Origin of the sequence: Candidatus Njordibacter sp. Uisw_039 (assembly GCF_047730075.1) — a bacterium.
Lineage (GTDB): Bacteria > Pseudomonadota > Gammaproteobacteria > Pseudomonadales > Balneatricaceae > Njordibacter.
In genome coordinates this window covers 1,707,058-1,764,728 of sequence record NZ_CP159831.1, presented here as the reverse complement: position 1 = coordinate 1,764,728, position 57,671 = coordinate 1,707,058, and the positions used below count along the sequence as shown (strand labels likewise).

48 protein-coding genes and 1 tRNA gene (1 of these 49 running past the window's edge) are annotated in these 57,671 nt (G+C 45.2%); 32 read left to right on the top strand and 17 right to left on the bottom strand.

What is annotated here, in order from left to right; genetic code table 11:
• Positions 1-46: 46 nt before the first annotated feature.
• Complete coding sequence (gene fabV / locus ABXT70_RS08355; RefSeq protein ID WP_443640035.1) at positions 47-1,243, bottom strand: enoyl-ACP reductase FabV; 1,197 nt, start codon at positions 1,241-1,243, stop codon at positions 47-49.
• A gap of 198 nt (positions 1,244-1,441) precedes the next feature.
• Between fabV and ABXT70_RS08350 the strand changes: the two genes are divergently transcribed.
• Positions 1,442-1,517 (top strand) — tRNA-Val (locus ABXT70_RS08350).
• 292 nt (positions 1,518-1,809) lie between these two features.
• On the opposite strand, the gene ABXT70_RS08345 is transcribed toward ABXT70_RS08350, so the two are convergent.
• On the bottom strand, positions 1,810-2,874 hold the full coding sequence (locus ABXT70_RS08345; protein ID WP_443640034.1) for a quaternary amine ABC transporter ATP-binding protein: 1,065 nt from the start codon (positions 2,872-2,874) through the stop codon (positions 1,810-1,812).
• A gap of 57 nt (positions 2,875-2,931) precedes the next feature.
• Positions 2,932-3,723: a DeoR/GlpR family DNA-binding transcription regulator gene (locus ABXT70_RS08340; RefSeq protein WP_443640033.1), complete on the bottom strand. Its 792-nt coding sequence runs from the start codon at positions 3,721-3,723 to the stop codon at positions 2,932-2,934.
• 198 nt (positions 3,724-3,921) lie between these two features.
• Here ABXT70_RS08340 and ABXT70_RS08335 point away from each other — a divergent pair, with 198 nt between their 5' ends.
• The 8 genes from ABXT70_RS08335 to ABXT70_RS08300 all read left to right on the top strand — a co-directional run bounded on the left by ABXT70_RS08335 (position 3,922) and on the right by ABXT70_RS08300 (position 14,919).
• Complete coding sequence (locus tag ABXT70_RS08335; protein WP_443640032.1) at positions 3,922-4,893, top strand: ABC transporter substrate-binding protein; 972 nt, start codon at positions 3,922-3,924, stop codon at positions 4,891-4,893.
• Positions 4,894-5,026: 133 nt separating this feature from the next.
• A complete protein-coding gene (locus ABXT70_RS08330) occupies positions 5,027-7,030 on the top strand; it encodes an ABC transporter permease (RefSeq protein ID WP_443640031.1) in 2,004 nt (667 codons plus the stop codon).
• Positions 7,023-8,597, top strand: a complete 1,575-nt coding sequence (locus ABXT70_RS08325) for an FAD-dependent oxidoreductase (RefSeq protein ID WP_443640030.1) — start codon at positions 7,023-7,025, stop codon at positions 8,595-8,597. The genes ABXT70_RS08330 and ABXT70_RS08325 overlap by 8 nt, the downstream gene beginning before the upstream one ends.
• Positions 8,594-9,787, top strand: coding sequence for an FAD-binding protein (locus ABXT70_RS08320; RefSeq protein ID WP_443640029.1), 1,194 nt, complete (start codon positions 8,594-8,596; stop codon positions 9,785-9,787). Before ABXT70_RS08325 ends, ABXT70_RS08320 begins: the two co-directional genes overlap by 4 nt.
• Positions 9,780-11,273, top strand: a complete 1,494-nt coding sequence (locus ABXT70_RS08315; protein ID WP_443640028.1) for an FGGY-family carbohydrate kinase — start codon at positions 9,780-9,782, stop codon at positions 11,271-11,273. The genes ABXT70_RS08320 and ABXT70_RS08315 overlap by 8 nt, the downstream gene beginning before the upstream one ends.
• A gap of 2 nt (positions 11,274-11,275) precedes the next feature.
• Entirely contained in the window at positions 11,276-12,535 is a 1,260-nt protein-coding gene (locus ABXT70_RS08310) for an anaerobic glycerol-3-phosphate dehydrogenase subunit C (RefSeq protein WP_443640027.1), read from the top strand.
• 90 nt (positions 12,536-12,625) lie between these two features.
• Positions 12,626-13,357 (top strand): substrate-binding periplasmic protein, encoded by a 732-nt coding sequence (locus ABXT70_RS08305; RefSeq protein WP_443640026.1) that lies wholly within the window; start codon positions 12,626-12,628, stop codon positions 13,355-13,357.
• A gap of 227 nt (positions 13,358-13,584) precedes the next feature.
• Positions 13,585-14,919 (top strand): MmgE/PrpD family protein, encoded by a 1,335-nt coding sequence (locus ABXT70_RS08300; protein WP_443640025.1) that lies wholly within the window; start codon positions 13,585-13,587, stop codon positions 14,917-14,919.
• A gap of 285 nt (positions 14,920-15,204) precedes the next feature.
• On the opposite strand, the gene ABXT70_RS08295 is transcribed toward ABXT70_RS08300, so the two are convergent.
• Positions 15,205-15,918, bottom strand: a complete 714-nt coding sequence (locus tag ABXT70_RS08295) for an HNH endonuclease family protein (protein WP_443640024.1) — start codon at positions 15,916-15,918, stop codon at positions 15,205-15,207.
• Between the two features lie 250 nt (positions 15,919-16,168).
• Here ABXT70_RS08295 and ABXT70_RS08290 point away from each other — a divergent pair, with 250 nt between their 5' ends.
• From ABXT70_RS08290 to ABXT70_RS08240, 11 genes are all read left to right on the top strand, one after another.
• Positions 16,169-16,975 carry an OmpA family protein gene (locus ABXT70_RS08290; RefSeq protein WP_443640023.1) on the top strand — a complete coding sequence of 269 codons (807 nt, stop codon included), beginning with the start codon at positions 16,169-16,171 and terminating at the stop codon, positions 16,973-16,975.
• 490 nt (positions 16,976-17,465) lie between these two features.
• Complete coding sequence (locus ABXT70_RS08285) at positions 17,466-17,984, top strand: hypothetical protein (protein WP_443640022.1); 519 nt, start codon at positions 17,466-17,468, stop codon at positions 17,982-17,984.
• A 15-nt stretch (positions 17,985-17,999) separates the two neighbouring features.
• Positions 18,000-18,704, top strand: coding sequence for a response regulator transcription factor (locus ABXT70_RS08280; RefSeq protein ID WP_443640021.1), 705 nt, complete (start codon positions 18,000-18,002; stop codon positions 18,702-18,704).
• Positions 18,705-18,707: 3 nt separating this feature from the next.
• Positions 18,708-20,807, top strand: coding sequence for an ATP-binding protein (locus tag ABXT70_RS08275; protein WP_443640020.1), 2,100 nt, complete (start codon positions 18,708-18,710; stop codon positions 20,805-20,807).
• 127 nt (positions 20,808-20,934) lie between these two features.
• Positions 20,935-21,234 (top strand): hypothetical protein, encoded by a 300-nt coding sequence (locus tag ABXT70_RS08270; protein ID WP_443640019.1) that lies wholly within the window; start codon positions 20,935-20,937, stop codon positions 21,232-21,234.
• Complete coding sequence (locus tag ABXT70_RS08265; protein ID WP_443640018.1) at positions 21,188-21,712, top strand: hypothetical protein; 525 nt, start codon at positions 21,188-21,190, stop codon at positions 21,710-21,712. The genes ABXT70_RS08270 and ABXT70_RS08265 overlap by 47 nt, the downstream gene beginning before the upstream one ends.
• Before the next feature lie 504 nt (positions 21,713-22,216).
• On the top strand, positions 22,217-23,473 hold the full coding sequence (locus ABXT70_RS08260) for a sarcosine oxidase subunit beta family protein (RefSeq protein ID WP_443640017.1): 1,257 nt from the start codon (positions 22,217-22,219) through the stop codon (positions 23,471-23,473).
• A 2-nt stretch (positions 23,474-23,475) separates the two neighbouring features.
• The gene (locus ABXT70_RS08255; protein ID WP_443640016.1) at positions 23,476-23,748 is read left to right on the top strand and encodes a sarcosine oxidase subunit delta; all 273 of its coding nucleotides are present in this window, start codon (positions 23,476-23,478) and stop codon (positions 23,746-23,748) included.
• Positions 23,745-26,714, top strand: coding sequence for a sarcosine oxidase subunit alpha family protein (locus tag ABXT70_RS08250; protein WP_443640015.1), 2,970 nt, complete (start codon positions 23,745-23,747; stop codon positions 26,712-26,714). The genes ABXT70_RS08255 and ABXT70_RS08250 overlap by 4 nt, the downstream gene beginning before the upstream one ends.
• Positions 26,714-27,238 carry a sarcosine oxidase subunit gamma gene (locus ABXT70_RS08245; protein ID WP_443640014.1) on the top strand — a complete coding sequence of 175 codons (525 nt, stop codon included), beginning with the start codon at positions 26,714-26,716 and terminating at the stop codon, positions 27,236-27,238. Before ABXT70_RS08250 ends, ABXT70_RS08245 begins: the two co-directional genes overlap by 1 nt.
• 110 nt (positions 27,239-27,348) lie before the next feature.
• Positions 27,349-28,476 carry an aminotransferase class V-fold PLP-dependent enzyme gene (locus ABXT70_RS08240; protein WP_443640013.1) on the top strand — a complete coding sequence of 376 codons (1,128 nt, stop codon included), beginning with the start codon at positions 27,349-27,351 and terminating at the stop codon, positions 28,474-28,476.
• Positions 28,477-28,559: 83 nt separating this feature from the next.
• Here the strand turns inward: ABXT70_RS08240 and ABXT70_RS08235 are convergent, their stop codons facing one another.
• Entirely contained in the window at positions 28,560-29,024 is a 465-nt protein-coding gene (locus tag ABXT70_RS08235) for a flavodoxin family protein (RefSeq protein WP_443640012.1), read from the bottom strand.
• A gap of 98 nt (positions 29,025-29,122) precedes the next feature.
• Here ABXT70_RS08235 and ABXT70_RS08230 point away from each other — a divergent pair, with 98 nt between their 5' ends.
• Positions 29,123-29,440, top strand: a complete 318-nt coding sequence (locus ABXT70_RS08230) for a YciI family protein (RefSeq protein WP_443640011.1) — start codon at positions 29,123-29,125, stop codon at positions 29,438-29,440.
• A 66-nt stretch (positions 29,441-29,506) separates the two neighbouring features.
• Here the strand turns inward: ABXT70_RS08230 and cysN are convergent, their stop codons facing one another.
• Positions 29,507-31,501 (bottom strand): sulfate adenylyltransferase subunit CysN, encoded by a 1,995-nt coding sequence (gene cysN / locus ABXT70_RS08225; protein ID WP_443640010.1) that lies wholly within the window; start codon positions 31,499-31,501, stop codon positions 29,507-29,509.
• Entirely contained in the window at positions 31,501-32,418 is a 918-nt protein-coding gene (cysD, locus tag ABXT70_RS08220) for a sulfate adenylyltransferase subunit CysD (RefSeq protein ID WP_443640009.1), read from the bottom strand. The genes cysN and cysD overlap by 1 nt, the downstream gene beginning before the upstream one ends.
• A gap of 168 nt (positions 32,419-32,586) precedes the next feature.
• Between cysD and ABXT70_RS08215 the strand changes: the two genes are divergently transcribed.
• The 3 genes from ABXT70_RS08215 (at position 32,587) to ABXT70_RS08205 (ending at position 35,955) form a co-directional block, all read left to right on the top strand.
• Complete coding sequence (locus ABXT70_RS08215) at positions 32,587-33,081, top strand: GNAT family N-acetyltransferase (protein ID WP_443640008.1); 495 nt, start codon at positions 32,587-32,589, stop codon at positions 33,079-33,081.
• A gap of 108 nt (positions 33,082-33,189) precedes the next feature.
• Positions 33,190-34,449, top strand: a complete 1,260-nt coding sequence (locus ABXT70_RS08210) for a valine--pyruvate transaminase (protein WP_443640007.1) — start codon at positions 33,190-33,192, stop codon at positions 34,447-34,449.
• 144 nt (positions 34,450-34,593) lie between these two features.
• Complete coding sequence (locus ABXT70_RS08205; RefSeq protein WP_443640006.1) at positions 34,594-35,955, top strand: MFS transporter; 1,362 nt, start codon at positions 34,594-34,596, stop codon at positions 35,953-35,955.
• A gap of 13 nt (positions 35,956-35,968) precedes the next feature.
• Here ABXT70_RS08205 and ABXT70_RS08200 read toward each other — a convergent pair whose 3' ends face one another.
• From ABXT70_RS08200 to ABXT70_RS08185, 4 genes are read right to left on the bottom strand one after another with little or no spacing between them, the layout of a single operon-like run.
• Positions 35,969-37,795, bottom strand: coding sequence for an ABC transporter ATP-binding protein (locus ABXT70_RS08200; RefSeq protein ID WP_443640005.1), 1,827 nt, complete (start codon positions 37,793-37,795; stop codon positions 35,969-35,971).
• Between the two features lie 49 nt (positions 37,796-37,844).
• Positions 37,845-38,186 carry a 4a-hydroxytetrahydrobiopterin dehydratase gene (locus ABXT70_RS08195; RefSeq protein WP_443640004.1) on the bottom strand — a complete coding sequence of 114 codons (342 nt, stop codon included), beginning with the start codon at positions 38,184-38,186 and terminating at the stop codon, positions 37,845-37,847.
• Between the two features lie 49 nt (positions 38,187-38,235).
• Positions 38,236-39,960 (bottom strand): SulP family inorganic anion transporter, encoded by a 1,725-nt coding sequence (locus tag ABXT70_RS08190; RefSeq protein WP_443640003.1) that lies wholly within the window; start codon positions 39,958-39,960, stop codon positions 38,236-38,238.
• Between the two features lie 5 nt (positions 39,961-39,965).
• On the bottom strand, positions 39,966-40,847 hold the full coding sequence (locus tag ABXT70_RS08185) for an MBL fold metallo-hydrolase (protein WP_443640002.1): 882 nt from the start codon (positions 40,845-40,847) through the stop codon (positions 39,966-39,968).
• A 280-nt stretch (positions 40,848-41,127) separates the two neighbouring features.
• Here ABXT70_RS08185 and ABXT70_RS08180 point away from each other — a divergent pair, with 280 nt between their 5' ends.
• Positions 41,128-42,060 (top strand): flavin reductase, encoded by a 933-nt coding sequence (locus ABXT70_RS08180; protein WP_443640001.1) that lies wholly within the window; start codon positions 41,128-41,130, stop codon positions 42,058-42,060.
• Between the two features lie 16 nt (positions 42,061-42,076).
• On the opposite strand, the gene ABXT70_RS08175 is transcribed toward ABXT70_RS08180, so the two are convergent.
• The 3 genes from ABXT70_RS08175 to ABXT70_RS08165 all read right to left on the bottom strand — a co-directional run bounded on the left by ABXT70_RS08175 (position 42,077) and on the right by ABXT70_RS08165 (position 46,208).
• A complete protein-coding gene (locus ABXT70_RS08175; RefSeq protein ID WP_443640000.1) occupies positions 42,077-42,922 on the bottom strand; it encodes a crotonase/enoyl-CoA hydratase family protein in 846 nt (281 codons plus the stop codon).
• A 10-nt stretch (positions 42,923-42,932) separates the two neighbouring features.
• Positions 42,933-44,975 carry an FAD-dependent oxidoreductase gene (locus ABXT70_RS08170; protein ID WP_443639999.1) on the bottom strand — a complete coding sequence of 681 codons (2,043 nt, stop codon included), beginning with the start codon at positions 44,973-44,975 and terminating at the stop codon, positions 42,933-42,935.
• 87 nt (positions 44,976-45,062) lie between these two features.
• Positions 45,063-46,208 carry a GNAT family N-acetyltransferase gene (locus ABXT70_RS08165; RefSeq protein WP_443639998.1) on the bottom strand — a complete coding sequence of 382 codons (1,146 nt, stop codon included), beginning with the start codon at positions 46,206-46,208 and terminating at the stop codon, positions 45,063-45,065.
• Between the two features lie 275 nt (positions 46,209-46,483).
• Between ABXT70_RS08165 and ABXT70_RS08160 the strand changes: the two genes are divergently transcribed.
• Genes ABXT70_RS08160 through ABXT70_RS08150 form a run of 3 tightly spaced genes read left to right on the top strand, consistent with a single transcriptional unit; the run spans position 46,484 to position 50,284 of the window.
• Positions 46,484-47,398 (top strand): dihydrodipicolinate synthase family protein, encoded by a 915-nt coding sequence (locus ABXT70_RS08160; RefSeq protein WP_443639997.1) that lies wholly within the window; start codon positions 46,484-46,486, stop codon positions 47,396-47,398.
• Positions 47,399-47,402: 4 nt separating this feature from the next.
• Positions 47,403-48,929, top strand: coding sequence for an aldehyde dehydrogenase (locus ABXT70_RS08155; RefSeq protein ID WP_443639996.1), 1,527 nt, complete (start codon positions 47,403-47,405; stop codon positions 48,927-48,929).
• On the top strand, positions 48,929-50,284 hold the full coding sequence (locus ABXT70_RS08150; protein WP_443639995.1) for an NAD(P)/FAD-dependent oxidoreductase: 1,356 nt from the start codon (positions 48,929-48,931) through the stop codon (positions 50,282-50,284). The genes ABXT70_RS08155 and ABXT70_RS08150 overlap by 1 nt, the downstream gene beginning before the upstream one ends.
• Positions 50,285-50,289: 5 nt before the next feature.
• Here the strand turns inward: ABXT70_RS08150 and ABXT70_RS08145 are convergent, their stop codons facing one another.
• Positions 50,290-51,216, bottom strand: coding sequence for a LysR substrate-binding domain-containing protein (locus ABXT70_RS08145; RefSeq protein WP_443639994.1), 927 nt, complete (start codon positions 51,214-51,216; stop codon positions 50,290-50,292).
• Between the two features lie 128 nt (positions 51,217-51,344).
• Here ABXT70_RS08145 and ABXT70_RS08140 point away from each other — a divergent pair, with 128 nt between their 5' ends.
• Together ABXT70_RS08140 and ABXT70_RS08135 are read left to right on the top strand one after the other, a co-directional pair.
• Positions 51,345-52,916 (top strand): trimethylamine methyltransferase family protein, encoded by a 1,572-nt coding sequence (locus tag ABXT70_RS08140; RefSeq protein WP_443639993.1) that lies wholly within the window; start codon positions 51,345-51,347, stop codon positions 52,914-52,916.
• Positions 52,917-52,918: 2 nt separating this feature from the next.
• A complete protein-coding gene (locus ABXT70_RS08135) occupies positions 52,919-53,053 on the top strand; it encodes a hypothetical protein (RefSeq protein WP_443639992.1) in 135 nt (44 codons plus the stop codon).
• Positions 53,054-53,128: 75 nt separating this feature from the next.
• On the opposite strand, the gene ABXT70_RS08130 is transcribed toward ABXT70_RS08135, so the two are convergent.
• The gene (locus ABXT70_RS08130) at positions 53,129-54,388 is read right to left on the bottom strand and encodes an ammonium transporter (protein ID WP_443639991.1); all 1,260 of its coding nucleotides are present in this window, start codon (positions 54,386-54,388) and stop codon (positions 53,129-53,131) included.
• Between the two features lie 289 nt (positions 54,389-54,677).
• On the opposite strand from ABXT70_RS08130, the gene ABXT70_RS08125 reads away from it, so the two are divergent.
• Complete coding sequence (locus ABXT70_RS08125; protein ID WP_443639990.1) at positions 54,678-55,622, top strand: Ppx/GppA phosphatase family protein; 945 nt, start codon at positions 54,678-54,680, stop codon at positions 55,620-55,622.
• Here the strand turns inward: ABXT70_RS08125 and ABXT70_RS08120 are convergent.
• Positions 55,608-56,513: a LysR family transcriptional regulator gene (locus ABXT70_RS08120; RefSeq protein WP_443639989.1), complete on the bottom strand. Its 906-nt coding sequence runs from the start codon at positions 56,511-56,513 to the stop codon at positions 55,608-55,610. The two genes, ABXT70_RS08125 and ABXT70_RS08120, sit on opposite strands and share 15 nt — an antisense overlap.
• Before the next feature lie 131 nt (positions 56,514-56,644).
• Here ABXT70_RS08120 and ABXT70_RS08115 point away from each other — a divergent pair, with 131 nt between their 5' ends.
• A protein-coding gene (locus ABXT70_RS08115; RefSeq protein WP_443639988.1) for a 4-hydroxyphenylacetate 3-hydroxylase family protein crosses the window boundary here: on the top strand, positions 56,645-57,671 show its 5' portion. 425 nt of this gene lie beyond the right edge of the window; only the first 1,027 of its 1,452 coding nucleotides appear in the window; the start codon lies at positions 56,645-56,647; its stop codon lies off the right edge, out of view.

The following is a 57,671-nucleotide window of genomic DNA, read 5'->3' as shown; positions in this document are numbered from 1 at the left end:
ACGTTGCATCAATATAATGGCTATTTATAGGCTAATAGGGTTTAAATTAGGCACTGATAGCGTTGTTGATTGCCACCACAGGGTTAACCTCTGCCTCGTAATCTACGCCATCAATACCAAAGCCAAATAGTCGTAAAAATTCTTCTTTATAACCGACCATATCGCTAACTTCAAACAAATTTTCGTCGTTAATTTTAGACCAAAGCGCCTCCACTTCGGCTTGTACATGGGGTTTAATTTCTTTGTAATCCGCCCTGAGGCGGCCTTCGTCATCTTGGTAAGGTTTAGTGCCGTACAAACTTTCACGGAACAACAAGTCAATTTGTTCAATGCAGCCTTCATGGGTGCCTTCTGCCTTCATCACCTTAAATAACAAACCCAGGTAAAGCGGCATTACAGGTATAGCTGCACTGGCCTGTGTAACTACCGCTTTAAGCACTGAAACGCGGGCATCACCATCAATAGCGTTCATTTGCTTACGAATACCAATAACCTTGTGATCTAGGTCTTTCTTGGCTTGGCCAATAGTACCGTCCCAGTATATATCACGGGTTATTTTCTCTCCAACATAGGTAAATGCAGTGGTTTTGCAGCCTGTAGCTAGAACGCCGGCATCGCTTAACGCACTAATCCACATCTGCCAATCTTCACCACCCATCACAGCGACGGTATTATCAATTTCTTCTTGATTGGCTGCACCAATGGCAAATTCCTTAATAATGCCCTTGTCTGTATCCACACCCTGTTGAACCACGTCTTTACCGATTGGCTTTAACGTAGACATATGAACTTCCCCAGTTTTAGGGTGCTGGCGACGAGGTGATGCAAGGCTGTAAACCACTAGGTCAACTTGGCCTAAGTCTGCTTTTATGGTGTCTATGGTGGTTTGCTTTAGCGCATCAGAAAAAGCGTCGCCATTAATGCTTTTAGCATACAAGCCTTTGGCTTCTGCAGCTTTATGGAAGGCTGCAGAGTTATACCAGCCCGCGGTGCCAGGTTTCTTTTCTGTGCCTTCTTTTTCAAAGAACAGCCCAAGGGTGTCTGCGTTGCTAGTAAAAGCTGCAGTAATGCGTGAAGCCAAACCATAACCAGTAGATGCGCCGATTACCAATACCTTTTTGGGACCACCGTTTATAGTGCCCTGTTGGGTAACATAGTCGATTTGGCTCTGGACGTTGGCTTCACAGCCAACAGGGTGGGAGGTAATGCACATAAAACCGCGAACGCGAGGCTTAATAACCATGAAAATTTCCTAAATGTTGGAGGCAAGGATTGCCCGTGTATAAAAGCGATAGAGTATTATAGCTTGCCATGCAGGAATTATCTGCATTTGCAGAGTTTGAAGAATTAACTCTATTTAATCATTGACCTAAAATACTATTACCTTATAATGTGCGCACTGATTTGGCAGAGGCAAAACATCTTAGCCATCCAGCAATGTGGGTGATTAGCTCAGTTGGGAGAGCATCTGCTTTACACGCAGAGGGTCGGCGGTTCGAACCCGTCATCACCCACCAATTATTTATTAAAATCTTTGGGATTGTGTGCCACGAAGATAATACATTAGGCAGACTTTTTACTTGAATCTAGAGGAAGGGTTGAGGCACGATCCAGCACCTTACAGGTCAGCCGTGAGAGGCGTCCGCTCATTCAGCACTGCATCGCCACCAATGCTTATTATGCCTGCTGAGAGTGGGTTTTGGGTTTTCCTCCCGGGAGTCTAAGGAATTCCTCAGATTTGGCCAAGGTTAAGTTTCCTCTGAAAGCACCCTGAAATGAATTAGTTTAAATCCCCCCATCCCAAAAAACTCATTGATCTCTAGTAACCAAAACGTCGATAACAACCTTATGCGCCAATACACCTATAGTTTGATTATTATCATTTACCACCATAACATTGCCACCATAATCCAGAACTACAGAAGCAATATCATTGATTTTAGCGTGTTCTGATACAGAGATGGATGTATCGACACTTTCGTGTGAAGCTGATGGCTCCATAACAGATTTTACAGACAAGACTTTGGAACGGGATATTCCTTTGGTAAAATCCTCAACGTAATCTGTTGCAGGGTTGAGCAGGAGCTCTTCCGGTGTGCCGATTTGAACAATTTCACCATCCTTCATAATTGCAATGCGGTCGGCTAACCTAATCGCCTCATCAAAATCATGAGTAATAAAAACAATGGTCTTATGGAGAACATTTTGTAGGCGCATGAACTCATCCTGCATTTCTCGGCGGATCAACGGGTCAAGTGCCGAAAATGGTTCATCAAGAAACCAAATATCAGGCTCTACAGCCAATGACCGGGCTATACCTACACGTTGTTGTTGCCCTCCAGACAGCTCTCGTGGGTAATAGTTTTCCCGCCCTTGAAGTCCAACTAATTCAATCATGTCCAGAGCCCGCTTCTCACGTGACAATTTATCTACACCTTGAATTTCTAATGGAAACGAAACGTTCCCTAAAACAGTTAGGTGTGGTAACAGGGCAAAATGCTGAAATACCATGCCCATTTTATGGCGCCTAATATCATTCAACTGTGCATCGGACATGGATTTTAGGTCCTGGCCATCGAAGATTACGGTCCCAGATGTTGACTCAATAAGCCTTGAAAGACACCGCACTAGTGTGGATTTCCCTGAACCAGACAATCCCATAATGATAAAGGTTTCTCCCTCATAGACTTCAAAAGACGCATCACAAACTGCGGCGATAAGTCCGCTTTCGTTCAATGCTTCGGGTGTTGCTGATGCCCCATTCTGTGCAAGAAAATTATCAGCCTTCTCTCCGAAAATTTTCCAAACGTTGTGGCATGAAAGTTTTATCTTCTTATCTGTCGATTTGGAATTCATTGTATCTGTGCTTGTCATAACAGTTTTACCTGAATTGGCTTGTAATTAAGAGGAAATCACCTGAACGTTATTTTCTTAATGTTCTTTACTGGATGCAATAATAACTGAAATACCAAGCTCTCTTATTGCACCAATGATATCCTCATCTGTGCAGTCTGTAATTAGTATGTCTACATCAGATGTTTGGAAGGCGGTCATGCGGTCTAGTTGCCCAAGTTTTCGTGCCGTTGCTAATACGACGGTTTTTCCTGCCTTCTTATTCATGATGCGCGCAATTTTGGCGTCGGTTTCGTAGGAAAATGTCACCCCCTCGTTTAATGAGATACTCTCCACTGCAATAAAAGCCACATCAGCATTGATTTGACACAGCATTTCTTCAACAAAACTTCCCACCGTTCCACGATTTTTATGCCGCACTAGACCACCTGCAAGATATGCGTCAATCCTAGGGGATTCAGACAATATTGTTGCAATATTGATCCCCGGCGTCACGACTGTTAGCGAAACATCAGATGCCAACAGCTCTTTCGCCAAAGCCAGTATAGTAGAGCCGTCATTCATGAATAATGTTTGGTCTGTTTCAACGAGTTCCAATGCGGCATGGGCTATAAGGCGCTTGGCTTCGCTATCAATACTCTCACGTAAAGCAAACGCTTGGTCTGCCCCACGAGATGCAGTAGTGGTTGCCCCACCGTGTGTCCTTCGTACAGTCCCATCATCTTCCAGTGCTGTCAGATCCCGGCGGATAGTTGCTACTGATACATCAAGTTCCAGTGCCAAAGCCTCAACATTGACAGATCCATCCAACAGGAGTTGTCTCTGAATGCTTGCACGACGAGTGTATGGGTCTCTAATTTTATTGGTCATAATGTCTCATAGTCAGCTGATTTTATTGGTGATAATGTCTTATATTACAGGTAAAGCAATCATAAATCACTCAAAACAATCATTACCGTTTAAGTTAACGCTTGTTTTTTTTCGTTATTGCTTGTAAAGTTATTTTTCCCTATTTATTAAATTAATGAAAATTTAGGCGTCAATGCCAAAATTTCAAGGAGATAAGGAATGTTAAAAAATATAAAAAAACATATAACAGGTGCACTCATGATCGGGTTAGTGGCCGGCATCTTTGGTATGACTGCAGCGAAAGCAGCAGTCCCAGAATCAAAAGATCCAATTAAAATCGTTATGATTGGTTATTCTGGTGATAACATTATTATGTACATCTATGGCGAGTTGATCAAAACACTTGGTTATAATGTAGAATACACGCCAGCGGATTATATCGGCCAATTCACAGGCATGGGTGAAGGTGATCTTCATATTGGCTCCCCCGGTTGGGATACAACTGCCAAAGCAGCCATGAAAGAAGCCTTTTCAACGGGTGACGTTCTCAATATGGGTAAAATTGGCATCGCTGTTAATGAAGACTGGTGGTATCCCTTATATGTGAAAGATGTTTGCCCGGGCCTACCAGACTGGAAAGCTTTGCTGGAACCTGATTGCGTTAAGGCATTATCTATTGTCGAGACCGAGCCAAAAGCCCGTTTCCTCAGTGGGCCTTTAGAATGGGGTGGCACTGACCCAGAGCGTATTGCTGCCATGGGACTGGATTTTGAAGTCATTAATGCGGGCAGTGATGGTGCTTTATCAGCTGACCTTGTTGCTGCCATTAAACGTAAACAGCCAATTGTTGCTTGGTCATGGGAGCCATACTGGATTCCAGCATTGTATCCTGGCGAATTTGTTGTTTGGCCTGAATATGAGGACGCTTGTTATGATGATGCATCCTGGGGTATGAACCCTGACATGACACATGATTGTGGCCGTCCGAATGGCCAGATGTGGAAATCTGCATGGGCTGGTGGTGAAGCTATTTGGCCAAAAGCTTATGATGTGTGGCTTAAATTCAATCTAACAGCGAAAATAGCTGGAGACCTAGTCTATGAATCTGATGTTGATGGTATGGACACCAAAGCTGTCGCAGAGAAATGGATTGCTGAAAATAAAGCTACATGGGAGCCTTGGCTCAAATAAAGTATCTTCAATAGACGCTTGGTAGGCTGGGTTGTTATTATATTCAGCCTACTAGGAGATCTTGTTTTCTACTGTTTCGTTTTGTAAATCCTGTTTCGAATAGTATATTTATATCATAAAACATAGGACACACATGGCTACGATAAAGGTGTGGTTTGAACAAACGCCGTTACGTCCTAAAGTCAGCACATTAATGATTTTTGTATCAGTTCTCGTCGCTATCTTGATAAAGCATCAGCCCCAATTATTGTCATGGGCTATCAATTACCCTAAATCATGGATCATTCCATTTAGTAAAGAGTTATCAATTTTTATTAAATGGTTATTGAAAGAAGCAGATCTGGGGTTCTTTACTTTCAAAGAGTTGACGCGTGCTTTTGGCAGTATGCTGGACGCGCCAACCTTATTCTTGAAAAGCCTACTGGTTACTGGGTTTAAATTTGAAAACGATGTGGAAATATTATTGCAAATTCCGCCGTTATCTTGGCTTGGTGTTACTGTTATTTTAGTGATGTTGGGTTCGAAGCTTGGCAATCGAAAACTTACAGCCTTTATCTTATTGTCATTTTTATATGTTGCTTTTATTGGGTTATGGGAAAGCACGATGCTGACCTTGGCATCAATAATTGTCGCTGTTTTGTTTGGTATTATTTTAGGTGTTTTACTCGGTGTAGCGGCCTTTAAATCGGCAGTGATGGATCGAATTCTTACCCCTACATTTGATTTCATGCAGACCATGCCAGTATTTGCCTATTTGGTTCCGGCATTGATGATGTTTGGGTATGGCCCAGCTGCTGCTATGATGGTTACGTTGATATATGCCATGCCCCCCATGGCCCGTGTGACGAAGTTATCGTTGATGCAGGTTAATAATGAAACGGTAGATTTTGGCCGCATGGCTGGTTGTTCAGCAAAGCAACTTACCTGGAAAGTAATGATCCCCTCTATCCGTCCCCGGCTTATGGTCGGTGTTAATCAAGTGATTATGTTGACCTTGAATATGGTTATTATCGCGTCCTTAATTGGTGCGGGTGGCCTTGGATTTGATGTTTGGGCGTCTTTGAAATCTCTACGTATTGGACAAGGAGCTGAAGCAGGCATTGCCATAACTCTGGTCGCCATTGTACTAGATCGTATCAGTCAAGAGTATGCTTCGCGTAGGACTGTTCACATCGATCATATTCCTTCTTTTTATGAAAAATATCGTTTATTGATTCTTATTGCACTGATTGCAATTGGCACAACGCTTTTGGGGCAATGGTACCCAGTTATTTCTCAAGTACCTGATGACTGGACGTTTAGCACAGGAAAATTCTGGGACAACATTATTGATTGGATCAATATTAATGGGTATGTATATATAGATGCATTCCGTCGGTTCTTCTTTATTTATCTTTTGAAACCATCCAAAGCCTTCATGCTAGGTTTGCCTTGGCTTGGTACCGTCTTTGTTATTGCAGCCATTGGATATCATCTGGGTGGTCTGCGCTTGGCTTTCCTCAGCGCTGTGTTAATTTCTTTCATAGCCGCCGTCGGATTGTGGGAAAAAGCAATGATTTCAGTCTATCTCGTTGGCGTATGTGTTTTCCTAGCAAGCGCCATTGGCATTCCCATTGGTATTATCTCTGCGCAAAATGAACGCGTTTATAGGGTCGTTCAGGTCATTATTGATACTTTACAGACACTACCATCTTTTGTTTACCTGATACCGGTGATCATGTTGTTCGGTATTGGTGAGTTCTCTGCCATGGTTGCCGTTGTGATGTACGCGGTTGTGCCGGCCATTCGCTATACAACCCATGGTATTCGCCAGGTCCCAGACCATTTTATTGAAGCGTCCCGCGCGATGGGTTGTACTCGGTTACAAATTCTAAAACGGGTTCAATTACCATTGGCTCTTCCAGATATAATGCTAGGTGTTAACCAGACCTTGATGATGGGGCTTAGTATGCTGGTGATCACGGCGTTAGTTGGCACGCGTGACCTTGGCCAAGAAACCCTCATTGCCTTATCGAAAGTTGATCCTGGTCGTGGTATCACAGCTGGTATCTGCGTTGCCTTTATTGCCATTACGGCTGATCGCCTGATCAATGCATGGGCAACCAAACACAAAAAAGAGCTTGGCCTGGATGCATAAATCTAAATCAATTTCACTGAACGCCCCCAGAGCCATCATTATTGGCGGCGGTGCTACTGGATGTGGTGTTGCTCGTGATCTGTCAATGCGTGGGTTTAAAGTTACTCTAATTGAATTTGGCGACCTAGGGTCTGGCACAAGTAGTCGTTTTCACGGCATGCTGCAAAGCGGCGCCCGGTACGCCGTCAGTGATACTGAGTACGCTGCAGAATGCATGCGTGAACGTCTCAATATCGCTAATACTGCTCCGGAAGTGGTTGAACAAACTGGTGGTCTCTTTGTCACGTTGCCCGATGACCCAGAAGGTTTTGACGATAGGTTCTACACTTGCTGCCAAGAAGCTGGTATTCCCATAAAAGAACTACCGCCTGAACAGGTGATGGGTGAAGAGCCAAATATCAGTAGAAAGGTTCTCCGAGCATTCTCCGTTCCCGACGCCACGATCCAACCATGGGGTTTGGTAAACCTGTTAGCCGATGACATTCGTCGTCGTGGAGGTGAAATATTAACACGCCACCAGGTCACAGATATAGATGTAACAGCTGGGCGTGTTCGAGGCGTAACAGCTATAGGCCAGAGCGGTGAAAGAAGAATTGAGGCTGATGTTGTCATCAATGCGTCTGGACCATGGTCTGCGCGTGTTGCGTCCCTTGTTGGGGAAACAGCGAATATTGAGCTGGGCAAAGGGTCTATATTGGTGTTTTCTCATCGCATGGTATCAAGAGCCATAAACAGATGTAGGCCGCCAACTAGCCATGACATTATTGTACCAACAGGGACAATCAGTTTGTTTGGCACTTCGTCAGAAGTCGTTGATACCCCAGATACAACACATGTTCGCCCTGAAGAAATTCAGGAGTTGCTCAAAAATGCAGAACCGTTAATTCCTAATATCCGTAACTATCGGGCTTTTCGAGCCTGGGCAGGTGTGCGGCCTCTATTCAGGCCGCAAGGCTGGGATTCTGACAAACCCTTATCACGAAGACACTCGGTTATTAATCATGGAGATAATGGTATTGATGGGTTTTACACGATATTGGGAGGGTCACTAACAACGCATCGGTCCATGGCAGAGGATATAGGGGATCGTATTTGCCAGCACTTTGGTTTGAACGAGTCCAGCAAAACGGCAGATATACCATTATCAAAAAGCAGTAAAAAATCCGATTGGCATCCAGTAGGTAATTACAAGAATGTAGAAAAAACTCAAAACTTTGGTAGTCCTATTTGCGAATGTGAATCCGTCAATAAAGAAGATATAGTCAGCTTAATTGAAAGCCATGGGATTAATCACCTCCATGATTTTCGCCGTCGATCACGTGTAGGTTTTGGCCCCTGCCAGGGAACGTTTTGCGGCAGTCGAGTTGCCTCCTTATTGGCTGAGTACGATTCAGAGTATCCTTCCAAAAATGACCTTGGTAAATTTTGGACTGAGCGTCTTAAAGGCTCCATATTTACCTCCTGGGGACAGCAGGCAAAACAAGTAGTATTGAGCGACTCTATCTACCGCGAGACTCTGGGGATACGTCTTGATAAAGATATTCTTCCAGTTGAGGACCGCAGATGAAAACGGATGTCATTATCATCGGTGCAGAATTGGATGGGCTAATCGCAGCAACCCGGCTTGTTGAGTATGGTTACACAGTCCGAATTCTGGCGGTGGGAGCGGGATCTCTACATTATTCTTCTGCCGGAGAGCATGTCTTGGGATTTGATTCGTCTGAACAGATGGTCAAAAATCCATTTGAGGCAATTGAAAGTCTGAATAGTCATCACCCATACCGAAGGATTGGCACTTCCAATGTTCGCTTAGCACTGGAATGGTTTTACAAAAAAAATGACGGCAGCAATATCCTTTCTGTCAGCCCTGCTGGGCTTGGTATTCCGGTGTATAGAGCCTTACCTTGGCAAGCAACATTCGACGATATAAAAAATAAAAATGCTACCATAGTTCAATTCCGAAACCACGGAGATTTCACAGCACACCTGGCTTCCAATGAACTCAATAGGGCTGGCTATAAGGTCAGTGTTCTTGAATTTGAGGCCCCTGATGTGTTTTCTAAAAACGCAGCACTGGCGAAATCGTTCGATCGTCTGGAAGACCCTGCTTCCTTTTTTCTAGGTTTGAAAGAGTCCCTTTCGGACGAAACGGAAGTTTTATTGTTTGCTGCGGTTATGGGATTCAAAGATCATCAACGAATTATGAATGAAGCTGAAAAGATAATAGGCATTCCCTGTCGGGAAGTTTCAACCCTACCGCCAAGCATACCTGGTATGCGACTAGATGATGACCTAACAAGTAATTTGAAACAGCAAAAGGTCTCTATTCATTCAGGTGTGAAGATTATTGAGCATCGCTCGAATGGCTCGCACTGTATCGCGGTCACGGATGATATAGGGAGGTCTTATGAAGCTTCAATTTTTATTGTATCGACCGGTGGTGTCCTTATGGGGGGGTTAGATATCGATTCTCATGGCAATGTCCATGAAACATCATTAGGGCTTGAGGTTTATCAAAGTGAACCGTTAAGCGCTGTTTCTGTTGATACATCTTTACATGCTCTGCATATGGCGGGGGTCGAAACCGATAATGAACTGCGTCCTCTGAAAGGATATCGGAATGTATGTGTTACAGGCAGGAGCCTAAGTCACTGGAATCCGGCTCAAGAGAGCTCTTGCGAAGGTGTATGCATTTCAACCGGATGGGTCGCTGCGGAGACGGCCCATAACCAATTAATGGGGATGAAAAATGGATAGTGGAATTTTCATCGGTATAGACCATGGTGGCACGACCACAACAGCATTGGTGTTTGATCCAGAACGTGGGAAACTGTCGAGCCATTCTATCCCCATGCCCAAAAGAATGCCGCAAGTAGGGTGGGTTGAACATGATCCGGAAGATTTTTTGCAATCTAGTCTAGGTGCTGCATCCGGTGCTCTGAAAAAGGCTGAGTTATCCTGGAGTGATGTTCAGGGGATCGGGTTTGCTAATCAGGGTGAGACGAGCATGGCTTGGACATCGGGAGGTGGTATGGGAATTGGCCCCGCCTTGTCCTGGGAAGATCGCCGAAATTCCGATATCTGTGATGCGCTAGCTGCTAAAGGTGTAGACGCATTAGTTCGCGAACGGACGGGTATACACCTCGACCCCTATTTTTCTGCCACGAAATTTCGCTGGCTAATCGATAATGTCGCTGAGATTAAATCAGCTCTTGATAAAGGCACTTTACGCTTGGGCGGAACGGAAACGTACGTGATCGACAGGCTGACTGGTGGTGAGGTGCATGCGACCGACTCCGGGACAGCGTCACGCACAGCACTCTTTAACTTGCGAAATATGATCTGGGATAATGATCTCCTTCAGGCTCTCGATCTACATGAGCAAACCTTGCCTGAAATCCGTCCCAGTTGTGGGGATTTTGGCCTTGCATCTCATCCAGATTTTGGTGGTGTAAAAATTGCAATTACGGCTGATGTAGTCGATGCCCATGCCGCCTTGTTTTCGCAAGGGTGTCAGGATAACACTGTGGTGAAAGCCACATACGGCACGGGTGCCTTTATTGAAGTCAACACCGGAACAACCCCCGTAGAACCTGATGGCAAGCTTCCAGTATTCATCGCATGGGAGATTGATGGCAGGGTTGATTATACCGTTGAGGGCGGGGTATTCTCTGTCGGTTCAGCAATCGACTGGATGGTGCGCTCCGGCTGGCTTTCTTCAGCAAAGGCATCAAGTGATATGGCATTTAGTGTAACTGATTCCGGTGGGGTCTCAATGGTTCCTGGTTTTACCGGATTATCGGCCCCGCATTGGGAATCAAATGCACGGGCAAGCATAACTGGGTTAGGTCTTGATACAGAACCTGGACATATTGCACGTGCACTGCTTGATGGCATCGCTTTCCAGTGTGCTGATATCGTCCATGCCTTAAATACGAAGTTAAACGGCAGCATTCAGGAAGTTCGAGCTGATGGTGGCCCTTCGAAAAATTGCTACCTTATGCAACGTCAATCTGATCTGCTCAACATGCCTGTGTTGGTATCGCGCGAGCCTGACATGACGGCACTTGGGGCTGCATACCTTGCTGCCATTGGAGCGGGCCAGATGACGACCCGTGATGTCGTTGCAATCAAGCAAGATGCCGATATTTATGAACCATCTATGGGAACGGATGAACGTACCGATCTCTGGGCAAAGTGGCAGACTAGTGTCCACGATGTCTGCAAAAGGATAAAGGCGTAGCCATGCTGAAAAAAAATACTATTGCAGAATTTTCAAGCCCACATGCTCACAAGGTGCGAGATCAGAAAGCTATTTTGTCTTCTATGGATTTATGTACGAAGTGTGGAATCTGTGATGCACACTGCCCCGTAGCATCTGTAACAGGAAAGTTTCCAGGGCCAAAGTACACAGGACCGCAGGCTCAGCGGTTTCGCGCTATTGAATCCCTGTCTGAACTATCCCCATTCCTGTGCAGCGGATGTGGTATCTGCACCAGCGTCTGCCCAAACGATGTTGCTATTACTGATATCATCACAGTGGCCAAGGCAGTATCACTTAACGAAGGAACTGAGTTGAAGGTCGGTCAACGTATCCTCAATAGACCTGATTTAATTGGTAAATTAAGTGGATTATTACCTAGTTTATCCAACTTCATGCTGAATAATGGATTGCTGCGGTTTTTAATAGAAAAAGCCACTGGCATTCATCGCGATGCACCACTCCCCAAAGTTCATGGCCCTGTTTTTAAGCGTTGGTTTACTAATCACACTCAACCAGATGGTCCGAGAATCTCATATTTTATCGGGTGCTCCATCGATAATTTTGACCCGGATGTTGGTAAGGCAATGGTTGGTGTGCTTAATCATCTGGGATATCGGGTGGATGTTCCGACAGACCTATGCTGTTCACTACCTATGCTCTCAAGCGGTGAATGGAAGCCAACCCGTGCGCGAGCGATAAACTTGATCGACGCACTCCATCCATCCGCAAGCAACAATACACCTGTCATTTTTACCTCAACCAGTTGCAGCCTCACGATCCGATCAAAATATTCAGCTTATTTGGACATGACAGATACAAAATCAAGAACGGTGGCAAACGCCGTTGTCGATGCATGCGAGTTCCTGCGGGAAAGGCACATGGACGATATTCGCGAAAATGCAAAAGAGCTGCCTCTGCGTGTTCTCTACCATGGCCCCTGCCAATTACGTGGACACCATATTGGGCAGCCTGCCGTCGAGCTTCTGCAACTCATCCCAGGATTGCATTTAGAGCTTTCTAAGGCCGATTGTTGCGGTGTGGGCGGAACATACGGTTACGATAAGGATAAATACGATATCGCCACCTCCATCGGGACAGCCCTAATTGATCAAATAAAAGAGTTCAATCCGGATTTTGTTATTTGTGATAGCGAGACCTGTAGATGGAGTATTGAAGCAAAGTCATCTGTGCCAAGCATACATCCTGTACAATTGCTTATGCAATCACTTGGCAGACAATAAAATGGATGAAAACTATTTTTCAATACTGTGGCATGAGGATGGTACTAGAACTGCTGCTCTTGGTGATTACCTAAAGTCTTCGGAGACAGTGTGATAAATACAGTAAAAAATGGTTGCTTAACATTAATTTGTGCAGACTTAGACGCCATGCCGCTATTTAGCACTGATGATCAGGGCCAGCGCTTCGGCTATGAACCAGCGGTGGCCCAAATATTAGCCCAGCATTTGGGTCTTGAACTCAATTGGCTATTTACTCGGTGGTCTGATTTTGAACTGGCATTGTTTGACAATAAAGCAGATGCCATTTGGTGTGGTTGTGCAATAACCCCCACTCGAAAAGAACGTTTTCTATTTTCTAGGCCCTACGCGGCCTTTGATGAATCTGTGCTGGTGTGTTGTGATGCGAACATAGCTAGCCCGTCAGACCTTGAAGGTTTACAAGTGGCTGCCATCGCCGGCAGTACTAATATGGCATTGGCAAAATCTTGGTTGGGATGCCAACAGGTTGCTTTTTCAGGTCAGTCGGATGACGTTTTTGCAGACATGATTGGCGCCTTAACAACAGGCGAGGTTGATGCTGTTGTGGATGATGAACCAGCATTTGGGGAACTCTTAACTGACCCTCGTTATAAACTCGCCTTTACTGTCAAAAGTGCTAATTTATGGGGCGCAGCTATGCAGAAAAATCAAGTCGAATTAAAAAAGGCACTTGATAGTGCCTTAAATAGTCTGATTGAAGCTGGCTCCGTTTCACGTATTTGGCGTCAGCACTTAGCTGGCATTACATATCCTAGTCACTGTTTTACAAAACTACAGGACTAAACACCCACCACTATTGTTAAAAAAAGACGGTCTACTTTGTAGGGTGTCTTTTTTTTGCCCTTGCGATTACCCAATTGCGTGTGGCTATATAGCCAAAGAAGCAAAAGCTCAAGCCTTGACATCATCCATTTGAATTTGTTACTACTAAAAAAAGCACTCGCCCTAGCCAGTAATGCAGTGCTATGGGCGCGCCATATCCCGAATTTAACTTAGACAAAGAGCATAGAATGATAGCTTTCAATCATTGGGTCGCTGATTGGGCCCAAGACCCACAGAGTAGTTTTACAGGTTATGTTCACGCAGAGGCGCATCTGGCCTTGCTCGATACGGTAGCGTGTATGATTGCAGGCCGAAGTGAAATCCAATCCGAACGTTGCGTCAAGGCAATGCTGGGCGCTGGTGAGACTGGCACGGTGGTGCCAGTTGGCGGCGGTGCTGGTCTTGTTCTAGGTGCTGCTGCGCTGGTCAATGGCGTGCGTGCGCATGCCCTTGATTTCGATGACTATGAGGCCGCTGGGTCCACTCACCCAAGTGCTTCGATTCTTGGCGCTCTTTTGGCTGTAGCGCAGCGCCAAGGGTTATCTGTTTCGGATATTACCACTGCATGGCTCGTAGGCTATGAGGTGATTGTGCGGCTGGGGCAGGCTCTTGGGTACGGGCATTATTTGCGCGGTTGGCATGCGACGTCCACACTCGGACCGATTGGGACGTCGGCTGCAGTGGCTGTTGCCCTTGGTCTCGACAAGGATGGGATTGCGAATGCGATGTCACTTGCCACAAGCGCCTCAGCTGGAATGAAGCTTCAGTTTGCGACGGATACCAAAGCGTTACACGCAGGATTAGCAGCACGGGCAGGATTGCAGGCGGCTTTTTTGGCGGAAAGTGGATTGACTGCTGTGGCAGATATCTGGGATGGCGCCTATGGCTTTTTGGACCTTTACGGCGCACCAAGTTCGTCGCCGCTTCGGAATGTTATTGCAACGGCACAGCTTGGAAACGCAGTTTTAGACTACCCTATCTTGCGCAAACCCTGGCCAAGCTGCGCCTATACGCACCGCGCAATAGAAGCGGCACTCGCCCTCAATATCCACCTTAAACCGAATGCTGATCAAATCGCACAGGTGAGCGTACGGATGCCAGAGCCATTTGCCCGCGTTGTGGGGATCAAAAGTGCCAGCACTGCGGCACAAGCGCGCTTTAGTACAACCTATTGCGTGGCGACGGCTTTGCTTAAAGGGTCCATTACCCTAGCAGATTTTGCTGCTGAGGCGTTGACCCGATCTGATGTTCAAACGTTGGCCTCGCGTATTGTCCTAGATCAATACCCTTTGGGCGATGAATTAGAAGACCTGAGCGCTGAAGCCCCTGACACGGTTGAAATCACGTTACATGATGGCCGGTCTGCCACGCGGACGATTGGTGATGTGCGAGGTGGGCCTATGCGGCCAATGAACCGTGCAGAAATCGAGTCCAAGTTTTTGAGCTGTGGAGGATCGGCAAATGTCTTGCAGTTGCTAAAAGAGGATAGGGTGATAGTTACAAAGTATTTTTTTGATAGCTAGGGTCCTAATTCAATAATTACGCTTACAAGAATTCATGATGGCCATATTAATGAGGACTAAGGTTTAGGCAGGCAATGTATGAACATAAAAAGAGGAGGTACGTAATGGTGGTTTTTATTAGATTAAAGGAACCCTCAGAAAATTTTTAAAGCGTTGCACTGTATTTACCAAAAAGCCCTTTTAAGAATATTTGTTGATCTGATCACGGTTTCTTTAACCGCAGTATTTGCCAGCATTCACAGGAAAAAGTAGTAGTTGGAGTGACATATTATGCTGATACAAATTCTAGCCCACCGACTGACCTGAAGGGCACTTTGTCATCCTAATGTCATTGAGTGCACTCAGGTGTTTCGGTGTTAAGACAAGACCATAAATCTTCACAATAATTATAAAATTTGTCACATATTTACAATGGAATTGTGAGTCTGGTGGCAGCCAAATTGTTGGACCTTTAGCGCCTTTTTGCCGGTTGACGCTGGCTTTTACTGCAAATAAATTAGCGCCATCGTTGGCGAACGCTTTGCGCTTACTTGCAGACCAGAGATTGGCGCCATGGTCCCAGGCCCATTTCAGCGGCACCAGATGGTCAATCTCTAGATTCCTTGCGTTGTAATAATGCCACCCTGTGTATGGTCCTAGCCAATCACCAGTATCGACAAGGCAGTCTGTTTTAAATGACACGGGAGACAAACTCATTTTAATCAGTATCTCGTGGCGGGTATTAATACAGTCACCATCCTCATCAAGCCAATGTTTAAATTTTTTACGAGAGTATTTAGATGAGGCAACTGTTGCCTTTATTTGGTTCTTTGGTAGGCGCCCGCCAGCATTGATACAGGCTTCGGTGCTTGGGTAGGGTGTGAAGTGCTTAGTTTGATTATAACTTGGGCTATTTGCGTTGTGGCATATGTTGTTGCGACTGAGTTTTACAGTCTCTGCCATAGCGCCAATACTTAGTGTCGCGGCAATTATTAGCCACCACCATTTGTGTGTCGTCAAAATACATGTCTCTGCTGAAGGACAAATTAACTTCACTCATCAGAACTTATACTTATGCTGGTTGCAATAGGGTGGGCCGAATTTGCCCTTAAATGCCGTCTCGCCAGTTATAATTCAGTATGTCTTCATTATTGATCATAAACTATTCACGGTCTATTCAGAGAAGATTCACACTTATCAGGTTAAATAGAATCAGGTTAAAAAGTAGCCCAAGACAATTGGGACAAATGACACCAATGAGGAATTTAACATGAAAATTATATCTAAGTTAGCTTTGGGAATGACCGTCGCCATGATCACCATGCCAGCTTTGGCCACAGGTTCAATGGGTAACAGTCAAGTATGGACCACAACTGATGGCTCAGCCGTAGTTTCTAGTAATGGCAACCCTGTTCGGACCATTCATTATATCAACAACAATGCTGTGATGGCTGAATTCGCCCCTAAAGCTTCACCATCATTGCTCTCCGTAATCCAAAAAGCAGTGGCTAAAATACTTCATGTAGAAGCAGAAAAAGAGCCTGTAATTATTGTGGAAGAAAACAACGATGCACTTCTAATAGCGCCTACTATCGATCCAGCACCAGTGGTTGTTGAGGTGGTGACTAAGCTTGTTGTTGAAGAAGAGGCGCCAGTTCTTGTGGAGAGTTCTGCGGTAGTGACAGTGGTTGAACCGACTAAGATTACCTATCACTTCAATAACTATGACGCCACCATATTATTTGATACCGATAGTGCAGTGCTGACAGCGGATGCCTCTGGCAGCCTAACACAATTAGCCATGGCTGCTGCCAAAGCTGAAAGTATTGTGACTGTGCAAGTGATTGGCCATGCTGACTCACGGGGAAAGAGTGGCTACAACATGACCTTATCTGAAGAACGTATGCTCAGTGTGGCGAACTTCTTAGATGGTTTGACACTGAAGGCCACCGCGATGTCTGCCAAGGGTGAGACATTACCAGTCTTGGGAACGAATGGTGAGGACCTTACCTTGAGTCGTCGTGTTCAAGTGTTAATCAAGACCCGTCATGTGAACCATTACATTAGCCAGAACTAAGAAAATATAAGAAAAATTCAGAGTGATAATGTGCTGGCTCGATAGCTCGGGCATTATCGCTTTGATATGCTATTGTGATAACAATCTAAAGGGCATCTGATGTCAATCCCAATTACTAGAACCTCTTTTCAATGCGCATTTTTTTCATAATAATGTTGCTGTTCAGTACCAGTGCTGCGGTCATGATAATTACAGGTACTGCCGGCGTCCTGGAATATGAGAAGAATAAGGGGGCAGGCTAAACAGTGCATTGAACTTCCCGTACTTTTGGATCCCAAGCAACAACATTACCGCTGTCTTCATGACTTTTACTCAGTAGCATCAATTTAACACAAACTACTTCACCCTTATCAATCTGTTAGTTCAGACTGTCTTAACCATGAAGATTCAATGAATTATTGATCTGAAGAGCTAGATGCTCTTGGCGCGTAGGATCTGAACTGGTAAGTTGTCTTAGAATTCAAATGCACAAGAGATTCTTCTGAACTTTATGTTGTACACCCAACTCACAACTATTCGTATTGGATTACTGTTACTGCTTTTGCTAGTGGTGTCTGTAACCAGTTACGCGGGCATGCCCAAGCAGTGTGATAAGCCAATGCATTCTGATCATATTATTTATGATTGTTATGGTGATTGGGCGGTACGCCATGTGTTTGAACGTGGGGTGTTAAAGCATAAATATTCTGATGCCACGACAATAATGGATGTGGGCTGGTTTGGTTCAACTGAGTTTCAGATTAACCGCCGTCAAGACGGCTCCATTTATTATATCATTCCAAGCCAGATTGACCGCGTGGAAATAATTATTGCTGGCCAAACTTTTGTGTCTAAGCAAGGACCTAGTGCAGTGTTTTACGGAGAAGTGACCGAGCCTATGTTGGTTGCTATTTCACAGGCTCAATCGCCGGTGAATCTGTTGATTTACAGTGAGGGTCAGACTATAGAAGCATCTTTTTCTGAAACTGGGTCAAGCGCTGCATTGCGCTGGATTGGTGCCATAGATTAACAACAGGGAGAGGGTATGAGCAAGAATGGCACCATAGTGATTGTTGAAGATGACGATGATCAACGATCCAATTATGAAAATTTACTCACCCGTCGCTTATACACGGTACACGCCTTTGCTACCAAGGCTGAAGCCCTTGATCACTTAAGTCGCAACCGGCCAGACTTGCTTATTTTAGATATTATTTTAGGCAGTGACTATGATGGAGGGTTTGAACTTTACAGTGAAGCTGTTCGTTTTCATGAAGGGCTACCAGTACTGTTTTTAACTGATCGCGATGGTGAATTCGATAAAGTGTGGGGCCTAAAAATGGGTGCATGGGACTACCAATCCAAGCCAATTAGTATGGAGTTTTTGGCTGCCAAGGTAGCAACGCTAATGATGCTGGCTAATAACCAATCACGGCCATCTGACGACGCTAACACGGAGGTGGTTCGGGGTGAGCTAGTGCTCAATACCTTATCTAGGAGTGTTGCATGGGCGGGAGAACCTGTATTGAACCTTACTGTGACAGAGTTCAACATGTTACATGCCTTAGTGCTGCGCCCTGGCAATGTAATTACTTATGATCGCTTTGCTCAAGTGACCCACTCAAGCGTGGTTGAAAAGAACACCATTAGTGCGCACATAAAGAACCTTAAGAAAAAGATTAGAAGGGCAGCACCTGAGTTTAATGGTATAGATTCTGAATATGGTCTCGGGTACCGGTGGAAGGCTTAATTGGTGGCTGAATTTCGTAGGCGCAAACGCAGTTTTAAACTGTCCTTCCAAGTGCTTAGTTTGATAGTAGTGCTGGCGGCAGTGCCTTGGCTTGGTTATCAGTTTATCAATGAGGCGAAACAATTTTTAGACTCAGGGCAGTTGATCTCTCAAGAGCAGTTTGGAAGATCTGTTGCGAACACCTTTTACAATAAAAAAGAAAGCCTTGCCTTGTCTCTTCAGGAAGGGGCGCCCCTGCCTAAAACCTACCTTGCCACTCCCATAACAGTTGATGGTTCTAAGCAAGATTGGCAAGATCAAAGTTATCGAAGGGAGTCTTTTCCTAGGCGTCAGCTTTATGAAGGGCTTGGCTTTTCTATTGCGGTAGGTGAGCGCAACGGTAGTTATTATGGACTGATTGACGTGCGAGACGTAGATCCTGATTATGAGGCAGGTTCTATACATGGTTTTGATTCAAGAGACCACGTGAGGTTTGAATGGATTAATCAGCGTGATGAAATTGAACGTGTTGTATTGGTGCCTCAGCAAGGTGGTTTTGTGGCTATTTTTAGAGTGGGAGCTGACTGGCGGCGTGACACTATGGATCGCTTTCAAGCAGCACCTATTGAAGCTGCGATGATGCCAACACTTGAAGGCTATACGGTTGAGATCAAAATCAACAAAGTAAGCCTAAATCAAAAGCAGGAATTACGTTTCTCTGTGTACGATGGTACTACTAGAAGCGGCATTTCTTCCATGGGTTCGTCAAAGGGTTTTCATACCCTAAATACCAGTTCCTCGGCTGCCAATCAATTGCTTGAAAGTCTGGCTAAATCTGTAAGTCATATTGCTTTATACGATGTAAAACTTCAGTTGAGAGCCCAAACACTGGTCAAACCTCGCGAGTATTCGCAGCTAAGCGAAACCACTGTGTTGGATGATGTGGGTGGCCTTTTAGACGAGGCCATGATGCTGTTGTTGCAGATAAGTATGGGCATTACTGGCGACGAATTGGAAACGCAACAAGAGTTGCTGTTCGCGGCTCAGCTTGGTGACTTAGCCCAAGCCCGCTGGTCTTCTTTGGGTGGTGGCGGCTTTTTAGCCACTGCAGCGCCGGTATTATCCGATGATGGCTCGGTCATAGGTATTGTGCTGGTTAAACAATCCACTGATCAAATATTAAAATTACAGCTTAAGTCTTTGCAGAGTATTGTGCTTTTTAGTGTGGTTGGCATTCTACTCATTTTTTCAATTGTCTTTTTCTTGTTTTGGCGCCTGGCCTATCGTGTGCGTAAATTGCGCATAGAAACGGCACACATGGTGAATGATGAAGGACGATTGGTGGCGAGTAAAATTGTGGGCCAGGTAGACCGAGATGATTCTATAGGTGATTTAGCGCGTAGTTTCTCCGACGTGGTGTCTAAGCTTCACGAACAGCAGTCCTTCATGTCCACTATGCCACGCACCTTAAGCCATGAAATAAAAAATCCCTTAAATGCCATATCCACGTCTCTTGAGAACATATCTGATTACCCCCTTGATGGTGAGATCAAAGGTTACATCGATATTGCCAAACGCGGCCTGCATAAAATTGAGTCGATCTTGTCAAAGCTGTCTTCTGCTGCCAATCTTGAGCAAGCTTTAACTAATGACGAATTAGAACCTCTGGATGTTAACCACTTTCTTACCCTGTACTGCCAGCACCAGCATCAAATGGCAGGGCATGACGTTGTTATTGAGTACGTGGGCACTAAAAAGTCTGCAATGGTGCAGGCGGTAGATTATCGCTTAGAGCAGGCACTTGATAAATTGTTAGACAATGCGAAGGATTTTCACCGTCAAGGCACGCCCATAATAGTACGTTTGAGCGCAGATAAATTTGATTGGATTGTAGACGTTGAAAATCAAGGTGAACAAATTAACTTGGATGAGGCGGACCAATTATTCCAGTCTATGGTGACCTCCCGCACCCAGGCCTCAGCGGGCGGTGCCGGGCACTTTGGTCTTGGGCTCTACGTAGTACAAACCATTGCTCAGTTCCACAAAGGCGCCGCTCAAGTTGCTAATCTATCCGATGGGTCCGGCGTTTGTTTCTCCATAAGGCTTCCAGCAAGCCTGATATAGCCTCAGTTGGTCATCTTCATCATTTCTTCAGACTTATTCCTTACATCTTCAGGAAGTCTTCCATAGTTCCTCATTGTTAAGTTGTTTAATAGTTGTCATACCAACACCAATAACAAGGAGCAGGACCATGGATCTTCATTTACTTCAACCCAACATTTCGCAACACATCAGTTCTGTGGAACACCTGCAAGTAGAATTGCTTATGTTATACGGCGACAGCTGCGATATTGGTGAAGGCAAGCACTACACCAGTTTAACTCAGCGTGGCCTTAAGCGGCTGATGAAAGACATGCGCCATGTGCAACAGCACCTTAAATCTCTGCGCAACACCTACCTTATTGATGCAGATGGAGAAACTGTACTGACCGTTGGCCATAAATATGATCACGTATCCACTGGGCGAGGTGCATCCCGTGCAAGCTATTGATGCGTTTGAAAGCCGTTGTGTTGATTATCAAAACCACTGTATCACCTCAGAATCAACGGCCCTGGTTGTGTACTTGTTAAGCCACAACGTGGTTTACGAAGAGGTTAACTACATGATGCCAGAACACCCTCCCACTGTAGAGTTGCTGTCCATTATTGTGAAGGACGTATGCCGAGGTAAATCGCCCTATACCCCTGTGTTCGAGCAAATAGTAGCGCGTTATTTGGATTTAGTAGGAGACGAGGGGGTATCGCCACAGGTGATTTTTTACTACGTGAGCAATGTTATTATTTCACTACTAGTGTTGAGTAGGCAAAACAGTCAATTATCTGCAGAAATTCTTGCCAAACTTATCCGACGTTTTAATTTTAGGGATGCCGTTTTGAGAGCTGGTGTAGAAGTGATCGCGGAAGAAGTTTTGCGCCGCTGCTTTTTAGCCATCAATGACACTAAAATCTGCCGTGCGCGGTGCTCTTGAGACGAGAGAACAGCAATGGATGACCAGGGCGAAATCATACCAAGAGCCGTCGTGTTCATGTAGTAATCAAAATTCGTCACTTAAAGGATTAACAACCAATTAAAAAGAGGCACAGGCAAGGTGTCGCTTTTAAGGCCTAGATTCAGAAAAACCTTATCTCCATCATAAAGGTTTAAGTTGTAGACAGTTAGAGTGTCCATTAGACTGGGTTCTTTTTACTGTGCATAATCTGATGAGTTATTTAGAATTGTAAAATTAGTCTTAGACTAATTTCCTATACAAAATTATGGCAAAAAGTGAAAATAAAGGGGTATAAGTCGATTATATCCTCTTTTTTGTCGTTTTGTGTTCAAAAGCGACACAAGGTGTCGATTTATCCTTCTACCCCCCAGCCCAATTATTTTACTTTTCGAACACAAGATAAAGATCCCATTTTGCATGGTGATACTTTGATAATCTGCAAACCAGCCACCTGTGGCTACAACAATAATAGCGGAGGCACACATGGGCCAATACAATGCCCTAAACATCGCTTGGAATGCACTACGAGGCCATAAACATTGGCAGCGAGCGTGGCGTGACCCAGAGCCAAAATCTAATTACGACGTCATTATTATTGGTGGTGGTGGCCACGGTCTTGCCACTGCTTACTATTTGGCAAAAAATCACGGTATTACTAATGTAGCTATCCTTGAAAAAGGCTGGATTGGCGGTGGTAACGTGGGTCGTAACACTACTATTGTCCGTTCTAACTACTTGTTAGATGGCAACGCACCATTCTATGAACATGGTATGAATCTGTGGCGCGATATGGCGCAAGACTTAAACTACAACGTGATGTTCTCGCCTCGTGGCGTAATGAACATTGCCCACTCTAAGTCGCAATACGATACTTTTGCCCGCCGTGCTAACACCATGCGCTTAAACGGTATTCAATCTGAATTACTGAGCCGCGAAGAGGTGCTAGAACGCGAACCTATTATCGATGGCAGTGCAGATACTCGCTTCCCTGTGTGGGGTGGTATTTTACAGCCAGATGCCGGTAACGCTCGTCATGATGCTGTGGCTTGGGGCTATGCCCGTGCCGCTGATCAGTTGGGTGTAGACATTATTCAAAACTGTGAAGTGATCGACTTTATTAAGCAGGGTGAACGTATTATTGGTGTTAAAACCAATCGTGGCGACATTCATGCAGAAAAAGTAGGCATGGCTGTTGCTGGTAGTTCTAGCCGTTTGGCAGAGAAACTGGGCATGCGCCTGCCGATTGAAAGTCATGTGTTACAAGCCTTTGTTACTGAACCATACAAGCCGTTAATCAATGGTGTTGTCACTTTTGGTGCAGGCCACTTTTATGTGTCTCAGTCAGATAAAGGTGGTGTAGTATTCGGTGGCGACATCGATGGCTACAATACTTACGCTCAGCGCGGCAACTTGCCTGTATTTGAAGATGTAATTGCTGGTGGCTTAACCATGATGCCATGTCTTTCGCGCCTGAAGTTACTTCGTAACTGGGGTGGTGTAATGGACATGTCTATGGACGGCTCACCAATTATTGATGTTGGCCCAATTGACGGTTTATACCTCAACACGGGTTGGTGTTACGGTGGTTTTAAAGCCACGCCTGCCTCGGGTTACTGTTTTGCGCATACTATTGCCAATGATGAAGCCCACGAACTTAACAAAGCTTATACCTTAGATCGTTTTGCCAAAGGCTACACGATTGATGAAAAGGGTATGGGTCCATATCCGAAGGCGCACTAATTATGATTAGAATTAATTGCCCCTATTGTGGCGAACGGGAACACAGCGAATTTACTTACGGTGAAGACGCCACTCGCACCACACCAGACAACGATGCTCCTATGGAGGAGTGGAATAAATTCGTTTACGAGCGCGCTAATCCTGCTGGTGAGCACATTGAATATTGGCATCATGCGTTTGGTTGCAGAGCTTGGCTAAAAGTTCAGCGCAACACCTTAACGCACGACATTTCTTGGGTGGGTTTACCCCATGAGAATCCGGAGGCTGCATCATGAGCGGATTTAGACATGGTGCAGGCCGTTTAGGCGATGCCCAACTTAACTTTACCTTTGATGGTAAACCAATGCTTGCCCGCGTTGGCGACACAGTGGCTTCGGCCTTGTTGGCCAATGGCGTAGAAGTGGTTGGACGTAGTTTTAAATATCACCGTCCACGTGGTGTTACTTCAAGTGGCCCAGAAGAAACGGGTGCTTTGGTAACGATTGGTTCTGGTGGTAAAGCCGATCCTAACGCTAGGGCAACAATGGAGCCTGTAACCCAGGGTTTGGAAGTGTTTTCTCAAAACTGCTTTCCATCTCCAAAGTTCGACTTAATGTCTGTGAACGGTTTGGCCGGTGCAATTTTACCGGGTTCTTTGTTCTCGGCAGGTTTTTACTACAAGACCTTCATGTGGCCAGCGGCCCTATGGTACAAGTTTTATGAGCCTTCTATACGTGCTGCCGCAGGTATGGGTGTTCCGCCTAAGGTTGCCGATCCAGATATCTATGATCGCATTCAGTCTTTCTGTGATGTTGCAGTAGTAGGTGGTGGTTCTGCTGGCTTGGCTGCTGCTTTGAGTGCATCTCAAAGTGGTTTGCGGGTAGTGTTGTTTGATGAACATAACGTTCTTGGTGGTCAGTTGCTTAACGAAGCCAATAACGAAGCCAACGCCGACCTAGAACAATGGCGTGCTGATACGATTGCGGCTCTAGAAGCTGCATCTAATGTCAAAGTATTAACGCGAACTGTATGTTGGGGCCGATTTGACGGCAACATGCTAGCTGCACATGAAAGTGTAGATGGCAAAGTGCGTCAAAATTACCACAAGGTACAAGCTAAGAAAATTATCATTGCTGCGGGTGCCATTGAGCGTCCATTAGTGTTTGGTAACAACGACAAGCCTAACGTCATGCTTGCTTCTGGTGCACGTCGAATGTTGAACCACTACGGTACAGCAACGGGTAAGATGTTGGCGGTATTTACCAACAACGACAGTGCCTACCAAACTGCATTTGATTATTCAGACGCCGGTATTCAGGTATCTGCGGTAGTTGATAGTCGTCAATATCCAAGCCAAGCCTTGCTGGATGGTTGTAATTCACGTGGTATTACACTCCATACTCAAGCTGTAGTGACAGAAGCTAAAGGTTGGCAAGCAGTGCGTAGCATTGAAATTGCAGACCTAGCGGCTAATGGCCAAAGTGTAAGTAACCGTCGTCGTGTTGCCTGTGATGTGCTGGCACATTCTGGTGGTTGGACGCCGCAAGTGCAAATGGCTGCACACGGTGGTAAGCCACCTGTGTATGACAAGAAGATTGCTGCTTTTGTGGTTGGCGACCAAGCCGAAGACACCTACTCTGTAGGTGCTGCTGAAGGCGAAAATGGGTTGTTAGTAGGTGTTGCCCAGGCAGTAGATGCTGCTAAGGCAGCCTGTGCCGAACTTGGTGGAAAAGCTGGTTCTGTAGCCCAACCACCACAAGATCGTGATGGCGCTACTAATATTGTGCCACTATGGAGCGTACCTGCTAAAGGTAAGCAATTAGTAGATATTCAGCACGACGTAACGGCTGCAGACGTAATTCAGTCTCACCGTGAAGGTTTTGTGTCTGTAGAGCACCTTAAGCGCTATACCACTTTAGGCATGGCTAACGACCAAGGCCGTACGTCTAACGTTAACGCTTTGGCTATTATGGCTGAGTGTCGCGGTTTGAGCATTGCTGAAACTGGTACAACACGTTTTCGTGCACCCCTTGCTCCCGTGTCTATGGGTGGTTTTGGAGGCCGTGAAATTGGTAAACACTTTAAGCCTGTGCGTCGTACTCCGATGCAAGAATGGCATGAAAAAGCTGGTGCTGTATTCGTTCAGGCAGGTATGTACATGCGCCCACAGTATTATCCTCAAGCGAGCGAGACTATTGACGATGCATACGAGCGTGAAACTGAACACGTGCGTAAGAAAGTAGGTATTTGTGATGTAACCTCGTTGGGTAAAATTGAAATTGTTGGTCCAGATGCTGCTGAGTTCCTCGATCGCGTTTACATCAACATGTTCAGCACTCTAAAAATAGGCAAAGCTCGTTATGGCGTAATGCTCCGTGAAGATGGCATTGTTTATGATGATGGCACTACCTCTCGTTTTGCTGAAGACCGTTTCTTTATGACCACAACTACGGCCAAAGCTGGCCCGGTTATGGCGTACTTAGAGCGCTGTTTAGAAATTGATTGGCCAGAATTGAAAGTTCGTGTGAGCTCGGTGAGTGAGCGTTGGGGTGCCATGGCTGTTGCTGGTCCTGATTCCCGTGCTACCTTAACGGCTGCTTTCCCATCTGTAGATTTCAGCAACGAAACTTTCCCATTCATGGGTGTGGTTCATGCTGAACACAACGGTGCCCAGATGGTGATCTTGCGGATCAGCTTCTCTGGCGAGATGGCCTATGAAGTTTACGCAGAATCAGAGCACGCTACGGACGTATGGCAAGCCATTATTGATGCTGGTCAGGCTTATGATATCGTGCCTTACGGCCTTGAAACTCTAGGTGCCTTGCGTATCGAAAAAGGTCACGTTACCGGTGCAGAGCTTGATGGTCGTGTAACCTTGGGCGACGTACACATGGATGGCATGGCTTCTAAGAAGAAGTGGTTTGTAGGTAAAAACTTGAAAGACCGTGAAGGCATGGTACATCCGGATCGTCCACAATTGGTAGGTTTAAAGTCGGTTGATCCGCGTACACCTATCTCTACAGGTTCTATCTTGGTGACTGATGCCAATGCTAGCGCTGGTGCAGACAAACAAGGTTGGGTAAGTTCTATGACTTACAGCCCAGAACTGGGTAACTTTATTGCACTTGGTTTCTTGCGCGGTGGTAAAGACCGTATTGGTGAGCGCATATATGCTGCTTACCCAGTAAAAGGTAAAACCGTTGAAGTAGAAGTGGTAAGTAACCACTTTGTTGATCCAACTAACGAAAGGGTGAAAGGCTAATGGCTAATGCACTAAATGGGCATTTTGAAATGCCACAAACTTTCGCTGCAGTTAGCATCGATGTCACTGCCACCAACGTTTGGCAACTTGAAGGCTGCGAAAACGTAGATACTAAAGTTGCGACCATGACCGGTATGGCAGTTCCAGCGCAGGGTCAAGTGACCGTGCAAGGCGACGAACGTTTGGTATGGGCAGGTCGTGATCGCTATCTGTTAACTACTAACCGTTCTGATCTAGTTGATAACGATGGTGTATATGCAACGGACCAAACCTACGGCAAAACTCAGCTGTTAATTACTGGTGAAGATGCCCGTGCCTTGTTGGCACGTGGTTTACCACTAGACATTGGTGAAGGGCAGTTTGCTATTGGTGAAGTTCAACACAGCCACATTAATCATATTGGTGTGAGTGTTATTCGCAACGCTGATGTAAGTGGTCAACCACAGTTTGAAGTTTGGGTAATGCGCGGGTTCGCTAAATCCCTTACGGAATTCTTGGTACATTCTGCAGAAACCTTACGCTAAATAGTAAGTTCTGATTAAAGCCAGTAATAGTCGCTATTGCTGGCTTCTTATTTACGGGCCTTGGCATCTGTGCCAAGATCCAAAGTCTTGAACAAACTCTAGGAGGCCTCATGGCTGGCTTATTACCCAATATAGATCCAACTGGATTGTTAGAATACTCGGTGGTTTATACCGATCGTGCCCTTAATCATATGTCTCAGTCTTTTCAAGGTGACATGCGCTATATTTCTAGTACGCTAAAGGGTGTTTACACTGCGGACCAAGTGGCGATCGTGCCAGGTTCTGGCACATTTGGGATGGAAGCCGTAGCTCGTCAGTTTGCTACTGGTAAAAAGACCTTAATCATTCGCAACGGTTTCTTTAGTTTCCGTTGGACTCAAATTTTAGAAATGGGCAATATCTCTTCAAGCTCTACCGTGCTCAAAGCACGCCAAGCAAAAGCAGGTGATCAAGAAGCATTTTCTCCAGCACCTATTGAAGAAGTCTTAGCAACCATTGCCAGCGAAAAGCCAGCTGTTGTTTTTGCTCCTCATGTTGAAACCTCGGCAGGCATTATCTTGCCAAACGATTACATTAAAGCAGTCACCGATGCAGTGCATGCTGTGGGTGGTATTTTTGTATTAGATTGTATTGCTTCTGGTTGTTTGTGGGTAGATATGAAAGCCATGGGCGTAGACGTTTTAGTGAGCGCCCCTCAGAAGGGCTGGAGCGGTTCACCTTGTTGTGGCCTAGTGATGATGGGCGAGCAGGGCGTTGCCGCTCTTGAAGCTTCAACTAGCACCAGCTTTGCTTGCGACCTTAAAAAATGGCGCGACATTATGGCAGCCTACGAAAACGGCGGCCATGCCTACCACGCTACCATGCCCACAGACTCGATCGCTTCTTTTGCTGCTGTGATGCGCGAGACTGAAGATTATGGCTTTGATAAGGTAAAGGCAGAGCAGCAAGAACTGGGTGACGCAGTACGTGCTTTGTTGACCTCTAAGGGTATTAAGAGCGTAGCTGCTGAAGGTTTTGGTGCTCCAGGCGTTGTAGTTAGCTATACCGAAGACACCGCAATCCAAAACGGCAGTAAATTTGCTGCCTTAGGCATTCAAATTGCCGCTGGTGTGCCACTAATGTGTGACGAACCAGAAGGTTTTCGGACCTTCCGTTTAGGCCTCTTTGGCCTAGACAAGCTGCATAACGTAGAGCGCTCTGTAGCTACATTGGATGAGGCCCTAAGCCAAGTTCTTTAATAGTTTGCCTTTGCAAACCAAGTGAAGCAATCCAAAAAAGCCCGCAAAGCGGGCTTTTTAATGGCTAGAATGAATGCTTAGAATTAAAGCATGCCTAAATCCAAACCGGCTGTCATATATTGGCCTATCTCAAAACACTGATGAGTAAACTCGTCCTGCCATTGCCCCTTGCACACCAACACAGGCTGCGCCAAATTCCAATGTAAGCCAGTACAGATAGATTCGACGGCTCGCTGGGTGCCTGTGCCATCTGAGCCTGCTCGAATCACCAAAGCATAAGGCAGGCCTTGCTTTAGCTCCAGTACTGGATAATAAACACGATCAAACCAATCTTTAGTGGCTCCCGCCATATAGCCAAGGTTTTCGGTGGTGAGAATAATCACGGCGTCAGCAGCTAATAATTGATGCGGTTGGCAATCCAAAGGCGCCACAATTGATATCGAAACGTTTTCGGCTTCTGCCGCAGTGCTGCCTGCAACGCAGGCGTCAAGCATCTGCTGGGTATTGGCAGAGGGTTGGTGGGCAACGATAAGTAGTTTTTTGTGCATTGATCCAGTCTAGCAGACCTAGATATGCACTGAATATAGGTATCTGCTAGACTACAGAACTAGACTTAATAATCACCCAACAATCTGGATTTTCAATCATGACACAATTCATAATCACTTATTTAGGTGGCAACCAACCAGCAACGCCAGACGAAGGCCGAGCCCATTTTGCTAAATACATGCAGTGGATTAATGGTTTGGGAGAGGCTGTTATTAGTGGAATGAACCCACTAAAAGACACACATCATGTATCTCCAGACGGCAGTGTTTCTATGGGCACAGGTACTAAAATGTCTGGCTTCACCATCATTGAAGCAGATTCTATTGAAGCTGCCGTAGTAGTTACTAAGTCATGTCCGTTCCTAGACATTGGTGGCAGCCTAGAGGTGTCTGAACTGGTACATATGCCATCGTAGGAGTGGTTCTCGATAAGCATGAGCTTATCAAGAACCATAAAAAGCCAGAGGCAATTCTGCCTTCACTTAGTTAACTTTTTTTGGCGTATCCCCCACTAGTGTATGTAACCCACATTCACGTCCAGCCTCGGCCTTGGTGGGGTCAAAGTAGCGCGTCTCATCGGGCAAGCCGTGCTTAGTTAAATAAGCCTGCATATCTTCCAAACTCCAATCCAATAACGGTGACACCTTAATGGTGCCGCTAGGGCCATGAGCTACTGTGTCCATTTGCTGGCGCAACTGGCTTTGTTCACGGCGCAAGGCGGTGAGCCACACTTCAGGTGCAATTTCCGCCATGGCGCGTTTGAAGGGTTCTAGCTTAAACTGTTCAGTAAACTCGACGTGGGCTGGCTCGTCGGTGGTAGGAATACCGCCCATGACGGCATCGCGCCTTGCTGCACTTACAGCTGGTGTGTACACCACTAGATTTAAATTTAGCTGGTTAATAACTTGCTCTGCATACGCGTAGGTTTGCGGCATGTTGTAACCAGAGTCTATCCACAGCACTTGAGTGTCTGCAGAAACTTGGTTTACCATGTGCAATAACACAGCTTCTTGAGGGCCAAAGTTGGTCGTGACTAAGGTCTTTCCACCCAGTCCTAGAGCCCATTTTACTACCTCTTCTGCACTTGCTGAGTCAAGTTGCTGATTAGCTCTTGGTAGATTTAGGGTGGCTAAATTATCATTTGCCGCAGTGGTGGACACTACTTTAAGTTCTGAAATCATACCAGCAGCAGCTGTAGCATGGCTGATCTTATCAATTAAGATAAATGACCCTAAGCCTTTGCTGTGTTTGAATTCAGAAGCTGGAATAGGCGCATCTAAGTGTAGTTCTACTAGGCCAATTTCATTTAACTCTAGAGTGTTAGCAGAACTCCGTTCTAGGGTGTTGACGTTGACTTTGTAGTTGATTTTTTTAACCCGTGCGTTAATGCGTTTACTGCCAAGTTTTAACTCATAGTCACGGCTTAGGTTTAGTGTCTGTTGATCCATCCATACTAGGTTGGCTGTGATCTGCTGAGAGCTGACCGTATGTGTTGCATTGTTTGCATGCACCAAGGTATCACCGCGGGAAATATCAATTTCATGGGTTAAGGTGACGGTAATAGCCATTGGTGCAAAGGCTTGTTTCAAATCACCATCAGCTGTAACAATACTTGCTATGGTGCTAGTTTGGCCTGATGGTAGCACTCGAACTTCATCGCCAGGCTTTACGCTGCCAGCAGCAATAGTGCCGCAATAACCTCTAAAATTGGCGTTAGGTCGGTTAACGTATTGCACGGGTAATTGCCAATCACCCTGGGAGACGTCTGTTTGTGTGTTTAGGTCTTCCAATAAATGTAGTAACGATGGTCCTTGATACCATGGCATTTGTGGGCTTTCATCCACTACGTTATCTCCTGTAAGGGCAGATACAGGTATAAAGTGAATATTTGGCAAATCTAAGTTTTGAGCAAAAGTTTGGTAGTCTTGCTGGATTTGTTCGAATACGTTTTGATTGTAATCCATTAAATCCATTTTATTAACTGCCACCACTATGTGTTTAATGCCTAATAAAGACACAATAAAGCTGTGACGACGAGTTTGGGTGAGTAAGCCTTTACGAGCATCCACTAGAATGATGGCTAGATCGCAGTTTGATGCACCGGTAGCCATGTTGCGGGTGTATTGTTCGTGCCCAGGGGTGTCGGCAATGATGAACTTACGTTTACTGGTTGAGAAGTATCGATAAGCTACGTCTATGGTGATGCCTTGTTCACGTTCTGCTTGCAGGCCATCAACAAGTAAAGCTAAGTCTAATTGACCGCTGTCTTGGTTGCCTTGGCCAGAGAGAGAGGCTTGTTTAACGGCCGCAAGCTGGTCTTCATAAACCAGTTTGCTGTCATGTAATAAACGTCCAATGAGGGTGGATTTTCCATCGTCTACACTGCCACAGGTGAGCAGACGCAGCAGGCTTTTGTGTTCATGTTGCTGCAGGTAGCTATGGATGTTTTGTTTAATAAGATGGCTTTGGTGGCTCATTAGAAGTAGCCCTCCACTTTTTTAAGTTCCATGGATCCAGCTTGGTCGGCATCAATAAGGCGACCTTGGCGTTCTGAAGTTTTGGCAAGTAACATTTCTTGAATGATCCCTGGCAAGGTGTTGGCGGTAGATTCAATAGCCCCAGTGAGTGGATAACAACCGAGGGTTCTAAAGCGCACAGATTTCTCTTCTACAGTTTCATTGGCGGCAATGGGCATGCGATCATCATCCACCATGATATCAATGCCGTCGCGTTTTACGACTGGGCGTTTAGCGGCAAAGTACAAAGGCACAATGTCAATTTGTTCCATGTAAATGTATTGCCAAATGTCTAGTTCAGTCCAGTTAGAGATAGGGAAAACACGAATACTTTCGCCCTTGTTAATTCGAGTATTGAACAGGTTCCATAATTCTGGACGTTGGTTCTTTGGGTCCCAGCGATGTTCTTTAGAACGGAAGGAAAATATACGCTCCTTAGCACGAGAACCCTCTTCGTCACGACGGGCGCCACCAAAGGCCGCATCAAATCCGTAGTGATCTAAAGCTTGTTTTAAGCCTTGGGTTTTCATCACGTCTGTATGGATTTTTGAGCCATGAGTGAAAGGGCTGATGCCCATGGCCAAACCGTCTGGGTTGATGTGGGTGATGAGTTCCATACCTGATTCCGCCACGGCCTTTTCACGAAATTTAATCATGTCTTTAAATTTCCACGTGGTATCTACGTGTAACAATTTAAATGGTGGAGGTGCTGGGTAAAAAGCTTTTTTAGCAAGGTGTAACATCACTGAAGAGTCCTTACCGATTGAGTAAAGCATGATTGGGTTGTTGAACTCGGCCACAACTTCACGCATGATGTGGATACTTTCGGCTTCCAGTTGTTTGAGGTGGCTGAGACGAGTCTCAGAAATGTTGCTCATGGCATTACGCTCCCGTTAAAGTGAATTGGACCCATTTGAATTAATCAATTGGTGCCATTGATTGGGGGCAGTATGCCATTACTTTTTTAAAATAAAAAGTAATAAAAAACTTAATCGTTATTCTATTTAGTTATAATAAAGCTAATGCCACCACCTTGGAAAGAACCTATGTTAGATAAAAAAGCTGTTTCAATTACCCTGGTTGATTACCAAGACCCTCAACAAATGGCCTTATTAATGCAACAACTTGGTGCCTATGCCATGGATGATATGGGTGGTGGTGAGGATTTGCCAGAAGAGGTTAAGCAACGCTTATTAACGGACTTACCGCAACAACAGCAGAATTTTAGTTTTTTAGCTTGGGTAGGGGACGAATGCGCAGGTATGACTAACTGCCTTTGGGGTTATTCCACCTTTGCAGCCATGCCATTGGTTAATATCCATGACCTAGGAGTGCAGAAGGAATATAGGGGCATGGGCATTAGTACAGCTTTATTACAAGCAGTAGAGAATTACGCCCACACCAGAAATGCCTGCAAAGTGACGCTGGAAGTGCTTGGTAATAATGACATTGCTAAGGCTTCGTATAACAAGTTTGGGTTTAAAGTCTATGAGCTTGCTGAGGGAGCAGGTAAAGCAGAGTTTTGGCAAAAATACCTGTAGTATGCCCGTGATGATGAAGCATCAAGTATAATTTGGTGGCTTTACCGATGTAATGAAGACATGAGATCCGTGGCTTTGTTTGAACCTCATTTTACCTGGAAATGAACTTTGAAATTATCTTCTTTTGGTCAAAAATTTAGTGGTGATGCTGGCATTACTGTATTAATGGATGATATTACTAACGCACTCTCAAGCGGGCGTGACATGATTATGATGGGAGGCGGGAATCCTGCTAATATCCCAGAAATAGAAGCCATTATGCAGCAACGTCTACAAAAACTTGCGAATGATCCTGTTGCCGTTAGGCAGCTTCTTGGTAGTTATGACCCTGCTCAAGGTAATGCGGCATTAATTGATGCCTTAGCCAAGCTATTTAGCAAGAAGCTTGGTTGGCCCGTTACGCGCCATAATATAGCCCTCACTAATGGCAGCCAGTCTGCATTTTTTATGTTATTCAACATGCTAGCAGGTGAGTTTGAAGATGGCAGTACGAAACAAATTCAGTTGCCTATGGCGCCAGAGTACATTGGCTATGCAGACGCTGGCATTGGTAGCAGTTTATTTACTGCTGCTCATCCTCATATTGAGGAATTAGAGCAACGTCAGTTCAAATATCGGGTAAAATTTGATGATTTACACGTAGGGCCAAATACTGGCGCAATATGTGTGTCTAGGCCCACTAATCCCACAGGTAATGTTATTACCGATGATGAAGTAGAGCAGTTAGATGCCTTGGCGAAAACCAATAAGGTGCCATTAATAATCGATGGTGCTTACGGTATTCCCTTTCCAGGCTTAATTTACACACCGGCCACTCCTTTTTGGAATGACAACACTATTGTATGTTTGAGCTTATCTAAATTTGGCTTGCCAGGTGCTCGCACGGGAATTGTCGTGGCTAATGAAGAAACAATTCAGACCATTGCAGATATTAATGCCATTATTAATTTAGCCAGTGGTAGCTTTGGTGCAGCGCTGACCACAGACTTGATTGCTTCGGGTGAGATAATTGATTTAAGCCAAAAGGTAGTGCGTCCTGCTTATGAAGCGCAATTGGCGTTTGCGCAAAACACCTTGCATGAAGTAATGGACCCTGCAATCCCATATGCCATGCACAAACCAGAAGGTGCTATGTTCCTTTGGCTGTGGTTTAAAGACATGCCTATCACCAGCCAAGAGCTGTATGAGCGGTTAAAAGCGCAGGGTGTGGTTGTGGTTTCTGGGCATAATTTCTTTGTGGGCATTACCGATGATTGGCAACACCAACACGAATGTATTCGTATCAATTATGCCGCTCAAACCCCAGAGCGGATTGCTAAAGGTTTGCGGGTTATTGCTCAACAAGTTCGCAAGGCTTACCTAGGTTAATATTTTAACAAGTACGGGGTTCCACATGCTTGGATAAATATTTTTCATATTTTTACTTAATCGTGCTTTTTGCTCTATTCAAGACCTAAAAAAAGCAGTATTGTGGCGCCATAAAGGTAAGCACTTATGGTGGAGATACGCACCATGTTGCAAGAAATAAAAGCCAGTTGGGCCCTGCTACTGGGCATCGGTTTTATCATGCTAGGCAATGGCCTGCAGGGTACGCTACTGGGTGTACGTGCTAGCTTAGAAGGGTTCGACGTATTTACCACTGGTGTGGTGATGTCGTTTTATTTTTCGGGTATGCTGGTAGGTAGTATTCTCACACCCAAATTGGTGTCTAGGGTAGGACACATAAGAGTCTTTGCCGCCTTAGCCTCAACGGCTTCCATCGCCATTCTGTTGCACAGTATTTACATCAACCCATACACATGGAGTTTGATGCGTTTTGTCACTGGCATCTGTTTTTCTGGTTTGTTTGTAGTCTCGGAAAGCTGGTTAAATGACAGAGCCAGTAACGAAAATCGTGGTGCCATATTGTCTGTCTATATGGTAGTAATCACTTTAGGTATGGGCAGTGGCCAGTTTTTGCTGAACGTGGCAGACCCAGCCAGCACCGAACTGTTTATTCTTATCTCCGTCATCATCTCGTTTGCATTAGTACCTATACTGCTTACAGCTCGGCCTGCGCCGGCTTTTGATCAGGGTGTAAGTATGTCTATTTTCGCCTTGTATAAAGTCTCGCCCTTGGCAGTAATAAGTAACGCCTTAACAGGCGCAGCTCACGGTACAGCATTTAGCCTGGGCGCTGTGTACGGTTTGCAAAAAGGTTTTGACAATAGTTTACTGGCGTTGTTTATGGCCTCTTTCTTATGGGGTGGTTTCTTATTGCAATGGCCTATTGGAAGGTTGTCTGACAAGTATGGTCGTCGTGGTGTAATGCTCATTACTTCCTTGGTTGCGGTGATTTTATGTTCATTGGCATCCGCATGGGATACCACTAGTAGTAGCTATATTCCACTCATTGTTGTTTTAGGTGGCTCGGTTATGCCCATGTATTCCTTGTGTATTGCCTACGCCAGCGATCGATTGTCTCCAGAGCAAATTGTCTCTGCCAGTGGCGCCATGTTTATGGCTGGCGGCATCGGTTTGAGTATTGGTCCGATTTTGGTGGCTTTTGCTATGTCCAGCTTTGGCCCAGATGTTTATTTTATTGGTATAGCAATAGCTTTTGTAGCAATTTCCTTAGCGGTATTAAACAGCATGCGCTACCGTGAGGTTACCCCAGAAGACGTGGAAGAGCAGTCGCCAATGTTAGCTGCTGGTGTGATTGGTACGCCTATTGCCGCTTTTGCAGCGCCAGATGCGCAAGACTATGCTGTGGCATTAGAAGAAGACGAGTTAGAGCAGTTGGACGACAGCGACGAATGGTCCCAAGCACCTATGGCTGGACCAGAAACCGCCATTCCAGACACCGACGAAGCATCAGAAGAAGATCATTATTGATTGAGAAATGGTTTTAATCCAAACCAATAAATCCACCTGTTTGGTGCTGCCAGAGTTTGGCATAAATGCCACCATGGGCCAGCAAGTCTTGATGGCTGCCTTGTTCGATGATATTACCGTTGTCGATGATAATTAAGCGATCCATTGCCGCGATGGTGGATAAACGATGGGCAATAGCAATGACGGTTTTTCCATCCATAAGGCGGTTTAAGCTGGTTTGAATGGCGGCTTCTACTTCTGAGTCTAAGGCCGAAGTGGCTTCGTCTAATACCAATATAGGCGCATTCTTGAGTAACACACGGGCAATGGCGATTCTCTGACGTTGTCCGCCAGAAAGCTTCACGCCCCTTTCTCCAACTTGCGCCATGTAACCACGGTTGCCTTTTGGATCTTCTAAATCATCGATAAACAGATTGGCTTCAGCTTGTTTGCAGGCTTGCAGCAACTCTGCATCGGTCGCGTCTGGTTTGCCGTAAACGATATTTTCACGCACGGAACGATGCAACAGGGAGGTATCTTGTGTCACCATACCGATAGCTGCTCGTAAGCTGTCTTGAGTGACTTGGCTAATATCCTGGCCATCGATTAAAATTTCGCCACTTTCTAAATCGTGGAAGCGTAGTAGTAAATTTACTAAAGTGGACTTGCCAGCGCCAGAACGCCCAACAATACCCACTTTCTCTCCTGCTTTTATATGCAAACTTAGGTTATCAATAACACCATGGCTTTTACCATAGTGGAAACAAATATCCTGAAATTCGATGTGACCATGGGTGACAACTAAGGGAACCTCGGCATGATCGAGCACCGTTTGGGGCTGGGAAATGGTATTCATGGCATCAACTACAGTGCCCAAACTTTCATAAAAATCGTGTACTTCCCACATCAGCCAATCGGAAAACCCTTGTAACCGAATAGCCAGAGCCAAACTTACAGCAATCATGCCTAAACTGGCGCTGTGGTTGAGCCATAAATAGATATCTACGGCCGCAGTAGCAAAAATAAGTAGGCTATTTAAGCTGGTGACGACGACATCCATCCAGGTGCTTAGCCCCATCATTTGGAACACGTTGACTAAAAAGGTATTCATGGACGACTTAGCGTAATCCGTTTCTTTTTGCGTATGGGCAAACAGTTTTACGGTGCTAATGTTGGTATAGCTATCTACTACTCTTCCGGTCATTACGGCACGTTTGTTGGCTTGATCTTCGGCGATACGGCCGAGTCGCGGCAAAAAGTAAACCATTGATCCAGTAAACAGCACTAACCATATCGCAATAGGAGCGGCCATCCGTAGATCTGTATTAGACAAGAGTACGAGCATTGAAAATATGCCCACAACCACGTAGGCAAAGGTATCACACAACTTACCTACCACTTGCCTTACGGCAATAGACCCTTGCATGACTTTGGCAGCAATACGGCCGGCAAAATCATCTTGGTAAAAATCTAAGCTTTGTTGTAATAAATACCGGTGGGCTAACCAGCGCACACGCATGGTTAAGTTTGGCAACAGGGTTTGCATACGAATAAGGTTGTTGAGTAAGCCTATGAGCGGCACCACTACCACCACCAATATCCCCATTCGCCAAAGGGTGCTGGCTTGATCGGTTAGAAACGTAGCTCTATCTTGTACGCTAAGCCAATCTACAAGTTGTCCCATAAAACCAAACACAATTACTTCTATGGCAGCGAACGCGCCAGCAGTGACAGCGAGCAAAAACATATAGCGTTTCATGCCGTGGCAATAGTGTAAGCAAAAGCGCCACACCCCCTTGGGGGGTTGTTGTGGTTGTTCTGGGGGGTAAGGATCAACTAAGTTTTCAAAAAACTTTAACATAATGGCAAGGCATCCGATGCTATCTTCTGTTTTACGGGTAAGTTACTAATTAACTTGTGGTTAATAGTGTGTCTGTTTTAGCCGCCATAATGAAATCGTTACGATGTAAACCACTGATAGTGTGAGTCCACCAAGTGACAGTAACTTTGCCCCATTCTGTTAAAATAGCAGGATGGTGAAACTCTGCTTCGGCCAGGTCTCCCAATAGATTAGTGAACTCTAAAGCTAATTTAAAATTTTTGAATTTGTATTGGCGCTGAAGCTGCTTGACACCGTCCACAAGAATGGGAGCCCAGCCTGGAACTTCCCCCATTAAGGTCGCTAACTCTTTATCCGTAACCGTTGGAGCATCAGCGCGACAGGCTTCACATTTTAATTCGCTAAAATCCATACCATTTCTCACTGTTATTTAAAACAAAGTAACCCAGGCTGGACCTTCCCTATGGTGCCTTGGTTAAATCCTGCCAAGCTTGGTGCTGGCTTAGGTATATTGTACCGGTTAATTGCTCAGCAAAGTTAACCCTTTTTAGTCGATCCAGCACCGGCCCTTTAACTTCTGACAAGTGCATTTGAATCCCTTTGTCTTGTAACCGTTGATTGAATTCCAATAGGCTTTTTACGGCACTGGAATCAATATGGTTAATCCCAGAAGCCATTAGTATCAAATGTTCTACACCGGGGCTCTGAGCTAGTAACGCATTGAACTGGTTGTCTAGATAACGTACGTTACCAAAAAACAAACTTTCATCAATACGCAGGGTAATGACCTGTTCAAATTGTGCCACATTGTGGCGGGTGATATTACGAAAGTGTTCGCTACCAGAAATTGGACCCACAATGGCTGTATGAGGGCGACTTGTGCGCCATAACATAAGCGATATAGTGGCTACTACGCCTGCCATAACACCCGCTTCTACACCCACACATAGCACCATACCAATAGTGATCATCATGGCGGCAAAGTCGTGTTTGCTATACTTCCATGTGAATTTTATTTCGTGAGGTTCAATTAAGGTGAGTACGGCCACAAATATGGTTGCTCCAAGTACGGCCTTAGGCAATAAAGCCAAGTAGGGCGTAAGGTAAAGGCTCGCTAGAGCAATACCTACGGCAGTAAATACGCCTGCCATAGGGGTTTGTGCGCCAGCATCAAAGTTCACCACAGAGCGCGAAAAGCCACCTGTTACGGCAAAACCCCCGGAGGCCGCAGAGGCTATATTAGCCGCACCTAAGCCCAATAGCTCATGATTTGGCTCGATCTGTTGACGGCGTTTATTGGCCAAGGTTTGAGCTACAGAAATAGATTCAACATAACCAATCAGGCTAATCATAATAGCTGGAGGCATCAGAGTAGAGGCTAATAACCAGCTTAATTCAGGCCATGCCAAACTAGGTAGCCCTGATGGAATATGGCCTACTACTTTAACGCCTTGTTGATCTAAACCGAGGTTTGAGACCAATAAGATAGCAATGACTACTGCGCTGACAGGCGCCATTTTACTGAGCGTTGATGCTGCAGTTGCGCTCATAAAACAGCATAACAAGTGAGTTAAGGGAGTGCGAGCCCACCACAAAAATACAATACTTACGACACCAACGACAGCAGTAAGAAGGTGTGTATCGCTACCGTATTGCAACAGTCCATGGGCTAATTCGGGTAAGTTATGACCGCTTAAAGGGATACCTAAAATGTGCTTCAACTGGCCCAGGGCAATAAGAATGCCAGCGGCGGTAATAAAGCCTATGACTACAGGGCGACCTAATAAATTAGCAATAAAACCTAACTTCAATAAGCCCATTATTAACATGAGCATGCCCGATAACAAGGCTAGGGTCATAGATAAGGTTAATACGTCTAAACCACTAGTAATATGGGCTAAACCCACGGCATTAGCAGATAACAGGGAAATAACGGCTACTGGGCCAACGGCTAACGTGCGGCTAGAACCAAACAGAGCATAGGCTAAAAGTGGCAGTATGCTGGCATAGAGGCCTGTGGCTGGAGGCAATCCTGCCAGCATGGCATAGGCCAAACTCTGGGGGATGAGCATTATAGTTACAATCAAAGCGGCCATCGCATCGGCTTGCAAGGCGCTGGTGTTGTAGATTTTAAGCCATTTTAATGCGGGTAGTTTTGTCAGTGGACTGCAGAGTATTTTGATCACTGTAATTAAGCGACAATTTGGTTAATAGGAATTTTAATATAAGCGGTACCATTGTCTTCTACAGGTGGCATATGGCCTGCTCGCATATTAACTTGCACCGAAGGTAACAGTAAACGCGGCGTGCTTAATTGTGCATCTCTTGCCGTGCGCATGTCGATAAACTCTTCTTTGGTCTTGCCTGCCAAATGAATATTACTGGCTTTTGATTCTGCTACGGTGCTTTCCCAAAGGTACTCTCGGCCACCTGGAGCATAGTCATGGCACATAAACAGACGGGTCTCATCTGGCAGACTTAAAATTTGTTCCATAGATTCGTACAAGGCTGTGGCATCACCACCTGGAAAGTCACATCGCGCTGTGCCGTAATCAGGCATGAATAAGGTATCTCCTACAAAACATGCGCCGCCCACTACAAAACTCATACAAGCTGGCGTGTGGCCTGGTGTGTGAAGTGCTGTCATAGATAAATTGCCAATCTTTAGTTCTTCGTTAGGCGTTATTAAATGGTTGAACTGACTGCCATCGCGAGGAAAACTATCTTCAGCATTAAATAAGGTGCCAAAATTATCTTGAACCTGAGTAATTTTCTCACCAATGGCAATTTTGCCACCCAATTGTTGCTGAATGTAAGGTGCAGCGGACAGGTGGTCTGCGTGTACGTGGGTTTCTAACAACCAAACTAGGGTTAGGCCTCTTGCTTTAATACTTGTAATTACTTTGTCTGCAGAGTCTGTGCGGGTAGTGCCCGTGTTGGCATCGTAATCTAATACGGTGTCAATCACGGCACATTGATTAGTGTCTGGGTCTGCCACGATGTAAGTTACTGTGAATGTTGCTTCGTCAAAAAAGGCGGTAATCGCAGGTTTAGTCTGTGTAGCTTGAGTCATGGAGTCTCCAAGTTGGGGCGAATTAATTAGCTTAATCCCATTGTATGAGGGTTTATTAGCAAATGCAAATATAGTTATAACCTTATGCTTTAATTTTATAAGATGATTTGTTTTCATCAGGGGTTTACAATGTTTGGAATTTTTATTAACATGTTAATTAAATATTATTAGAATTAATTTTAGCTATTCTTTATCTGTTTCTTATATAATAATTCTCTATGTATGCTGGGTTAAAGCTTATAATAGAACCCATTCTTGACTGCCAATTTGGAACCCCTTAATGTCCACAGAAGCTTTTAGCAACCGTGAATTCCGCGACGCCTTGTCATCATTTGCCACTGGTGTGACCGTAGTAACTTGTTTAGACGCAAGTGGAGATCCTGTAGGTGCCACCGCCAGCAGTTTTAACTCTGTGTCTATGGATCCTCCGCTAATATTGTGGAGCATTACCAAAGCTGCCTACAGTTCAGATGCGTTTATTAATGCCAAGCATTTTGTAGTTAATGTATTGAGTGCTGAGCAGGTTGATATCTCCAACAAATTTGCCCGCAGTGGTATTGACAAGTTTGCTGATATAGCTGTAGAGCACGGCATTGGTGGTGTGCCTATGTTACCAGGCAGCATAACCAGTTTTGAATGTGAAGCTTGGGCTACCTACGATGGCGGTGACCATGAAATAATTGTTGGCCAAGTGAAGGGCTTACGCGGTAAAGCGGGCTCTGGGCTAGTATTTTACCGTGGTGCATATGCGACAGCGGAAGCGATTCCAACCTTGTCTCCCGTTGAGACCAATGATGTCAGCCACTTTATTGACAACTACTTGTTATATTACATGACGCGGGCCACTCACCAGATGGGTGAAGAATTTCATCAATTAGTGGCTGATGATGGTTTAACTACCAAAGAGTGGCGAGTATTGGCGTGTTTGTATAATGAAAACAGCATGAGTTTAGCCGACCTAGCTAAGCGCACTATGGTGGACCAAGCTACCTTGTTAGAACTATCCATGGATTTGCAAAAACAAAATATGGCCCGTGTTCAACAGTTGGATGTTGGTACCAAAATTACTGGCACAGGGGCTGGTCAGAAGCGGGTTGAGCATTTAATTGAAGATTGCCAAAAAGCAGAGAGCAATGCTTTGGACGGGCTAGATAGTAATGCAGCAGAGACCTTAAAGACAATGTTACATCGCATTATAAAAAATACTGATTAACTATGTTTGAACTATTTTAGCTCTTGATAAAGGCGGAGTTTGTCGGTAGTAGGTCACCATACTCTGGGTTGCGTTTTTGGTCTTTGCTTGTCATTGCTTCCATCATATCTACTTCCGGCTGTAACATACCCGCTTGCCATGTAGCCTGATATTTGAGGGCATTTGCAATGTCGTGGTCGCGGCCATAATTCATTATTTCTTTGCATCCATGAACCGCTAGAGGTGAATGATTGGCTATGGTTTGTGCAAGTTCCATAACTACTTTTAGCATAGTTTCTGCATCACCAAAAACTTGATTAACTAAGCCGCTTGTTAGGGCTTCTTGGCTCATCATTCTGCGGCCCGTATAAGCTAATTCTTTCGCTAAGCCTGGTGCTATGAGCCGAGGTAAACGTTGTAGGGTACCCAAATCTGCTGCCATGCCTAAACGAATCTCTTCGATGCTGACAAAAGCATCTTCACTCATATAACGGCAATCACAAGCACATACTAAGTCTAACGCGCCCCCGATGGCACCCCCCTGAATTGCAGCTAATACAGGTATGCGCATATTTTCTACACTGCTAATAATAGCTTGCAGCTGCAATACTAGTTGGCGCATGTGTTCATTGCGACGGGCAGGGTCTTTAGGCCGTTTAATGGCACCACTGGTAAATACGGATAAATCCATACCTGCACAAAAATGCTTTCCTTCACCACTAATGACCAATACCCTAGCTTGAGCACCTTCATCTATGGCGTTAATGGCGTGGGGGAATTCCCGCCAAAATTCTAAGCTCATAGTGTTGTATTTTTGTGGTCGATTGAAACGTAAATGGGCCACATGGTTGTTGATGGTTAGGTCAAATGTACTGTATCCCATATTCAGTGCCCTATAATTTAATGGCTAGTAACGTACCTTGACGAATAGCACGCTTAGCATCTAACTGATTAGCTTTATCGGCACCTCCGATCAAATGGTATGCGCGTTCTAAACCGTCACACAAACGTTGATCTGGATCTTGGCCTGCACATACAATGATATGGTCTACATCTAAAATCTGGCGTTCTCCAGCAATAGTCAAATGTAGGCCTTGGTCATCGATGGCTTGGTACTCACAACCGGCTATCATATGCACTTGTTTTTGCTGTAATCCAGTACGATGTACCCAGCCGGTAGTTTTTCCTAAACCAGCGCCCACTTTGCTGGTTTTACGTTGTAACAGGTGAATTTTGCGCGGAGAAGCTTCTATATTTTGTGGCATCTCAGCAACCCCGCCACGAGCTTGCATGGTCATATCAATACCCCATTGGGACATAAATTGGGCTATATTTTTGCTCGGTTCACTGTTGCCATGGGTCAAAAATTCAGCCACGTCAAAACCAATACCACCTGCGCCAATAATGGCGACTTTTTTGCCTACTTCTGCGCCCTTAATAACGTCTAAGTAGTTAATCACTTTAGCATGGTCATGGCCTGGTAGATCAAGATCACGTGGGCTAACCCCTGTAGCCAAAACTAATTCGTCCACTTGCATTTGGTTTAACTGCTGAGTAGTTAAACGTGTATTAAGTTTCACATCAACATTCAGCTCTTTTAGCCTTACACTAAAATAGCGTAGGGTTTCGAAAAATTCTTCTTTGCCAGGAATACGTTTAGCAATATTAAACTGGCCACCAATTTCACTACCAGCATCATATAAAGTGACATTGTGACCACGCTCTGCTGCAGTTATGGCGCAGGCTAAACCAGCGGGGCCTGCACCCACAATGGTGATGGTCTTTTTAGCTTCTGTTGGTTCAATAATAATGAGAGTTTCTTCACAAGCTCTTGGATTTACTAGACAGCTGCTTAGTTTGCCATTAAAAATGTGGTCTAGGCAGGCTTGGTTACAGCCAATACAGGTGTTGATACGTTCAGCTTGCCCTGCGGCAGCTTTGTTGACGAATTCTGGGTCAGCTAAGAAAGGGCGGGCCATGGATATCAGGTCTGCATCTCCATTAGCTAAAACCCTTTCGGCTATTTCTGGTGTATTAATACGGTTAGATGTTATGACAGGAATGGTTAGATGCTTGCGTACCCTATGTGTAACCCACGTAAAGGCCGCACGGGGCACTTTGGTGGCAATGGTAGGTATGCGGGCCTCATGCCAGCCAATGCCAGTATTAATTATAGTTGCACCCGCTTGCTCAATGGCTTTGCCTAGCTGCACCACTTCGTCTAAATTGCTGCCTTCTGGTACTAGGTCTAACATGGAAAGGCGGTAGATGATGATGAACTTTTCACCTACGGCGGCACGTACACGTTTAACTACCTCAATGGCAAGACGAGTACGATTGTCATAACTACCACCCCACTCATCATCACGTTGGTTGGTTCGGGTAACAATAAACTGATTTAAAAAATAGCCCTCACTTCCCATAACTTCTACGCCATCATAACCAGCATTTTGAGCCAATTTGGCACTGTTAGCGAAGTCTTCAATCTGTTGCTCGATTTCTTCACTAGTTATAGCTCTAGGAGTAAAAGAGTTAATAGGCGCTTTAATGGCAGATGGTGCAATGGCATCTGGTGTGTAAGCATAACGCCCAGTATGCAAGATTTGCATACAAATTTTACTCCCAGCATTGTGCACTGCTTGGGTTATTAATTGATGTTGAGCTACTTTATCTGGGTTATCCAACGCGGCAGCACCTGCAAAGGTTAGGCCTTGTTGGTTTGGTGAGATGCCACCTGTAACGATAAGGCCAACCCCACCGCGGGCACGTTCAGCAAAATATTCGGCTAAGCGCTCAAAACCATTTTTTGCCTCTTCCAGGCCGGTGTGCATAGAGCCCATGATGGCTCGATTTTTTAATGTAGTAAAGCCTAGGTCCAGTGGTGCTAATAAATGAGGATAGGCTGCAGAGGGCCCAGAAGGCTTGGTAAAAGTCATAATTGAAACGCTTGTTTGATCACGAGGGTGACAGGTTAGGGCTTGCTGCCCAAAGGGTCAAGTTATAAGGGGTTCATGACTAAAAGGTCAACCATGCTCTTCGGTTTTATAAGGCAGGGCTGTTTTTGCCCATCCCATGTATGCCTCTATTTGCTGGGCTTCTGCTTCACAGTATTGTTTGATGGCATCATTAAACCCGGATTCTGCCAAATAGTGGTAAGAACGGGTGTGTTGCGGTAAAAATCCACGAGCAAGTTTATGTTCACCTTGGGCGCCTGCGTCGAAGTGAGAAATACCATTGGCGATACAATAATCAATGCCTTGGTAATAGCAGGTCTCAAAGTGAAGAAAATCCACCTCTTCCAAACAGCCCCAGTAACGTCCATAAAGTGTTTGATCATCGACAAAAAATAATGCGTAGGCCAAAGGCGTTTGATCTTTTGACGCGGTCACCAGTAACAGGTTGTCTGGCATTTGAGTGAGTAACTCAGAGAAGAATTTATAGGTTAAGTAACCCTGCCGGCTGCGTTTTAGATAAGTGCTCTGATAGCAGGCATAAAACTCTTTTAAGGCTTGTGGGCTAATGCTGCTACCTTGTTGCCAGGTAAAATTTATACCTTGTTCAGCAATCACTCGGCGTTCTTTATTAATAGATTTGCGTTTACGTGAGGTTAGACGAGCGGTAAAGTCTGCGAATTGACTGTAATTTTGATTGTACCAATGGTACTGGCAGCCAGTACGCTGGTGCCATAATTGCTGTTGAGCAGGCTGCCAATCGGGCTTTTGAGCAAACAACCAATGCCAGCTACTTAACTTTAGTTGGGCACATAAGTGGGGCAATTGCTGCGTTAAAAAAGTCAGAGCCTTGGATAAATCAGCACCTTTGACTAGTAATATACGTGGGCCAGCACACGGGGTAAAAGGTACTGCACTAATAAGTTTTGGGTAATACTCTAAGCCATAGCGTTGATAAGCGTTAGCCCACTCAAAATCGAATACATACTCCCCCCACGAATGGGTTTTAACATAACTAGGTATGAGAGCTAGGGGCTCGCCATCGTTAGTGATTTCAAGGTGCAAAGGCTGCCAACCGCTGTCACCACCCACGCTGCCACTGTATTCTAAAGCGGCGTGAAACGCGTATTGACTAAATGGATCTGCCGATATAGAAAGGTATTTTTGCCAATGGCTTTGGCCTAGTTCAAGGGTACTTTGGTGAACGTGAAGTTGCATGAATTTTGTACAAGGGTAGCTAAAGCGAGAAAATGGATGATGCTAGTAGCAGCATACAATAATAATGCCAATAACAATATGCAATACACTGTCAGATTAGATGTAAGTGCACAATTAACCTTGGTAAATGCACATTGGTGCTGAAGATTTAAACCTGTAGTGCCTCCATGGGCCCTATATAACGTTATGTAATGTATGGGTTGGCTAATAAGTTGTTTGACCCAGCTGCTTGGCAGGTTCTAAACTAGCAACACTTTAGACAATGCGAGATTACTATGCAATTCAAGGGTATTTACGTCCCCGTCATTACTCCCTTTAATGACGATTTTTCGATTAATGAAGCAGGCTTTGCTGCAATTGTAGATGGAGCCATCGCCGCTGGCGTACAGGGCATTATTGTCGGTGGCACCACGGGCGAATATTACGCCATGGACAAAGCTGAGCGAGTGCGAATGTTTGCCCTAGCTAAAGAAGCCATAGGCGGCCGCGTGCCATTAATTGCTGGTGTGGGGGCGTTACGCACAGAAGATGCCATTTATTTTGCTCAAGAGGCCGATAAGGCTGGTGTAGATTGCCTGTTATTGGGCACTCCTTATTACGCCATTCCTACCTCAGAAGAATTAGCACGCCACTGCTTAGCAGTAGAACGAGCCACCAACCTGCCTATTATGTTGTATAACTTTCCAGACCGAACTGGTGTGTCACTGGACGAAGCGTGTTTAGAACGTTTGAGCATGCGGCCTAATTTTTGTGCTATTAAGGAAAGTAGTGGTGATATTAATAGGGTACATTTATTGGCTCGTCGTTTTCCTCATATTCAACTCAGTTGTGGTATGGATGATCAAGCGTTGGAATTTTTTGCTTGGGGGGCTCAGAGTTGGGTGGCAGGCGCTGCTAACTTCTTGCCAAAAGAACACCACGCGCTCTACCATGCCTGTGTGGTGGAGCAAGATTTTGTTAAAGGCCGTAAGATCATGACGGCGTTATTACCGCTTATGCAAACCCTTGAACAGGGTGGTAAGTTTGTTCAGTGCATCAAATACGGTTGCCAGTTAGAGGGCATTGTTACAGGCCCTGTACGTAAACCTTTGCGAGACATGAATAATGAGCTTAAACGCGAGTTTGAAGTCATCGTGCGCACTGTTAAAACCACCATTGCGCAAATTTGTAACCATTCCACTGAGGCATAACATCATGTTAACGCAAACAGAATACCTTGCCATCGCGGCGCAGATAGATTTCCCTAGTAATGCTTGGATAAATGGCAGTTATACACCAGCCATAAGCGGCGAAACCTTTAGTACCTTAAACCCCGCAACAGGGCAGGAAATAGGCCAAATTAGTGCCTGCGATAGGGCCGATGTAGACGTTGCTGTCGACAAAGCACGGCAGGCATTTGAAGCCGGTGTGTGGAGTAAAAAACACCCCTCTGAACGTAAAAAAGTGATGATTAAATTCATTAAGCTCATCAAACGTAATGAGCAAGAATTGGCGGTGATGGAAGCCCTTGAAAGCGGCAAGCCTATTAAAGACTGTGTGGCCATTGATGTGCCTGAAACCATCGATTGTATTCAATGGCATGCAGAAGCTATCGACAAAATATATGACCAAATATCCCCTTCTGGGGATACTTCTTTGGGTTTAATACAGCGCGAACCTATTGGTGTTGTGGCTTGTGTGTTGCCGTGGAACTTTCCTATGTTAATGGCCGCTTGGAAATTAGGCCCAGCGTTGGCAGCTGGTAACAGCGTCATACTTAAACCCGCCGAACAAACCAGCATGACATGTTTACGTTTAGCGCAACTGGCCCATGAAGCTGGAGTACCAGCTGGGGTGATTAACGTATTACCGGGTTTAGGGGAAACCTGTGGTAAAAGTTTAGGTTTACATCAAGACATTGATGCAGTGTCGTTTACTGGCTCTACGGAAGTGGGGCGGCTGTTTTTACAGTATTCAGCACAGAGTAATTTAAAACGTGTGGTGTTGGAATGCGGCGGTAAAAACCCTTGTATCGTGTTAGATGATGCAGAACGTTTAGACGAAGTGGCAGAACACGTTGTTAATGCAGTATTTTGGAATATGGGCGAAAACTGCTCATCTAATTCACGGCTTATTGTACACAGTGCCATCAAACAACAATTGATGGGAAAAGTGCTAGAAAAAACCCGCGACTGGATCACTGGAGATCCAATGGATCCACGTAATGCACTAGGTGCCATGATCAGCCAAGAACACTTTAGTAAGGTGATGGCATATATTAAAGGAGCGCAAGAACAGGGTGCTGAGTTAATACTCGGTGGCAGTGCCATCAAGTTAGAGGGGGAGTTGGCGCAGGGTTTGTTTATTGAGCCTACTATTTTTGACCAAGTGACCCCCAACATGACCATCGCCCTAGAAGAAGTGTTTGGGCCGGTGTTAGCGGTGATGACTGTTAACTCCGCGGCAGAAGCAGTGGCCCTAGCTAATGATACCTGTTATGGCTTACATGCCTCCCTATTCACTAGTAATGGCCGCCGTGCTCATAATGTAGCCCGCGCTATTAAAGCTGGCACAGTGAGTGTTAATTGCTATAGCGAAGGGGATATGAGCACTCCTTTTGGGGGTTACAAGCAGTCTGGCTTTGGTGGCCGAGACAACTCACTGTTAGCCCATGACCAGTACACAGAGACCAAAACTATTTGGCTAGATTTATCCACTGAGTCAGAGGCGGAACTAGATTAATGGCAGTCGTTAAAATTCTGCCAAATTATGAAAATGACTGTGGGTGGTATAAAAACCTCCCCACAAGGGTGCCTAATGCAAGCCTACAGGGAAATATAGAGGCAGACATATTGGTTGTTGGTGGAGGTTTTACCGGTCTTGCTGCAGCTCGTCGTTTGGCAGAACTAGCACCGGAAAAGCATATTGTATTATTGGACGCCTTAGCTATTGGCATGGCCTCGTCTGGCCGCAACTCGGGCTTTATGATTGATTTGCCCCATTCCCTTAATAGCCATGCTTACACTGCTAATGAGACTAGGGATCGGAATATGATTACCTTTAACCGCTCGGGTATTGCCTATGCCAAGACGATGGTTGAGCAACATAACATATCATGTGACTGGAGCGAGACCGGAAAGATACATGGCGCTACTTCTGCTACTGGTGGCAAAAGTCTATTAGCTTACGGTAAAGGTTTGGTTAACTTAAGTGAACCATTTAGTCTTTTGTCAAAACAACAAATGCAAGAAATTACTGGCTTAGACTACTATCACAGTGGTGTGTTTACCCCAGGTACGGTGATGATTCAGCCGGCAGCCTTCGTACAGGGTTGTGCAGAGCATTTGCCCGCTAACGTAAGTGTGTACGAAAACACCCCTGTAACTGAGTACCTTTGGGGTAGCAGCGGGGGCAAAAACGGGCGTAAGGTCGCCGCAAATTGCCATCTATTAACCACAGCTAATGGTCAAGTTACGGCACCTCAAGTACTTTTATGTAATAACGGTTTTGCGCAAAGCTTTGGTCAACAAAAAGGTCGTTTAGTACATGTATGTACTTATGGCAGCATGACTTCTCCTATGGATGAGGATCAACAAAGACGCCTAGGCGGTCACACTAATTGGGGGTTAATTCCGTCACATCCTGCTGGAGCAACCCTTCGCCGAACTGTAGATCAGCGGTTACTCATTCGCAGTGTGGTTACCTGTAGTCCACGTCTAAAATACCAACAAGCTCAGCTGAAGGGCATAAAGGCTCAACATCAAATCAGTTTTAAGCGCCGCTTTCACATGTTGCCAGAGTTAGAATTTGAACATACATGGGGTGGCTTATTGTGTATGTCGAATAATGAAGCCAGTTATTTTGGCCAGTGTCATCCGAACGTCTTTGCGGCCGTGTGCCAAAATGGCTTAGGTATAGCGCGGGGTACCGCCGCAGGTAAATTATTAGCAGAATTAGCACTAGGTCAAGACAGTGAATTGCTGCAACAACAGCTAGGTCAAGATGGACCAAGCTGGCTACCACCGCAACCTTTCACTAACTTGGGCGTGAGCGCTACCATCGCTATGCGTGAGATGAGGGCAGGCCGGGAGGCCTGACCTTGTTAAAAGCTATTTAACAACCACTGGCTTAGGGCTTGTACATCAGGGTGGTGTACCAAATTGGATTTAATAGCGAGGTAGTAACCACGGCCCGTATCCCACACATTGTCAGTCAATGGAACTAGCTTTCCTTGAGCCACTAAGTCGCCACTAGTATGCTCAAAGCCTAGGGCAATGCCTTCACCTTCTAATACTGCTTGGATTAACAAAGGGTAGTTGTTAAAGGTAAACCCTGCAGGTATTTTCACAGCATCATCCGTGTTTAAACCATCCACATTAAAATGACTAAACCATGCTGGCCAGTCAATGGCATCCCAGCCGATGTTATCCCACAATTGTTCGTCTAAATGTAATAGTCGGTGTTGTAATAAATCTGAGGCTTGTTCTGGTTTTTGTCGATTGCGCAGGTATTCTGGGCTGCACACGGGGTAGGCCTGCTCAGAAAACAAGTAATGGGTCTGGTTGCCTTGTAATTGATTGTTACCGCACGTAAGGGCAAGGTCTACTTTATCTGAGCGTAATTCTTGGGCATTGTCCGATGCAATAACGTGTACTTTTACGTCGGGGTATTGTTGATGAAAAGCGCGAATACGTGGCATTAACCAAAAGCTAGAAAATCCTAAGGTTGAAGCGATGGTAATTTGTCCTGTGGACTGGGTACGGCGGATATCACTGCTTACCGTAGCAATGTGTCCTAAACCCATAGTCACCGCTTGAAACAGTTTCTGGCCATCCTTGGTGAGCTCTATACGGCGTTGAGCTCTATGAAATACTGGGCAACCCAGCTGTTCTTCTAACCGTTTTACTTGTCTGCTAACAGCTGCTTGAGAAACGCAAAGTTCGTTGGCGGCTAAGGTGAAGCTCAAATGCCGTGCTGCCGCCTCGAAGGTGACCAAACCATTAATGCCTGGTAGTTGTTTGCGTAACAAAAAATATTCTCCTTATGCCAGGACTGTTAAAGATAATAACATTAAGTTATGTATTGCTATGGAAATGTCGTTTGAATGTTAACCCAAAAATACCTAACGTATGGCATTAAGATCAGTTTGGAGTGAACATGACCAAGGCATTTGCAGAAGCGACACGTCCCATACGCGGTCAGCGCAGTGGTGGGCGTGCCAACAGGCAGTTGTTACGTTGTCATAACATAGAGCAAATGTTGCCTCACCTGCGCCATGGTTTGCCTTATACAGAACCTATGGATGAAGACCAAATAGCTAAGATCGATGATGCCTCTATGGCCATCTTAGAGGAAGTGGGTGTGATATTTCGCGATCCCATTGCCCTAGAAGATTGGCGCGAGGCCGGTGCAAGGGTAGAAGGGGATTTAGTTAAGTTTGATCGTCACCATATTCGTGAATTGATAAAAAGTATTCCTTCAGACCTTAAATACCATGCTCGCAACCCAGAAAACAATCTTAAGTTAGGGGGCCGGAATTGTATTTTTGTACCCATGACAGGGGCACCTTTTTTACGTGATTTGGAAGATAAACGGCGCAACCCTACACTTGATGATCTAGCGATGTTTCATAAGTTGGCCCACATGAGCCCAGGCTTGCACTCTTCGGCCCATCATATTGTAGAACCCATGGATCATGCCGTGCCTTGGCGACATTTACGCATTACCCATTCGTCTATGAAGTATTCTGACAAGACCTTTATGGGCATGACCACGTCTGGCAAAAATGCTGAAGACGTTATCGACATGTGTGATATTTTATTTGGCAAAGACTATATTGACGATCACCCTGTGACGACCGGCAACATTAATGGTAATTCGCCGTTGGTTTGGGATGCCACCATGTTGGGAGCCTTACGGGCCTTTGTGAAGCGCAATCAACCGGTACTTTGCTCACCCTTCGTTTTGGGCGGCGCAAATACACCCGCTTCTACGGTTCCTGCTGTGGTACAGCTTAATGCCGAGGCACTGTCCGCCTTGGCTTATACCCAAGTGGTCAAAAAAGGTGCGCCTGCTATTTATGGCCATTATTTAGCCACTGTATCTATGCAATCTGGTGCCCCTATGGCGGGCACACCAGAAATTTGTTTAATGAATTTTCTTATTGGGCAAATGGCACGCCATTATGACGTCCCTTGGCGCACCTCCAATACCTTAGGTGGGGCTAAAGTACTTGATGCGCAAGCAGGCTACGAGAGCGGCGTTAACCTTATGGCAGTGATGATGTCGGGGGCCAACTACATTTGGCACTCAGCTGGTTGGAATGAAGCTGGCATGCACTGTTCTGTGGCTAAATTCATGGTAGATGCAGAGCAATGTGCTATGGCATACCGTATGGCAGAAGGACCCCGTTGGGATGACTTTGATGAGGCTTTAGCTGCTGTGCGAGATGTGGGGCCAGGTGGGCACTATCTTGGTCACCCCCACACCCAAGACAACTTTCAACGGGCTTTTTACATGCCCAAGTTATTAGATAACAATAACATCGAACAATGGATTGCCAACGGCAGCAAAAGTATTACTGAAAGAGCGTTAAATTTAGCCAAGGCGAAATTAGATGAATATGAAGAGCCTAAAATAGATCAAGCCATTGATGATCAACTGTTAGACTTTATTGCCCGCCGCGAATCAGAAATCCCTGATGACGGTGGCCTAAACGAAGATTATTAACCATGAGTGTAAATACAGACCCATTTTTAGAAAGCTACCAACTCAAGCACTTAACACTTCGTAATCGCCTTATGAGCAGCGCCCATGCACCTGGCTATATTAAAGACCGCATGCCTAAGCAATGTTATCGCCTTTAATCATCAAGCAAACACTAAAGGAGGCCTACTCGCTATGCAAGTAGGCCTCTGTCAAGGCTAGATAATGAGTAAAAACTATTGGGTAGTGAATTCTGGGTAGGCTTCCATGCCACACTCAGAAATATCCACCCCTTTGTATTCTTCTTCTTCAGTGACGCGAATACCAAGCACTTTTTTGATGATATACCACACCACAAAGCTGGCTAGGAATACCCATGCAAAAATAGTGAGTGCACCGATCATTTGACCCATAACTGTGGAACCATCATTAGTCACAGGGACTAACATCAAACCTAGCAAGCCGGCACTGCCATGCACGGAAATGGCACCTACAGGATCGTCTAGTTTGAGTTTATCCAAGGCTAAGATGCTAAATACTACCAATACGCCACCTAGAGCACCAAAAAGACTGGCTTGCAGAGCTGTAGGGGTTGAAGGTTCTGCAGTGATGGTGACTAGGCCTGCTAAAGCGCCGTTGAGCATCATGGTGAGGTCGGCTTTGCCAAACTTAATACGGGCCACTATTAGCGCTGCAATGGCACCTGCAGCTGCTGCGGCGTTAGTATTAAGAAATACCATGGCGACAGAGTGAGCTGAGTTAATATCACCTAACTTAAGCACGGAGCCACCGTTAAATCCGAACCAACCCATCCACAGAATAAAGGTTCCTAAAGTGGCCATGGGGAGGTTAGCACCGGGGATGGCCTTGATTTGGCCATTGGGGCCATACTTGCCTTTACGTGCGCCAAGTAATATTACCCCAGCTAAAGCAGCAGCAGCGCCGGCCATGTGCACAATGCCTGAGCCTGCAAAGTCTGAAAAACCAAGCTCACCAAGATTGTACCAGCCAAAGACGTCTTCACCGTTCCAAGTCCAGGCGCCTTCCATGGGGTAAATAAAACCAGTCATTACTATAGTAAAAGCTAAAAATGACCATAGTTTCATTCGTTCTGCCACAGCACCAGACACAATGGACATAGCAGTTGCAACAAATACGACTTGGAAGAAGAAGTCTGAGGCATTGGAGTAGACCGAGGCACCACCAAAACCTTCTGCTGCTGAGTCAGCTAATACCTGAGTGGTATCGATGGCCTCAATGCCACTTAAAAACCAGCCACCACCGTACATGATTTGATAACCCATAACGAGGTACATGACACAGGCAATTGCAAACAGAGCAAAGTTTTTGGTGAGAATCTCAGTGGTATTTTTGCTGCGTACCAGGCCAGCTTCAAGCATGGCAAAACCGGCGGCCATCCACATGACAAAAGCGCCACAAATTAAGAAGTAAAAGGTATCCAGGGCAAACTGGAGTTCATATAAGTTATTTTCCATGGGGGTCTCTGTTAGTTGTTGTGATTGCTAACCTTGCTATTGCGATTATCGTGCCAAGGTAATAAATATCATATAAAACAGTATTATACGTTGAAAAATAATCATAAATTTAAACTCGATGCACCAAATTTGGTGCGCTGTAAATCGATTTCAAGTGCATTTGCACTAATATGGAGCAGACAGCATAATGACAATTGTTGTTTGCAAAAATTATTGACAAAAAAGACATAATTGGCCTGCCTAGGTTTGTTTGATACACTGATATTTGATTATTTTTGGATACCACACATTGACTTATTTAGTTGCTGCCATTGATCTTGGTTCTAACAGCTTTCATGCCACTTTAGTGGACACCGGTGAGAACCCTTATCGTGTGGTTAGCCGGGCTGGAGAAAAGGTTCAGTTGGCTGCAGGTTTGGATAATCAAGGTCACCTCAGTCAAGAAGCAATGGATCGTGGATTAGATTGTCTGCGGCGTTTGGCCCCTAAATTGATAAAAGTCGACCCTAATAATCTTCATGTGGTTGCTACTAATACCTTGCGTGTAGCACAAAATAGCGCTGATTTTATAAGCCAAGCTGAGGCTATATTGGGTGTGCCAATAAGAGTGCTTACCGGTGACGAAGAAGCCTTATTGATCTTTTCTGGTGTAGTGGGGGAGGTGTCCTCCACTACCTACCAGCAACGTAAAAAACTGGTCATCGACATCGGTGGGGGTAGTACCGAACTGATATTAGGTCAACGCATCCCCCAACGTTTGCAAAGCTTTCCAATGGGTTGTGTGGCGTTTAGTGGCAAATTTTTCCCGCAACGCAAAATAAAACAAAGCTATATAACAAATGCTGTTGAAGCAGCCCAAAACACTATTGAAAAAGCCTCTCTAGGCTACTTTTGGGACGACTGGCAAGTGTGTATTGGTTCCTCAGGCACAGTTAAGGCATTAGCCGCTCTTAGTGCGCTGGAAGAGGATGGTAGGCCTTATCTAGACTTGGCCTCGATGGCTAAAATTGAACGACAGCTATTAGCCTTCGATCATTTGGATGAGGTGCTTATAGAGGGTTTGAGGCCAGATAGAGGCGAAGTGCTGCCAGCGGGATATGCCATACTTAAAGGTATTATGTTGAGCTTAAATTTAGACCGTATTTATTTTTCTACAGGCGCTTTACGCGAAGGCGTATTGCTGCGTGCGTTGCAACAACAAACTAATTCATTAAGTGGCTCATTGAGTAGCTGAGAAGTGCTGTTTAGCAAATTCCTGAAAGGTCTGCATTAGGCGTGTAGGCCTTTTGGCTTCTAGCCATGTCATACTAATGTAGCCAGGTTCTACCTCCTCTTTAATTGGACGTAAACATAATGTGTTGCCATTGTAGTCTACGTTTGCCATAGGTTGGGTGACCAACACTGAATAGCCCATACCATGACCCACTAATCCACGCACGGTTTCAAAAGACGGAGAACGGTAGCGAATCCATGGTTCCAAACCTTGATTACGAAATAAACTAGTAAAATAATCTCGGCTCGGTGCCACATCTAATAACACCATCGGTAAATCGACTAATTCTGTAAGGCTTATGCTTTCTTGATGGGCTAGTTCGTGGTTTGGATCTAGCAGTATGTGGGGCATAGGTTCTGCTAGCACTTCTGCCGCTAAATCTGGGCCTAATGCTAAGGTATACATAAATGCCAAATCAAACTGCCCCGTGTGCAAACCTTCATTGAGTTCATCTTGATTAGCTTCGTATAAACGTACATCAACCTGTGGGTGCAGCTGTAAGAATTGCGTAATTAACGGTGGCATGTACATGGGTGCTAAGGTAAAAAAGCAGCCTATTTCCAAACGCCCATACAAACCTTGGCCTAATTCTTTTACATTGGTTTCTAACTCATGAGCATGGGCTAAAAGGCTACTTGCTCTAACTAATAAATCTTGTCCAGATGTGGTGAGTGAGACGCCTTGGGCATGGTGGCGCAAAAATAACTGTAATTGAAAATGGTCCTCCAACAATCCCATGGCGTGGGTAATAGCAGGTTGCGAAATATGGAGGCTGCGGGCGGCGGCGGAAATGCTTTGATGCTCTGCAACGGTAACAAAGTAATGCAATTGTTTGAGGGTGACTTTAAGCATTGGACTGTTTGCCTATAAATTTAATTTATCTTTTTGCTCAATTTAAATTATTTTATTTAATCCTAACATCATTGCATACTTGATTCATGTTATTTATTGAGGACATTGAGTGCCTCATTTGGAGAGTTTGTATGTTACGTACTGGCGATGAATACCGTGAATCAATAAGAGATGGTCGTGAAGTTTGGATTGATGGTGAAAAGGTTACCGACGTGCCTAGCCATCCGGCTTTTAAACCCATCGTTGATATCCGTGCACGCATTTACGACATGGCCCATGAGGAAGCCCATCAAGAGGCGATGTCCTATGTTGATGAGGCTACGGGAGAGCGTAACTGTATTGGTTTTAAACTGCCCCATACCCAAGCAGATTGGCAGGCTAAACGGCAAGCCATTAAACGCATAATGTATGACATAGGAGCAGTGGTAACTCGTGTAGGCGATGAAACCGCTGGTGAAATGTGGTCTCTATATGATGGTTCGGACATGCTCAATAAAGTTGACCCAAGGTTTGGTGCCAACATTGAACGCCATATTCAACGAGTCCTCAAAACAGACACCTTTCACGTTTCGGCCAATACAGATCCCAAAGGTGATCGTTCAAAGCGGCCCCAAGACCAAGACCCAGACATGTTGTTGCACGCGGTTAAAGAAACCGATGAAGGTATTATTGTCCGTGGAGCCAAGTATGAAACTGCCGCAGCCTACGCTAACCAAGCGTTTGTTAAGCCTACTATAGCCAACTGGGGGGACCAAGAGCTGTCTGATTATGCTTTAGGTTTTATATGCCCTATGAATGCACCTGGTTTAAAGCACATCTGCCGCAGTGGTTTTGCAGGCCGTGGCAGTGCAGAAGATTACCCACTGAGCAATCGTGCAGATGAAATAGACACTTTATTGGTGTTTGATAATGTGCTGATTCCTTGGGAAGACGTATTATTTTATCAACATACCAAAGCAGCTACTTTTATTCGCGGTACTTTACACCGTTATAGTGCTTTGGCTTTTGTTGAACGTATTCAACACATTGCAGACCTAATGATTGGCACGGCGTTACATAATGTGCGACAGACTGGTCTTGATTCACAACAAGCGGTGCGGGAAAAAATAGCTCAATTGATTTGTTATCGAGAAGGCATAGATGCCCATTTAACAGCTG

Coding starts and splice junctions, on each gene's coding strand:
- fabV (WP_443640035.1), bottom strand. CDS start 1,243: ATGGTTATTAAGCCTCGCGTTCGCGGTTTTATGTGCATTACCTCCCAC.
- ABXT70_RS08345 (WP_443640034.1), bottom strand. CDS start 2,874: ATGACAAGCACAGATACAATGAATTCCAAATCGACAGATAAGAAGATA.
- ABXT70_RS08340 (WP_443640033.1), bottom strand. CDS start 3,723: ATGACCAATAAAATTAGAGACCCATACACTCGTCGTGCAAGCATTCAG.
- ABXT70_RS08335 (WP_443640032.1), top strand. CDS start 3,922: ATGTTAAAAAATATAAAAAAACATATAACAGGTGCACTCATGATCGGG.
- ABXT70_RS08330 (WP_443640031.1), top strand. CDS start 5,027: ATGGCTACGATAAAGGTGTGGTTTGAACAAACGCCGTTACGTCCTAAA.
- ABXT70_RS08325 (WP_443640030.1), top strand. CDS start 7,023: ATGCATAAATCTAAATCAATTTCACTGAACGCCCCCAGAGCCATCATT.
- ABXT70_RS08320 (WP_443640029.1), top strand. CDS start 8,594: ATGAAAACGGATGTCATTATCATCGGTGCAGAATTGGATGGGCTAATC.
- ABXT70_RS08315 (WP_443640028.1), top strand. CDS start 9,780: ATGGATAGTGGAATTTTCATCGGTATAGACCATGGTGGCACGACCACA.
- ABXT70_RS08310 (WP_443640027.1), top strand. CDS start 11,276: ATGCTGAAAAAAAATACTATTGCAGAATTTTCAAGCCCACATGCTCAC.
- ABXT70_RS08300 (WP_443640025.1), top strand. CDS start 13,585: ATGATAGCTTTCAATCATTGGGTCGCTGATTGGGCCCAAGACCCACAG.
- ABXT70_RS08290 (WP_443640023.1), top strand. CDS start 16,169: ATGAAAATTATATCTAAGTTAGCTTTGGGAATGACCGTCGCCATGATC.
- ABXT70_RS08285 (WP_443640022.1), top strand. CDS start 17,466: ATGTTGTACACCCAACTCACAACTATTCGTATTGGATTACTGTTACTG.
- ABXT70_RS08280 (WP_443640021.1), top strand. CDS start 18,000: ATGAGCAAGAATGGCACCATAGTGATTGTTGAAGATGACGATGATCAA.
- ABXT70_RS08270 (WP_443640019.1), top strand. CDS start 20,935: ATGGATCTTCATTTACTTCAACCCAACATTTCGCAACACATCAGTTCT.
- ABXT70_RS08265 (WP_443640018.1), top strand. CDS start 21,188: ATGATCACGTATCCACTGGGCGAGGTGCATCCCGTGCAAGCTATTGAT.
- ABXT70_RS08260 (WP_443640017.1), top strand. CDS start 22,217: ATGGGCCAATACAATGCCCTAAACATCGCTTGGAATGCACTACGAGGC.
- ABXT70_RS08255 (WP_443640016.1), top strand. CDS start 23,476: ATGATTAGAATTAATTGCCCCTATTGTGGCGAACGGGAACACAGCGAA.
- ABXT70_RS08250 (WP_443640015.1), top strand. CDS start 23,745: ATGAGCGGATTTAGACATGGTGCAGGCCGTTTAGGCGATGCCCAACTT.
- ABXT70_RS08245 (WP_443640014.1), top strand. CDS start 26,714: ATGGCTAATGCACTAAATGGGCATTTTGAAATGCCACAAACTTTCGCT.
- ABXT70_RS08240 (WP_443640013.1), top strand. CDS start 27,349: ATGGCTGGCTTATTACCCAATATAGATCCAACTGGATTGTTAGAATAC.
- ABXT70_RS08235 (WP_443640012.1), bottom strand. CDS start 29,024: ATGCACAAAAAACTACTTATCGTTGCCCACCAACCCTCTGCCAATACC.
- ABXT70_RS08230 (WP_443640011.1), top strand. CDS start 29,123: ATGACACAATTCATAATCACTTATTTAGGTGGCAACCAACCAGCAACG.
- cysN (WP_443640010.1), bottom strand. CDS start 31,501: ATGAGCCACCAAAGCCATCTTATTAAACAAAACATCCATAGCTACCTG.
- cysD (WP_443640009.1), bottom strand. CDS start 32,418: ATGAGCAACATTTCTGAGACTCGTCTCAGCCACCTCAAACAACTGGAA.
- ABXT70_RS08215 (WP_443640008.1), top strand. CDS start 32,587: ATGTTAGATAAAAAAGCTGTTTCAATTACCCTGGTTGATTACCAAGAC.
- ABXT70_RS08205 (WP_443640006.1), top strand. CDS start 34,594: ATGTTGCAAGAAATAAAAGCCAGTTGGGCCCTGCTACTGGGCATCGGT.
- ABXT70_RS08200 (WP_443640005.1), bottom strand. CDS start 37,795: ATGTTAAAGTTTTTTGAAAACTTAGTTGATCCTTACCCCCCAGAACAA.
- ABXT70_RS08195 (WP_443640004.1), bottom strand. CDS start 38,186: ATGGATTTTAGCGAATTAAAATGTGAAGCCTGTCGCGCTGATGCTCCA.
- ABXT70_RS08185 (WP_443640002.1), bottom strand. CDS start 40,847: ATGACTCAAGCTACACAGACTAAACCTGCGATTACCGCCTTTTTTGAC.
- ABXT70_RS08180 (WP_443640001.1), top strand. CDS start 41,128: ATGTCCACAGAAGCTTTTAGCAACCGTGAATTCCGCGACGCCTTGTCA.
- ABXT70_RS08175 (WP_443640000.1), bottom strand. CDS start 42,922: ATGGGATACAGTACATTTGACCTAACCATCAACAACCATGTGGCCCAT.
- ABXT70_RS08170 (WP_443639999.1), bottom strand. CDS start 44,975: ATGACTTTTACCAAGCCTTCTGGGCCCTCTGCAGCCTATCCTCATTTA.
- ABXT70_RS08165 (WP_443639998.1), bottom strand. CDS start 46,208: ATGCAACTTCACGTTCACCAAAGTACCCTTGAACTAGGCCAAAGCCAT.
- ABXT70_RS08160 (WP_443639997.1), top strand. CDS start 46,484: ATGCAATTCAAGGGTATTTACGTCCCCGTCATTACTCCCTTTAATGAC.
- ABXT70_RS08155 (WP_443639996.1), top strand. CDS start 47,403: ATGTTAACGCAAACAGAATACCTTGCCATCGCGGCGCAGATAGATTTC.
- ABXT70_RS08150 (WP_443639995.1), top strand. CDS start 48,929: ATGGCAGTCGTTAAAATTCTGCCAAATTATGAAAATGACTGTGGGTGG.
- ABXT70_RS08140 (WP_443639993.1), top strand. CDS start 51,345: ATGACCAAGGCATTTGCAGAAGCGACACGTCCCATACGCGGTCAGCGC.
- ABXT70_RS08135 (WP_443639992.1), top strand. CDS start 52,919: ATGAGTGTAAATACAGACCCATTTTTAGAAAGCTACCAACTCAAGCAC.
- ABXT70_RS08130 (WP_443639991.1), bottom strand. CDS start 54,388: ATGGAAAATAACTTATATGAACTCCAGTTTGCCCTGGATACCTTTTAC.
- ABXT70_RS08120 (WP_443639989.1), bottom strand. CDS start 56,513: ATGCTTAAAGTCACCCTCAAACAATTGCATTACTTTGTTACCGTTGCA.